The following is a 55,069-nucleotide window of genomic DNA, read 5'->3' as shown; positions in this document are numbered from 1 at the left end:
GGGTGGCATCGGCCACAAGCAGCTCGTGTTCTCGACGGTGGGCGACGAACGCGTGTTCGAGCGGCTGCCGCAGGGGCCGGTGAAGCCGGCGCTGGCGCTGTCGCTGCACACGACGCGGCCCGAGCTGCGCGCGCAGCTGCTGCCGCGCGCGCCGCGCATCGACCCGGCCGATCTCGTCGAACTGGGCGAGCGCTATGCCCGCGCGACCGGCTATCCGATCCAGTACCAGTGGACGCTGATCGAGGGGATCAACGACGGCCCCGACGAACTCGACGGCATCGTGCGGCTGCTCGCGGGCAAGTACGCGCTGATGAACCTCATTCCCTACAACACGGTCGACGGAGATGCCTTCCGCCGGCCATCGTGGGAACGGGCCGCCGAGATCGCGCGCGGCCTGCACCGGCGCGGCGTGCTCGCCAAGCTGCGCCGTTCGGCCGGGCAGGACGTGGAGGGCGGCTGCGGTCAGCTGCGGGCCCGCATGCTCGGCAGCGAGGCGACGGTCGCGCCGCCCGCCCGCCGACGCGTCAGCCCGCCAGCCTGAACCGGCCCACCAGCGCCGCCATGCTTTCGGCCTGGACGCGCAGGCTGTCGGCGGCGGCGGCGCTCTGCTCGACCAGCGCCGCGTTCTGCTGGGTGGCACCGTCGAGCGAGCCGACGGCCTGGTTCACCTGGACGATGCCGCTGGCCTGCTCGCTCGCGGCAGCGTGGATGTCGGCGATCAGATCGCTCATGAGATTCACCTGCCGGACCACGCTGGCGATCGTCGTGCCCGCCTCGCCCGCGAGCTGACTGCCCGCCTCGACGCGCTGGGTCGAGTCGTCGATGAGCTGCTTGATCTCGCGCGCCGCGCTGGCCGAGCGGCTCGCGAGCGAGCGAACCTCCTGCGCCACTACCGCGAAGCCTCGTCCCTGATCGCCGGCACGCGCCGCTTCCACCGCCGCGTTGAGGGCCAGGATGTTGGTCTGGAAGGCGATGCCGTCGATGACGCCGATGATGTCGGCGATGCGGCGGCTCGATTCGGTGATCTCGTCCATCGTGCCGACCACCCGTTCCATCACCGCGCCGCCTTCGTTGGCGACACGCGCAGCCTCGGTCGCGAGCTGGCTCGCCTGGTGGGCGCCGTCGGTGCTCGCGCGCACGGTGTCCGTCATCTGATGCATCTGCGCGGTCGTCTGCTGAAGCGCGCTGGCCTGCTGCTCGGTGCGCCGCGACAGATCCTGGTTGCCCGAGGCGATCTGGCCCGAGGCGGTCGCGATACTGTCGGCGGCGGTGCCGACCCGGCCGATCAGCGTCACGAGCGCCATCTGCATCGCGCCGAGCGAGGCCAGCACGCTGCCGGCGGGGGCGCGCGCGGCTTCGGGAATCGGGCGCAGATCGCCGTCGGCCACCCGACCCACGACGGCACGCAGCAGTGCCGGCTCGGCGCCGAGCGCGCCACCAAGGCTGCGGACCAGCCAGATGCCGAGCAGCAGCGATCCGACAAGAGCCAGCGCGCTCACCGTCATGAGCAGGGCGCGCTGACGCGTCAGGCTGGCGAGGGCGCTGTCGCCGCGTTCGCGCTGGATGCGGGTCGAGAGCGCCACGTAATCGGCCAGCACCGTATCCAGGCTGTCGAGCAGCGGCATGCATTCCCGGGTGATCACCCCGAGTGCGGCGTCGCGTTCGCCGGCAGTCACATGCGCGAGCAGCCGCAGCGCCACGTCACGGTATTCGCGTTCGATCTGGTTGAGGCGGGCGGCGGTCGCGCGTGCTTGGTCGTCCATGTCGGTCGCCGAGGCCACCAGTTCGTTGTAATGGGCCAGCAAGGCATCCGAGCGCGCACTGGCGTCACGGGCATGCGCCAGCTGACGATCGCGGGTCGCCGTGTCGCCCGCGAGCAGAGCGTTGCGCGTGGCGATGGCCATGTCCTTGGTCGAGTTGCCGAGCTGGCTGACGGTGGCGACCCGTTCGCCAAAGCCGTTGATGTAGATGAAGAAGCGCTGGTTGGCATCACTCAGCGCCAGGATGCCGAGCATCGCGATGAGCAGGCAGGCGGCGCACAGGCTGCCGAAGCTGAGCAGCAATTGCTGCCTGACCGTCAGCGGGAGGAGGCGGTTCATGGTTGTCCCTGGACTCGTGTTGGTAGTAACCCGAGTCTCGGCAGGGACAAATGGCGACGCAGCGCGGCAAACGCCCGCAAAACCCGGCTGTTCGCGCGAACGGAATGTCGTTCTGCTTGGCACGCGCGCGGGCGTTCTACCGTCGCGTATGGCGCCGTGTGAACGGCGTCTGAACCTCTGGCTGTAGTGTGATCACCACAGCCAGAAAGAGGCCTCAGAAGCTGACCGCGCCCGTCACGCCGGCGATCCAGTTGCGGCCCGGTGCCGGTTCGAAGAAGCGGCTGTTGCCCTCGTTGACGATGACCGAACCTGCGTACTTGCGGTCGAACACGTTGTCGACGCGGCCGAAACCGGTGATCGACCAGCCCGCCTGCTTCACCAGCCAGCCCGCGCCGAGGCCGACCGTGCCATAGCCACCGGCGGCGTCGGAATTGGCGTCGTTCACGTACACGCGATCGACGACGCGGCCCTCGATGCTCGCGCGCGGGCCGGTGGCCGGCGCCCAGGCCAGCTCGGCAAAGCCTTGCTGGCGCGCGACACCGGGGATGTGGCGGCCAGCCGGAATCGTCGTGTTGGGCGTCGCGCAAGGCGTGCCGGTGCAGGTGGCGAAGGTCTCGCGGTAGGTTGCGTCCACCAGCGTGTACGCGATCTGGGTGCGGATGTCGTGCTCGTACTCGGCCGACCACGACAGCTCGACGCCCTGGCGACGGGTGCTGCCGGCGTTCTGATAGGTCGCGCGGCCGCCCGTGTTCGTGAGGGTGACGATTTCGTTGTCGTTGCTCGTGCGGAAGGCGGCGAGCGTCAGCAGGCCCGGGCCGTGACGCCACTTGGCGCCGACTTCGAGGTTGTCGCTGCGCGAGGGCTGGAGGCCGAAGTTCATGCCGGTCAGGCCGTTGGCGCGGTAGGCCAGTTCGTTGAGCGTGGGCGTCTCGAAGCCGCGGCCGGCGGTTGCATACAGGCGCAGGTCGGGCGTGGCCGCGTACTGCAGGCCGACGACGGGCAGGGTGGCGGTGTAGTCGGTGCTGCCGCTGTCGTCTGGGTTGCCCGGAACGATGTAGCGGTCGATCGACTTCACGCCGATGCGGCTGTGGCGCACGCCGGCATCGAGCTTCCAGTCGGTCGCGAAGCGCCACTCGGCCTGCACGTACTGGTCGATGTTCCAGCTCTTGTTGTTCTCGTCGCGACGCAGCGCGCCCATGACGCCGGTCGTGCCGCCGATGAAGTTCTGGTAGCCCTTGCGGTTCTCGTCGAGCGCGTCGGCGGCGACGCCGCCCACGAGCTTGAGCGGTCGGCCGGCCAGCTCGCCCTTCCAGTTCCAGCGCGCATCGACGCCGTAGTACTCGCGGCCGAGGCCGATGACGCCGCCCGGGTGGGTGGCGGCGTTCTGCGGGCCGGTCGGAATGGCCTGGTACTGCACCGTGTCGCGATGGCCGTCGTACACCGAGAACGCGAGGCTGTTGGCGGCGTTGATCTGGCGTTCGTACTGCAGGCCACCCTGGGTCTGCTGCACGGTCTTGCGGGTGTCGAAGCTGAGGGCAACCGATTCAACGCCGCGCGGGTCGCGCTCGAAGTTGGCGCGCGTCAGGCCGAGCGGGTCCTGCGCCTTGAGGTTCACGTAGTTGGCGACGATGGTCAGCTTGCTCCACTCGTCGGGGCGGGTCGTGAGCTTGACGTTGCCGAGGTCGCGTTGGGTGACGCTGTGTTCGCGGTAGCCGCCGGTCTCGAAATGGCTGCCGCTGAAGCTGTAGCCGAGGCCGCCGGTCTCGCCGCTGAAGCGCAGGCTTTCGCGTTGCGTGCCGAAGGAGCCGAAGGCATAGCCGCCTTCGAGCGTCGGCGCGCCCTTGCCCTCGGCGGTGAAGGCCTGGATCACGCCGCCGGCGCTGTTGCCGTACAGCGCCGAGAAGGGGCCGCGCAGCACCTCGATGCGGTCAAGCGCGCCGAGGTCGATGTTGCTGAGCTGGCCCTGGCCGTCGGGCAGCGTGGCCGGGATGCCGTCCACGTAGATGCGCACGCCGCGCACGCCGAAGGCCGAGCGCGCGCCGAAGCCGCGGATGGAGAGCTGCTGGTCCTGGGCGTAGTTCTGGCGGTCGCGCAGCGTCAGGCCGGGCACGCCGCCGAGGCTTTCCGACAGGTTCACCTGGAGCTTGCCGTCGCGCGCGCGGGCGCCGTCCACCACGTCCACCGACGCGGCCGCCTCGAAGGGCGAGGTGTCGATGCGCGTCGAGCGCACGATCACGCTGTCGAGCGTGGCGGGCGCGGTCCGGGACGTCGCGGGCGCGGTCTGGGCGGCGGCCGGCGCGGCGAGATTGGCGATGGCGGCGGCGCAGCAGGCGAGGGCGAGCGGCGGCAGGCCGCCGGAGGTGCGAGCGGTGGGCTTCATGTTTCCTTCGCCCGGCGGCGCGGAGGGCGCGCGCCGGGTGTCTCCGTGTGATTGTCGTGGTGCGCGCGGGCGGTCGCGGGAGGCTCGCCCGACGAGCGGGCGGCCATGCTAGCAGCGGGCTTTCACACCATTCCGGCGGCGCCGGAGATTGGCGATTTTCGCTAGCCGCCGACGTTGCCGCGCCACGTCGCCCGGCTTGCCATTTCGCAAGTTCGGCTGCTTGCGCGATGCGATAAGGTCGGGTGATTCCGCGCCCAACAACAACGATGAAGCCCCGTCGCCCGCTCACCCTCGCCAGCCTCGCGCTGCGCCGCGAACTGCGCTACGTGGCGCTCGCCTTCGCGACCATCCTCACCGTGGGCGCCTTCGGCTTCAGGCACATCGGTGGCGGCGCGACGACGCTGTTCGACGGCTTCTACATGACCTTCATCACCGTGGCCACGATCGGCTACGGCGAGATCGTCGACCTGTCGCAGCATCCCTGGGGCCGGCTGTTCAACGTCGGCATCGCGGTGTCGGGCATCGGCGCCTGGACCTACATGTTCTCGATCATCACCGCCGTGCTGGTCGAGCGCAGCCTCGATCCCGAACGCAGGAGACAACGCATGGTGAAGGCCATCGACAAGCTGCACGGCCATTACATCGTCTGCGGCATGGGCCGCGTCGGCGGCAACGTGGCGCGCGAACTCAATGCCACGCGCCACGCGCATGTGGCGGTGGACGACGCTCAGGAAGCATTGGAACGCCACATCGAGCGCATGCGCGAGATCGGCCACGAGCCCTATGCGATCCAGGGCGACGGCGCCGACGACGACACGCTGATCGAGGCCGGCATCAAGCACGCGGCCGGCCTGTTCGCCGTGACCGGCGAGGACGCGAAGAACATGGTCATCGTGCTCACGGCCAAGCAGCTCAACCCAAAGCTGCGTGTGGTGGCGCGCGTGCACGACGTGCGCAACATCGAGAAGTGCCGCCGCGTCGGTGCCGACGAGATCGTGTCGCCCGACTTCACCGGCGGGCTGCGCATCGCCTCGGCCATGCTGCGGCCGCATGCGGTCAACTTCATGGACCAGATGCTGCGGCGCTCCGACGCGCTGCGCGTCGAGGAGATCACGCTGCCGGCGACGCTGCCGACGGTCGCGCTCGGCACGCTCGCGCCGCCGTCGCGCGATTACGTGGTGGTGGCGCTGCGCGAGGCGAACGCGCCGCGCGTGCATCCGTTGCTGGCCCAGGGCGACCAGTGGCAGTTCAGCCCGCCGGTCGAGCAGGACGTGGCCGGCGGGCAGGTGCTGATCGTGATTGCGACGCCGCTCGGCCGCGAGGCGATCGAGCAGCGGGTGGCGGAGCTGGCGGCGGCTTGAGCGGCCGGCCGCGCGGGCAGCACCAGCCGCCGGGAGGGGCGGCCGTGTCGGTGTCGTGCGTCCTGCCTTCGGCGACCGTGCGCTTCAGTCACCGAATCCCTCCAGCACCAGCTTGCCGATGCTCGTCCCGCTTTCGAGCTGGCGATGGGCGGCGCGCAGATTGGCCGCGTTGATCGCGCCGCCGACGGCCGTGAGCGTGCTGCGGAGGACGCCTGCATCCACCAGATCGGCCACGCTGTCGAGCAGCGTGTGCTGGGCCGCCATGTCGGCGGTCTGGAACATCGAGCGCGTGTACATGAACTCCCAGTGCAGCGACACGCTCTTGCGCTTGAGCAGGCGGAAGTCGGGCGGCGTGGCCGGATCGTCGATGAGCGCGATGCGGCCTTGCGGCGCGACCGCCGTGGCCAGCGCGGCGAAGTGGCGCTCGGTCTGGGTCAGGCTTGCGATGTAGCGCGGCGCGACGCCCAGCGTGGCCAGCTCCGCGTCGAGCGGCTGGCGGTGGTCGATGACGTCATGCGCGCCGAGGTCGCGCACCCAGGCCGCGCTCTCGGGCCGCGAGGCGGTGGCGATGACGCGCAGCTTCGTGAGCCGGCGCGCGAGCTGCACCAGCACCGAGCCGACGCCACCAGCCGCGCCGACGATGAGCAGCGCCTCGCCCTCACCGCCGTCGCGCGCCACCTGGAGCCGGTCGAACAGCAGCTCCCACGCGGTGATCGCGGTGAGCGGCAGCGCCGCCGCCTCGGCCCAGCCGAGGCTCGCGGGCTTGCGGCCGACGAGGCGTTCGTCCACGCATTGCAGCTCGGCATTCGAGCCGGGGCGCAGCAGATCGCCCGCGTACCAGACAGCGTCGCCGGGGCGGAACAGGCTCGCTTCGGCGCCGACCGCGCGCACCACGCCGGCGGCGTCCCAGCCGAGCACGCGCGGGCTGCCGTCGGGTGTGGCGGCGTGGGCGCGGATCTTGGTGTCGACCGGGTTGACCGACACCGCGCGCACCTCGACGAGGAGGTCGCGCGGGCCGGGCACGGGGGCGGGAAGTTGGAGGTCGATCAGCGCGTCGGGCGCGTCGATCGGTTGCGGGCGGGGAGCGGCGATGGCTTTCATGACTGGCCTCATCGGGAAGGGGATGAGGCGAGTCTGGACGCGGACCCGAGGCATCGGTAGCGGCGGGCAGGGTAGTTCAGTTTCAAACGATTTTTGAAGCCGGCGTGCCTGTTGCGTGATTGCTGATTGAAGGAAGATCGTTGCCCGTTGCCTTCCGCCGCCGCCCATGCCCGCCTTGCCCGCTCCTGCCGATCTCGAACTCTTCGTGCGCGCCGCCGAACTCGGCAGCCTGTCGCAGGCGGCGCGCGAACTCGATCTCCAGCCCGCGAGCGCGAGCGCCAGCCTCAAGCGGCTCGAAGCCCGGCTCGGCGCGCGGCTGATGCTGCGCTCGACGCGCGCGCTGCGGCTCACGCCCGAGGGCGAGCGCTACATCGTCCATGCGCGACGCGCGCTTGCAGCGCTGGCCGAAGGGCTCGACAGCGTCGCCGGTGACCGTGCTGGGCTGCGCGGCGAACTGCGCATCTCGGCGCCGTCGGATTTCGGGCGCGCGCTGCTGCGCGGCTGGCTCGACGACTTCCAGTCGCGGCATCCCGAGGTGAGGCTGAGTCTGGCGCTGTCCGACCGGCTGGCCGATTTCTATCGCGAGCCGGTCGATCTCGCGGTGCGCTACGGCGAGATGCGCGACAGCGGCCTGATCGCGCGGGCCCTGCTGCCGTCGAACCGGCGCGTCCTAGTCGCGGCGCCGACCTATGTCGAGCGCATGGGCGCGCCGGCCACGCCGGACGACATCGCCGGCCATGCCTGCGTCGCCTGGATGCTGAGTCCGGTGGCGGGCGGCGCGCGCGTGCATGACCGCTGGCGCTTCACGCGCGGACGCGAGTCGCGCGAGATGAAGATCGAGCCGCGCTGCGTCAGCGACGACGGCGCGCTCGTGCGCGACTGGGCGGTCGCGGGGCGCGGCCTCGCGTTCAAGGCCTGGATCGATGTCGCCGACGATCTTGCGGCCGGCCGGCTGCTGCGACTGCTGCCCGACTGGACCGGCGAGCCGGCGCCGGTGCAACTGCTCTATGCGAATCGGGAGCATCAGTCGGCGCTGATGCGCGCGGCGATCGACTGGCTGATCGAACAGGCACGGCCGTTCGAGGCGAGGGCGCGCGCGGCATTCGCGCAGGCTTGAGAGAATTCAGTGACGGTTGGCGGGCGCGGGTGACGCGGCTGCCGGCTTCACCGTCGGTGTCGCGGCCCTGGCGGGGGCGGCGGGAGGCTTGCCGCCATTCGGCTTGCCCGGGGCGGGCGGCGGCGGAAGCAGGGACTGGGCGACGGGCGCGGGCTCGTTCGCATCGAGGATCTGAACGAAGACCTCGTCATTGCGGATCATGCCGAGCTGGAGCCGGGCACGTTCCTCGACGGCCGCGGTGCCGTCCTTCAGGTCGCGGACCTCGGCGGCGAGGCCCGCGTTGCGCATGCGCAGACCCGCGTTGCGGGCCTGCATCAGCGTGACCGTGTCCTCGCGCTCCCACACCTTGGCCCAGCCGCCATCGCCGAGCCAGAGCGGGTACTGGATCAGCACCAGCAGGGCGAACAGGGCAACAGCTATCCAGCGCATGGGAGACGAGGTTCAACCGGCGCTCAGCGCAGGTTGTAGAAGGCCGAACGGCCGGGGTAGGACGCGACGTCGCCGAGGTCTTCCTCGATGCGCAGCAGCTGGTTGTACTTGGCCATGCGGTCCGAGCGCGACATCGAGCCTGTCTTGATCTGAAGCGCGTTCGTGCCGACGGCGATGTCGGCGATGGTCGCGTCCTCGGTCTCGCCCGAGCGGTGCGACACGACGGCCGTGTAGTTGGCGCGCTTGGCCATCTCGATCGCGGCGAAGGTTTCGGTGAGCGTGCCGATCTGGTTGATCTTGATGAGGATCGAGTTGGCGATGCCCTTCTCGATGCCTTCCTTCAGGATCTTGGTGTTGGTGACGAACAGGTCGTCGCCCACCAGCTGCACCTTCTTGCCCAGTTCCTTGGTCAGGTGCGCCCAGCCGTCCCAGTCGTTCTCGGCCATGCCGTCTTCGATCGTGATGATCGGGTACTTGTCGACCCAGGTCGCCAGCATGTTGGTCCAATCGGCGGCCGACAGCTTCAGGCCTTCGCCTTCGAGGTGATAGACGCCGTCCTTGTAGAACTCGCTCGACGCGCAGTCGAGGCCGAGCGCCACCTGCGAACCCGGCTCGTAGCCCGCGCGCTGGATCGCCTCGATGATGATCTTGATGGCCTCTTCATGGCTCGTGAGCGACGGGGCGAAGCCGCCTTCGTCGCCGACGGCCGTGTTCAGGCCCTTGTCGTGCAGCAGCTTCTTGAGCGAATGGAACACCTCGGCGCCGGTGCGGATGGCTTCGCGGAAGCTCGTCGCGCCCACCGGCAGGATCATGAATTCCTGCAGGTCGAGGTTGTTGTCGGCGTGGGCGCCGCCGTTGATGATGTTCATCATCGGCACGGGCAGGGCCATCGCGCCCGAACCGCCGAAGTAGCGGTAAAGCGGCAGGCCGCTGTCTTCGGCGGCGGCCTTGGCCACGGCCATCGACACAGCCAGCATCGCGTTCGCGCCCAAGCGCGATTTGTTTTCCGTGCCGTCGAGGTCGATCAGGGTCTTGTCGAGGAAGGCCTGTTCCGACGCGTCGAGGCCGATGATGGCTTCGGCGATCTCGGTGTTGACGTTGTCGACGGCCTTGAGCACGCCCTTGCCGAGGAAGCGGCTCTTGTCGCCGTCGCGCAGCTCGATGGCTTCGCGCGAACCGGTGGACGCACCCGACGGTACCGAGGCGCGACCGAGCGCGCCGCTTTCCAGCAGCACGTCGCATTCGACGGTCGGATTGCCGCGGCTGTCGATGACCTCGCGGCCGATGATGTCGACGATCGTGGACATGGTTTTCCTTGGGAGAGTGGTTAGAAACCTTCGACGATGACCGCGTCGAACTGCGCCGCGTCGCCTCTCACGTTGCGGGCGCGCTTGTATTGCGGCGAGTCGTACCAGGCGCGTGCCTGGGCCATCGTCGGGAACTGGAGGATGGCCATGCGCTCGGGCGCCTGGCCTTCGAGGACTTCCATGCGGCCGCCGCGCACCAGCGGCTTTGCGTCGTAGGCGGTGGCCGCGAGCTTGGCGAGCTGCTGATAGGCGGCGTACTGCTCGGGCTTCTTGACGTTGATGCTGACGACGACGTAGGCGGGCATGGGAGCGGGGGAATCTGGGCTGCGGCGGATTCTGCGCGAAGCGCGCCGAGAGCGCGCGGGAAGATGACGCGGCGCAACAGCCGCGCCTGCGTCAGATCACGCGAAGTTGGTTTCGAGAAAGCCGGCGCGCTTGGTGAGCGTGTCGAGTTCCTTAAGCACCGCGAGCAGTTCCTTCATGCGGCCGAGCGGCACGGCGTTGGGGCCGTCGCTCTTGGCATTGGCCGGATCGGGGTGCGTTTCCATGAACAGGCCACCGATGCCGACCGCGACCGCCGCGCGCGCGAGCACCGGCACGAATTCGCGCTGACCGCCCGAACTGGTGCCCTGGCCGCCCGGCAGCTGCACCGAATGCGTCGCGTCGAACACGACCGGACAGCCCGTCTCGCGCATGATCGCGAGCGACCGCATGTCGCTGACGAGGTTGTTGTAGCCGAAGCTCACGCCGCGCTCGCAGGCCATGAAGACGTCGTCGGCGAGACCGGCTTCGCGCGCGGCTTCGCGGGCCTTGTCGATCACGTTCTTCATGTCGCCGGGCGCGAGGAACTGGCCCTTCTTGATGTTGACCGGCTTGCCCGACTGCGCGCAGGCGCGGATGAAGTCGGTCTGGCGGCACAGGAAGGCGGGCGTCTGGAGCACGTCCACCACCTCGGCGACGGGCTTGACCTCGTCTTCGGTGTGGATGTCGGTCAGCACCGGCACGCCGATCTTAGCGCGGGTGTCGGCCAGGATTTCGAGCCCCTTGTCCATGCCGAGACCGCGAAAGCTCTTGCCCGAGCTGCGGTTGGCCTTGTCGAAGCTCGACTTGTAGATGAAGGGGATGCCGAGTTCGGCGGTGATTTCCTTGAGCTTGCCGGCGGTCTCGTGCGCGAGGTCGCGCGACTCGATGACGCAGGGGCCGGCGATCAGGAAGAAGGGTCGGTCAAGGCCGACCTCGAATCCGCAAAGTTGCATCTGTCTCCTCTGGGCGATGCGACGGGGCAGGCTCGCCGCCCCGCATGGGTCGTCAGGCAACCGCCTTGAGCGCCGAGGCGCCCGGCTGGGCACCTTCCTTGTTGGCGATCGCAGCCTTGATGTACGAGATGAACAGCGGATGACCGTCGCGCGGCGTGCTGGTGAACTCGGGGTGGAACTGCACGCCGACAAACCACGGATGCTTGAGCGCGCCGTCGTGCTGCGGGAGCTCCATGATTTCGCACAGGCCTTCGGTGGGCGTGCGCGCCGCGATCACCACACCGGCCTGTTCGAGGCGCTCGATGTAGTTGTTGTTGACTTCGTAGCGGTGACGGTGGCGCTCGTTCACGTCGGGGCCGTAGATGCTGGCCGCGAGCGTGCCGGGCTTGAGCGGCACGCGCTGCGAGCCGAGGCGCATCGTGCCGCCAAGGTCGGAATCCTCGGAGCGCTTCTCGACGCGGCCACTGGCGTCCGACCACTCGGTGATGAGCGCGACGATCGGATGCGGCGATTCGGGATCGAACTCGGTCGAGTTGGCGCCGTCGAGGCCGGCGCAGTCGCGCGCGATCTCGATCATCGCGATCTGCATGCCGAGGCAGATGCCGAGGTAGGGAATGCCGTTCTCGCGCGCGAAGCGGGCGGCGGCGATCTTGCCTTCGACGCCGCGCTTGCCGAAGCCGCCGGGCACGAGGATGGCGTCGTACTTGCGCAGCGACTCGGGGCCTTCTGCCTCGATCGCCTCGCTGTCCACGTACTCGATGCGCACGCGGGTGCGGGTGTGGATGCCGGCGTGCGTGAGCGCTTCGGTCAGCGACTTGTACGACTCGGTCAGATCGACGTACTTGCCGACCATGCCGATCGTGACTTCGTGCTGCGGGTTCTCGAGCGAATCGACGAGACCGTCCCATACCGACAGGTTGGCGCGCGCAGCGGAGATGCCGAGGGTCCAGCAGATGATGTCGTCGAGCTTCTGCTCGTGCAGCATCTTCGGGATCTTGTAGATGCTGTCGGCGTCCCACACCGAAATGACGGCGTCGAGCGGGATGTTGGCGAACAGGCTGATCTTGGCGCGTTCGTCATCCGGAATCGGACGGTCGGCGCGGCAGAGCAGCACGTTCGGGACGATGCCGATCTCGCGCAGCTTCTGGACGCTGTGCTGGGTCGGCTTCGTCTTGAGCTCGCCAGCGCCCGGCAGATAGGGCACGAGCGTGAGATGCACGAAGGCGCAGCTGTTGCGGCCCAGGCGCAGGCTCATCTGGCGAGCGGCTTCGAGAAAGGGCAGCGATTCGATGTCGCCCACCGTCCCGCCGATTTCCACGATGGCCACGTCGGCCTTGCCGTCGAAGGACGCCTTGGCGCCGCGCTCGACGAAATCCTGGATCTCGTTGGTGATGTGCGGAATCACCTGCACCGTCTTGCCGAGGTACTCGCCGCGTCGCTCCTTGCGGATGACGCTCTCGTAGATCTGGCCGGTGGTGAAGTTGTTGACCTTGCGCATCTTGGCGCTGATGAAGCGCTCGTAATGCCCGAGGTCGAGGTCGGTCTCGGCGCCGTCCTCCGTCACGAAGACTTCGCCGTGCTGGAACGGCGACATCGTGCCGGGGTCGACATTGATGTAGGGGTCAAGCTTGAGGAGAGTGACTTTAAGGCCGCGCGATTCGAGGATCGCCGCGAGAGAAGCGGCCGCGATGCCCTTGCCGAGGGAAGACACCACGCCACCGGTGACGAAAACATACTTGGTCATAGAGCCTCACCGGGAAATGGAAATTATAGCCAGACAGCCCGGCTGCTCCACTCAAAGACCCATCCGTTCGTCCGTGGAAGACGGTCGTGCCGCTGTGGGAGACTGCGCGCCGGCCACCGTCGGCCGTTCAGCCATCCTCTTGCCGAGCCACATGCGGCCGACCCGCCAGACCTCCGACAACACCCGCATCGACACGGTGGACGCCCTGCGCGGCTTCGCCGTCGCGATGATGGTCGCCTACCACTTCTGCTACGACCTTGGGATGTTCCGGCTCGTTGGCTGGACGCCCGCCGACATGGTCACGCGGCCGGGCTGGATCGCCTGGCGGACGGTGATCGTCAGCCTGTTCCTGGCCTTGGTCGGGGCATCGCTGGCGCTGCGGCAGGTGCGCGGCGTGGGCGCCGGCGCGTTCTGGAAGCGCTGGGCGCGGATCGCCGCGGCGGCGGCGCTGGTGAGCGCGGGCAGCTGGACGATGTTCGGCCCGCGCTTCATCTACTTCGGGGTGCTGCATTTCATCGCGGCGGCGCTGCTGATCGTGAGGCTGACCGGGCGCTGGGGCATCGGGTTGAACTCGGTGCTCGGCACGGCCGCGCTGGCACTGGCCAGCCTGCCGGGCAGCGCCGGAATGAACGCGCCGCCGCTCAACATCACCGGGCTTTATCTCGACAAGCCACCGACCGAGGACTTCGTGCCGCTGCTGCCCTGGCTGGGCGTGGTGTGGATCGGATTCGCGCTCGGAATGATCTGGGCCGGCTTCGGAGCGCGCACGCCGCGCCTGCTCGCGGTGCCGGTGCGCACGGCAGGCGGTCGCGCGCTGGCGCATGTCGGGCGCTGGAGTCTGACCATCTATCTCGTGCATCAGCCGCTGCTCATTGGGGCCTTGATGCTGCTGCGCCGCCTCGGCTGAAGCGGCCCTTGCTGCGCTGCGCAATCAACAGAGCCGGGCAAGCCAGTCTGCACCGAGGGCGGCGAGCTCGTCGCTATTGCCGCTGCGCGCGAGGCACAGCAGAAGAAAGACCACGGTCGAGAACCAGAGCACCTGCAGATAGGCGCGCTCCAGCGGATCGAGGAGGGAATCGTCGTCGTGATGTGGTTTGGACATGGCGGCATCGGGGCGGAAGGACGGACAGGGCAGGCGCCGGTCCGGGAGCGGCGATGCCATGCGGGTGACTGCCCGAATCCATCGTCGCCAGGCCCGGTCCGGCGAATTGCTGCGATGCAATATCTGCGCCGGGCGGATTACCGCACGCTTGCACACCTTCCGTCGGGTGCTGCCGACGAGCGGAGGAGCCGGTTCCTACCAGCGTCCGCCGATGCCCACGCCGATGCCCGATCGCCAGCCCCAGGGCTGACCCCAGCCATAACTGCCATATCCGTACGGATAGAACGGATCGGGGCGCAGGTAGAGGTCGCGCCGCGCGCGCAGACGGGCTTCTTCGGTTGCCACGCGGTCGGCGGTTTCCTGATCGCGCAGGACTTGGGCGGAGATGGCGGATTCGCGCTTGATGCGCTCTGCGTCGGGCAGTGTGGTGATGACCGCAGGCGCGGCCTCGGGCAGGCGGGCGATCGGGCCGCCCGGCGGCGTGGTGGCGCAGCCGGCGCCGGCGACGACGGCGCCGATGAAACTCAGGGTACGGATCACGCGCATCGTTTTCTCCCTAATCGGACGCGGCAGCACCAAGGTCGCACGCCGAGGCCGGCCGGCTTCAGTGCCGCTGCTCACCGCTTTCGCGGATGCCTTCGGCGGCGCTCGGTGCCGCGAACAGTTGCGCGACATCGACCGAGTCGAAGCGGTAGGCGCTGTTGCAGTACTCGCAGTTCACCGCGACCGCGCCCATCTCGGCCACGATCGAGTCGATCTCCTCGCGGCCGAGGCTGCGCAGCATGCGGCCGACACGCTCGCGCGAGCAGGCACATGAAAAGCGCACCGGCCGCGCGGGCAGGATGCGCGCCTGTTCGTCCCAGAACAGTCGGCGCGCGATGTCTTCGGGCGCCAGCGCGAGCAGTTCCTCGCGGGTGACGGTGTCCGACAGGGTTTGCAGGTGCGACCAGGCTTCGAGGTCGGCCGTGAACTGCGCGGCGCGGGCCTGGGCGGCGGCTTCGTCGAGATCGGCGGCGCCGCCTTCGGCCGGCATGCGCTGCATGAGCAGGCCGGTCGAGCGGGTGCCGTCGCAGGCGAGCCAGAGCCGGCTGTCGATCTGCTCCGAGCGCGTCATGTAGCCCTCCAGCACCTGGGCAAGGTTGTCGCCTTCGAGCGGAACGATGCCCTGATAGGGCTGCTGATGCGGCTGGCGGTTGCGCGGGTCGAGGGTGATCGACATGCGGCCAGTGCCGCCAACATTCACCATGTCGCGCAGCGTGGCGTCGTCGGCGACGACGGCGCTGTCGCCGAGGCGGGCGGTGGCGCGCACGCCGAGCGTCGAATCGCATTCGGCCACGAGCAGCTTGACCGGCCCGTCGCCGAACAGCTGGATCACGAGCGAACCGTCGAACTTGAGCGTGGATGACAGCAGCACCGAGGCGGCGAGCATTTCGCCGAGCAGGTCGCGCACCGGCACGGGGTAGTCGTGCAGGCCGACGACATGGCGCCAGGTCTCGTCGAGCGTGACGAGTTCGCCGCGCACCGGCGCGGTATCGAAGATCAGTTTTCTGAGTTCATCCATGGAGTTTCGGTGCGCCGTCACAGGTAGCCGAAGGCATCGCGGATCTGCTGGTCGTCGGGCAGGGCGCCGGGCTTGAAGCGCGCGACGCGCAGGCCGGCGTCGGTGAGCAGCGTCTCCTGACGCGGGTCGAGCGGCGCGAGCACCGCGACGCCGATCGGGCGCGCATCGCGGCCAAGCACGGCGAAGTCGAGCTGGGCCGCGGCGAGGCTGGCGTCATCGCTCTCGACGAGCTGGGCGATGCTGGGCTGGGCCAGGATCATCGCGCTCGGCAGCGCCGATTGCAGGCGCGCGAACAGCTGACGCTGGGCCTCGTCGAGCGGCCGCTTGACCATCGGTGGCCGCACCGCAACGACGGCGCGCGCGTTCTTTTTCCACCAGAAATAGACGATGGCCACGACGGCGAGCAGGAACAGCAGCTTCATGGGCGTGTGACGGCGGCTGGCTAGAATGGTTCGGACATTTCCGGCGCACCGTCCGGCGCGCCTCGGCCGATCTTCTCATGCCCGCTTTCGAACTCCGCTCTGCCGCGCTCGTCGCGCTTTCCTGTCCCGATCCTGACCGCAAGTGCGCCCTTGTGGCCGAGCTGAACGCCGCACGCAAGGCCGGCGGCGCGGTCGATGCCGACGCGGTCATCGCCGATCCCGGCGGCCTGCCGGGGCGGCCTGCGCGGCCCGAACTCGTGCATGCGCGCGATGTGGCCTCGCGCGGCGTCGGCTCGGTCGAGGGGCGGGCGGCGCTGCTGCATGCGCTGGCGCACATCGAGTTCAACGCGATCAATCTCGCGCTCGACGCGGTCTGGCGCTTCGCCCGCATGCCCGAAGCCTTCTATGACGACTGGCTGCTCGTCGCGGTGGAAGAGGCATTGCACTTCAACCTTCTGCGCGAGCGGCTGCGCGCCCATGGCCACGACTACGGCGACTTCAGTGCGCACAACGGCCTGTGGGACATGGCCGAGCGCACCGCCGTCGATCCGCTCGCGCGCATGGCGCTCGTGCCGCGCACGATGGAAGCGCGCGGTCTGGACGTGACGCCGGGCATCCGCGCCAAGCTCATGTCGGCCGGCGACCGCGAGTCGGCCGGGGTGCTCGACGTGATCCTGCGCGACGAGGTCGGCCATGTGCGCATCGGCAACCGCTGGTACGACTGGCTGTGCGAGCGCGACGGACTGTCGCCCGCCAACGCACATGTCGAGCTGGCACAGCGTTATCGCGTCGGGCTGCCGAGGGCACCGTTCAATACCGAGGCACGGCTCGCGGCCGGGTTCACGCCCGAGCAGCTCGACGCTTTTGCCGGCGTGCGCGACTGAAACGTCTGCGGACGAGGCTTTCGCAAGCGCTTGTTGCCGTCACGCCACGGCGCCGCTTGATGCGCGTCAACCCCCGGACCGCCTGCCCTGAACGGCGGTCCGGCGCTTGCGAAAACGCAAATTCGGCGCCGGAAGCGGGCTCAAGAATCCTTTCCACGCACTGGCGTGCACGGCCCGGCAAAAGGGCCACGACAACACCAACACTCACGTGGAGCCAAGGATGACCACCCTCTTCAAGACCTCGATGGTTGCCGGCCTGATCGCCGCCGGTCTTGCCGCCGCGATGCCGGCCCAGGCCGAAACCCCCTTCATGGTCCGTGGCCGCCTGCTCACGATGCAGACCGCCGACAAGACCGACAACGACCAGGCGATCCGCGTTTCCGACAAGGCGCTCCTCGACCTCGACATCACCTACTTCGTCTCGCCCAACATCTCGGTCGAACTGGTGCTGACCAACCCGCAGACCCACGACATCGAACTGTCGGGCCAGAAGATCGGCTCGCTCAAGCACCTGCCGCCGACCCTGCTTGCCCAGTACCGCTTCGCGAACAGCACGCCGATCACGCCCTACATCGGTGCCGGTGTGAACTTCACGAAGATCTGGGGCGTGAGCCTGCCGGCTGGCTCGGGCCTGTCGCTGGAAAACAAGTCGATCGGCCCGGCCGGTCAGATCGGTGTCGACTTCGCCTTCGACAAGAACTGGTCGCTCAACCTCGACGCCAAGTACATCAAGCTTGACGTGGATCTCCGCAAGAACGGCGTCAAGGCCGACACCGTCAACGTCAACCCGTGGCTCTTCGGCGTCGGCGTCGGCTACCGCTTCTGATTTCTGCCTCACGGCAATACCTATCGCGCCATGGCGGCGTGCCCAAAAGGCCGCCGCTGTTTCCCGCCAGTCTCGCGTCATCCGTGATGCAGGGCTGGCGGTATTTTTTTGGGCGTCCGGAATGGCTGCGCCGCTACCATCGGTGCGATGACGCCTTGCCAATCCCGATTTCTCGACCTGCGCGGACTGCGCATCCATTTGCGCGAGTGGACCGCTGACGGGGGCGCTCCACTCGTCCTGCTGCACGGCTTTCTCGACGTCTCGGCCTCGTTCCAATTCCTGGTCGATGCCCTTGGTGGCGAGCGCGCCTGCCTGGCGCCCGACTGGCGCGGCTTTGGTCTAAGCGAACACGCCACGGCGCAGAAGGCAGTTGAGTCCTACTGGTTCCCCGATTACCTTGCCGATCTCGACGCGCTGCTTGACGCGATCTCGCCGAGCGCGCCCGTCCATCTGCTCGGCCACAGCATGGGCAGCCTGATCGGCGCGCTCTACGCGGCGGCACGGCCGAGGCGGGTGCGCAGCCTGATTTCGCTCGAAGGCTTCGGACCGCCCGCCACCCGGCCCGCCGATGCGCCGCGCCGATACGCGCGCTGGCTTGACCAGCTCGCCCATGCCGCGCCCTGGGGCGGATACGCCAGCCTCGACGAGGTTGCGGCGCGTATCCGGCGCAACCATCCGCAACTGCCCGACGATCGCGCGCGCTGGCTTGCCGAGCATTGGGCCGAGCCACGCGCGGATGGCGCCTGGACCCTGCGCGCCGATCGCGCCCATCGCCTCGTCAACCCGACGCTGTTCCGCCGCGAGGAGGCCGAGGCGAGCTGGGCGGCCATCGAATGTCCGGTGCTCTGGATCACCGCCAGCGACGGTCAGGCCCGCAACGACGCCGAGATGGCATCGCGCGGCGCCGGTCTTCGTAACGCGACCCGACTGGAAATTCCGGGCGGCGGCCACATGGTCCATCTCGAAGTCCCCGAAGCCTGCGCCGCCGCGATTCACCGCTTCCTCGCCGATGTCGAAGCGCAGGAGACCACGCCATGACCGCCATCCATCTCAGCCGCCCGCCACAGCCGCGCACGCCCTTCGACCCGTACACGGTCAACGTCGATCTGCATTGCCACTCCAACATCTCCGACGGCATCCACGAACCGGAAGACGTGGTGGAGCGTGCCCATCGCAACGGCGTGCAATGGTTTGCATTGACCGACCATGATGAGGTGGGCGGCGTGGCGCGCGCCCGTCAGCGCGCGACTGAACTCGGCATGGGCTTCATCCACGGCGTCGAGGTGTCCGTCACCTGGGCCGGAGAGACGGTGCACATCGTCGGCCTCGGCATCGACATCACCGATCCCGCGCTCGTCGCCGGCCTGGAGCGCACGCGCGGCGGTCGCGCCGGACGCGCGCAGGAGATGGCCGACGGCCTCGCGGCGGTCGGCATTCCCGGCGCCTATGAGGGCGCGATGAAGTACGTCGGCAATCCGGAACTCATCTCGCGCAGCCACTTCGCGCGCTGGCTGGTCGAGATCGGCCGCTGCGACGATGTGCGCGAGGTGTTCGGCAACTACCTCGTCGAAGGCAGGCCCGGCTACGTCCCGCATCGCTGGGCGAAGCTGAAGGAAGCGATCGGCTGGATCCGCGGCGCGGGCGGCGTGGCCGTCATCGCGCATCCGGGCCGCTACCGTTTTTCCGACCTGGAGCGCCACGCCTTCATCGCAGAATTCAAGGAAGCCGGCGGCGAGGGCATCGAGGTGCTCTGCGCCTCGCACACCGCCGACGACGCCCGCCGCGCCGTGCTCGCCGCGCGCGAATTCGACCTCAAGGCCTCGCGCGGCAGCGACTTTCACGGCGCCGGAGAATCCCGCGTCGAGCCGGGCATGCTCGGGCCGCTGCCCGATTCGGTCGAGCCGATCTGGGCCCAGTGGGGCATCGGCTGACCCTCAACAAGACCACTCCTCCCATGACACAACGATTCGCGATCCATCCCTCCGACCCGCAGCCGCGCCTGATCCGTCAGGCGCTCAAGGTGATCGAGGCAGGCGGCGTCATCGCCGCGCCGACCGACTCCTGCTACGCGCTCGTCGCCCGCCTCGACGACAAGGACGCCGCCGACCGCATCCGCCGCATCCGCGACATCGAAGAGCGCCGCCATCTCACGCTGCTCTGCCGCGACCTGTCCGAAATCTCGACCTACGCCCAGGTGGACAACAAGCAGTACCGCCTGCTCAAGGCGACGACGCCGGGCGCCTACACCTTCATCCTCGAAGCCACGCGCGAGGTGCCGCGTCGCCTGAGCCATCCGTCGCGCAAGACGATCGGCATCCGCGTGCCCGACCATCCGGTGATGCTGGCGCTGCTGGAGGAGGCGGGGCAGGGGCTGCTGTCGTCGAGCCTGCTGCTCGCGGGCGACGAGCAGCCGCTGAACGATCCGGACGAGATCTGCGACCGCCTCAAGGGCCAGCTCGACCTCGTGATCGATTCCGGCGCCTGCTCGGGGCGCGGCACGACGGTGGTCGATCTGAGCGGCCCGTCGCCCGTGCTCATCCGCGAGGGCAGCGGGCCGCTCGGGCCGCTCGGTCTGGGCTAAGGTGTGGCGGGCGGGGCGTCATAGCCCCCTTGCTATCATCGACCGATGGACGACCTCATCCAGACCATCACGGTCTATGCGATTCCGGTGATCTTTGCGATCACCCTGCATGAAGCGGCGCACGGCTACGTGGCGCGCATGTTCGGCGATTCGACGGCCTGGATGCTCGGTCGCGTGAGCCTCAATCCGATGCGCCACATCGATCCGATCGGCACGCTGCTGGTGCCGGCGCTGCTGCTCATCTCGGCGCGCATCGCGGGCGGCGGCGGCTTCATGTTCGGCTGGGCCAAGCCGGTGCCGGTCAACTTCGCCAACCTGCGCAATCCCAAGCGCGACATGATCTGGGTCGCGGCGGCCGGGCCGGCGGCCAATCTGGCGATGGCCTGCGGCTGGGCGCTGTTCTACCGGCTGCTCGATGCGGGCGGCGTCGACGAGCCCTTCTTCCTGTCGATGGCCAAGGCCGGCATCACCTTCAACATCATGCTGATGGCGCTCAATCTGGTGCCGATCCCGCCGCTCGATGGCGGACGCATCCTGATCGGCCTGCTGCCGCGCAAGCTTTCCCTCGCCTACGCGTCCGTCGAGCGCTACGGCTTCATCATCGTGCTGGTGCTCATCGTCACCGGCCTGCTGTCCACGCTGATGATGCCCTTCGTGAGCCTCGGCATCTGGTTCATCCAGACGCTGTTCCAGTTCTGACGCCGCCGGCTTTCCAACCTCATTTCATCGACGGGATTCTTCCGTGCAAGACCGTGTCCTTTCCGGCATGCGCCCGACCGGCGCGCTTCACATTGGCCATTTCCACGGTGCGCTCAAGAACTGGGTGCGCCTCCAGGCCGACCATGAGTGCTTCTTCTTCGTGGCCGACTGGCATGCGCTGACCACCGTCTATGACGACCCGTCGATCATCGCCAGGTCCACGACCGAGATGGTCACCGACTGGCTCGCCGCCGGCCTCGACCCCGAGCGCGCGACGATCTTCGTGCAGAGCCGCGTCATCGAGCACGCCGAGCTTTTCCTGCTGCTGTCGATGCACACGCCGCTCGGCTGGCTGGAGCGCGTGCCGACCTACAAGGACCAGATCGAGAAGCTCAAGGAAAAGGACCTCGGCACCTACGGCTTCCTCGGCTACCCACTCATGCAGGCGGCCGACATCCTCATCTATCGCGCGAAGCATGTGCCGGTCGGCGAGGACCAGATCCCGCACATCGAGCTGACGCGCGAATGCGCGCGCCGCTTCAATCACCTCTACGGCCGCGAACCGGGCTTTGAAGAAAAGGCGATCGAGGCCTCGAAGAAGCTCGGCAAGGCCGGCAAGCAGGTGCTCGAAGCGCGCGTCAAGTACCAGCAGGACGGCGACGCCGAAGCGCTCGCCGCCGCGAAAAAACTGGTGGAAGAAGCCAAGAGCATCTCCGCCGCCGACCGCGAACGTCTGCTCGGCTTTCTGGAAGGCAGCACCAAGCAGGTGCTCGTCGAGCCGAAGGCGCTGCTGACCGAGGCCTCGCGCCTGCCCGGCCTCGACGGCCAGAAGATGAGCAAGAGCTACGGCAACACGATCACGCTGCGCGAGGAGCCCGACGCCGTGCGCAAGAAGGTCAAGGTCATGCCGACCGACCCGCAGCGCGTGCGTCGCACCGATGCCGGCGACCCCGACAAGTGCCCGGTCTGGCAGTTTCACCTCGTGTATTCGGACGACGCGACCAAGCAATGGGTGCAGATCGGCTGCCGCAGTGCGGGCATCGGTTGCATCGAATGCAAGACGCCGGTGGCCGAGGCCATCGTCAAGGAACTGGAGCCGATGCGCGAACGCGCCGAGCCCTATCTAGCCAAGCCCTCGCTCGTGCGCGACGTGCTCGACGCCGGCAACGCCCGCGCCCGCGCGATCGCTTCCGAGACCATGCGCGATGTGCGCGTGGCGATGGGCCTGGGCGCGTGAGCGGCCGCGAAAGAACCATCACGTACAATCCAACGCTTTGAATTTGACGGCCAATTCCATGATTCACGGCAGCATCGTCGCCATCGTCTCCCCCATGCATGCCGATGGCACGCTCGATTTCGATGGCCTGCGCAAGCTGGTCGACTGGCACATCGCAGAAGGCACGAACGGCATCGTCATCGTCGGCACGACCGGCGAATCGCCTACGGTCGATTTCGATGAACACATCGAGCTCGTGCGCGTGACGGTCGAGCAGGCGGCGGGTCGTGTGCCCGTCATCGCGGGCACCGGCGCCAACGCCACCCGCGAGGCCGTCGAGCTGGCCAAGGCGGCGCGCAAGGTTGGCGCCAATGCCCAGCTGTCGGTGGTCCCGTACTACAACAAGCCGACGCAGGAAGGGCTGTTCCAGCACTTCAAGGCGGTGTCCGAGGCGGAAGACCTGCCGCTCTACCTCTACAACGTGCCCGGTCGTACCGTCGCCGATCTGCAGAACGCGACCGTCCTGCGCCTGGCCGAGCTGCCCGGCATCGTCGGCCTCAAGGACGCGACCGGCGACCTCGTGCGCCATGTCGAGCTGCTGCGACAGCTGCCGAAGGGCAAGGAATTCGGCCTGTACTCGGGCAACGACGACAGCGCGCTCGCCTACATGCTCATGGGCGGCACAGGCGTCATCTCGGTCACGGCCAATGTCGCTCCGCGCGCGATGAGCGAGATGTGCGCCGCCGCGCGCGAAGGCAACATTGCCCGCGCCCGCGCCATCAACGACAAGCTGTTCGACCTGCACACGAAGCTCTTCGTCGAGTCGAATCCGGCGCCGACCAAGTGGGCACTGCATCGCATGGGCCACATCGGCACGGGCATCCGTCTGCCGCTGGTCCAGCTTTCCGAGGGCGCCCGCCCGGTCGTCGAAGCCGCGCTGTTCAGCGCCGGCGTCCTGTAATTCCCCGCCAGGTATTCATGTCCCGTTCCGCGCCTGTTTCCGCCCTGCGGACCGGCATCGCGACGCTCGTCGCGCTTGCCTTCGCCGGTTGCACGACCACCTTCGAAGGCTCGAAGATCGATTACAAGAGCGACGCCAAGGCCCAGGCCGCGCCGCGCCTGGAAGTGCCGCCCGATCTGAGCACGCTGCCCAAGGACGACCGCTACGCCGTGCCCCAGAGCACGACCGCGTCGGCCATGGCCAAGGCCCCGACGACTACGACGTCGCCCTCGGGTGTGCTGCCGACCAGTCCGGTTGCGCATCTGCGCCGTGACGGTTCGGTACGCTACCTGTTGATCGACCAGCCGGCCGAGGACGTCTGGCCGGTGATCACCAAGTTCTGGGAGTCCAACGGTTTCGCGCTGCGCTACCAGGACGCTCAGTCCGGCGTGATGGAAACCGACTGGGCCGAGAACCGCGCCAAGCTGCCGCAGGATTTCCTGCGCCGCACGATCGGCCGTGTGTTCGACTCGCTCTACGACACTGGCACGCGCGATCTCTTCCGCGTGCGTCTGGAGCGCGTGCCAGGTGGTACCGAGGTCTATCTCACGCATCGCGGCATGGAGGAAGTGCTCGTTGGTCAGAAGGATTCGACGATCTGGCAGCCGCGCCCGAACGATCCCTCACTCGAAGGCGAGTTCCTGCAACGCCTGCTGGTGCGCTTCGGTCTGCCCGAGGCGAGCGCCGCGACCGAGGTCGCTAACCTCACTGCCGCCGTGCCCGCCGCGCGCGCGCGTATCGTCGGCGACGCGCTCCAGCTCGACGATCCGATCGATCGCGGCTGGCGTCGCGTCGGCATCGCGCTCGATCGCGGCGGCTTCACGGTCGAGACGCGCGACCGGACGGCTGGCGTGTACGGCGTGCGTTTCGTGCCCCCGGGCAAGGAAACCGAGGAAGACCCGGGCTTCTTCGCGCGCATGTTTGGCGCCAAGCCGGCAAACGTCGCGCGGCAGTTCAAGGTTTCGGTCAAGGAGTCGGGCTCCGGCACGCGCGTGACCGTGCAGCCGACCGAGGGTGGTCAGGACAAGTCCGAGTCGACCGCGCGCATCCTCGAACTGCTTCAGGGCGAGCTCAAGTAAGCGAAGGCGGATGGCGTCGCTGCGTTACACGAGCCTGGGTAGCGGCAGCGAGGGCAATGCCCTCGTGATCGAGGCCCGGGCCGCGACGCAGCGACCGACACGGATCCTGCTGGATTGCGGCTTCGGCGTGCGGGAGGTTGTCCGGCGTCTGGTGGCGCGCGGTATCGAACCGGAGTCGCTTGATGCCATCCTGGTCACGCATGAGCATGGCGATCATGGAAGTGGTGTAGCCCGACTGGCGCGCCGTTACGGCATCCCGGTGCATTCATCCCACGGCACCGGCATCGCACTGCGATTGCCGGACGAGACCGGTGTGCGATGGCGACCGATCTGCAGCCACACCCGCTTCGAGATCAACGGCCTCGACATCAGGCCCTTCCCGGTCCCGCACGATGCACGCGAACCGACGCAATTCGTGTTCTCCGACGGCCGTGCTCGCCTCGGGGTGCTGACGGATGTTGGCAGCGCTACGCCATTCATTCTCGACATGCTCACCGGTTGTGACGGGTTGGTGCTGGAATGCAATCACGATCCGGCGTTGCTCGCGGCTTCTTCTTATCCGCCGAGCGTCAGGGCGCGGATCGCGGGCAATTACGGGCATCTGTCCAATTCGGCGGCGGCTGCGATCCTGGCAGCAATCGAGCGTGATCGGTTGAAGCACTTGCATGCCGCGCATTTGAGTCGGCAGAACAATCAGCCTGAGCTTGCGGCTGCGGCACTTGCGGCAGTGTTGAATTGCAACCCCGCAGAAATATTGCTGGCCAGCCAGCAGGATGGATTCGACTGGGTCGAGATCTGAATTGCGCCATCCCCGTTTCGGTGCCATGACTTTCGACGGCGGGAAATAAAAAAGCCGACCCAAGGGTCGGCTTTTTTGCTCGTGAAGAAAAGATTACTTCTTTTCTTCGGTGGCCGGGGCGGGAGCCGGGGCTGGCTCGGCAGCGGGGGCCGGAGCCGGTTCAGCGGCCGGGGCCGGCGCCGGTTCGGCGGCGGGCGCGGGGGCCGGCGCCGGGGTGGGTTCGGGCGCGGGAGCCGGCGCGGGCTTTTCGCCACAGGCGGCGAGGGCAACGGCGAGCAGCGAAGCAACGAGCAGCGATTTCTTCATGGTGAGTCCTTGTACTTTGAAGATGTGAGGTGGGTCGCAGGCAATGCGATTCATGGCCGACGAGTTGGGTCCGGCAAACTCGAACTCGTCGGTAATGCGGACCAAGCCTTGGCTCGGCTTGGGCAGGATTTTATAACGGATACGGGACTTCACTCCCCGTTTGGCGGGCCTAATGGCCGTTTGGCCGGCGCCCGCCGTACAACTCATACAACTGATTACACAAGCGTTGGCATCAAGCGACGGCCATCAAATACCCAGCGGGTTGACATTGATTCGCGCATCGCAGTGTTGCCAGATTTCATCGAAGCGGTTGCGCAGGATCAGTGCGTAGCCGCTGTCATTCCGGCGAAACACACCGCGTGGACGGGATGAATCGGGCAGTCGCATCGCATGCATCGAATCGGCAATCAACAGGCTTTCAGCCGGCAGTGCGAGCACATCCGTCGGACAAGCTGATTGCACCCGATCACTGTGGCGAGAAAGCAGACTGACGAGTCGCGGGCAGTCGCGCAGCAAATGCTGGTTCGATCGCGCAGCGAGTCGGAGTTTCGCCGCACGATTGCTGGTCAGAAATTGATCGATTGCCGCGAGCATATTGGCGTCATTCATTGGCCAGCCCGTGTAATCGGGGTCGTAGAACAATAGTTCCTGCCGTGCGAGTCCGATGGCGGCTAGGAGCACGGCCTGCAGTTCGCTGCGCAACTGGAATGCCTCGAATGAATTGGCGGGCGTTTCATTCATGCAACCTCCGATTCCGCAGTGATCAGCTCGACGATCGCCCGATCAGCAACCAGCCTGCGCGATACCAGTCATGCAGGCATTCGGCGAGATTCTCGTCGAGCATCACGCATTCGTCGGCCGTTGCATGGCGGCGATCGGCGAATTGCCGCAACCAGCGGCCTTCACTGTCGGTCGCGTCGAAGGATTCGCCATTGATCGACACTTCGCGTGGCGTATGCAGCATCAGCGTGGCGGGCGAAAGTCGCAGGCCCTGGCGCGCAATGCCCTGCATGAACCGGACAAATGACAGCGGGCGCGGCGGCGCGTCGAAGATGACGCCGGGTTTTGGCTCGCTGAGGCATTCGGCAAGAAAGTCGGCGATTCGCGCGCGATCGAATTTCATGCGACGCAATTCGGCTTCGACGGCATCGACCATTCCGTCAGGCACGGCGGCAGGATGGCGCGGGCGTTTCAGACCGGGATCGGAATAGCGCTCTTCATTCACGAGATCGGCGGAATGCTCGGCGCAGCGTTCGAGAAAGGCGAGGGCGAGTTCGCCGAGTGCCGGGGCGCGAAAACCGACCGACCAGGTCATGCATTCGTCGAGCGCCACGCCATCGTGGGCGTAGCGCGGCGGCAGGTAGAGGAGGTCGCCTGGTTCACAGATGAATTCCTGCTCGTGCTCGAAGTTGGCGAGGATCTTGAGCGGCAGGTCGGGCACGAGATCGAGGTTGCGCTGGGCCGAAATGCGCCAGCGGCGCGTGCCATGGGCCTGGATGAGGAAGACGTCGTAGGAGTCGAAATGCGGGCCGACGCCGCCGCCCTCAACCGCGTAGCTGATCATCACGTCGTCGAGGCGGGCATGCGGCAGGCAGCGGAAGTCGTCGAGCAGCGCGTCGGCGGCGGGATGGTGCAGGTTCACGCCCTGCACGAGCACGGTCCAGTCGCGCTTCGCCTTCGGCAGGCTGTCGAAGGGGCCGTGACCGAGCGCCCAGCTATCCTTGCGCTTCTGCACGAGACGCGATTCGACGCGGTCGTCGGCGGCGAGGTGGAGGACTTCCTGCGGTGGTATCGAGAGCCGGGCCGGATCGACCGCGCCCTTGATGAACAGCGGTTCGCGGTGCCAATGCTCGGCGAGAAATTTGTCAACGCTCATGCCTCCGAGAATCTTCTTGAGGCCGGCGGGCGAGGGGGTATTTCCGCCGGCAACGGCGGCGGGCTTCTTCTGGGTGTCGCTCATAATGGCCGCGACTTTACTGCACCCGCTTTTCCTGGAGGTTCGGCCATGGAGATTGCCGAAAACACTGTCGTCACCCTGCGTTATCGAATTGACGATGCCCAGGGCGAAAATCTTGATCCCGGCAGCGAGCCGCTCGTGTACCTGCACGGTTGTGGCGATTTCTTCGAGAAGATCGAGGAGCGACTGGCTGGCCAGCTGGCCGGCTTCGAATCGGAGTTCCACCTCGAACCCGAGGATGCCTTTGGCGATTACGACGCCGAACTGCTGCGCGTCGTGCCCCGCGCCGAGCTGCCCGACGAGCTGGAACCCGGCATGCAGTTCGAGGGCGTGCCTGCCGACGGCGAAGACGTCGGAGATGAGCCGCTGCTGTGGCGCGTCACCGATCTGACCGACGAGGTGGCCGTGCTCGACGGCAACCATCCGCTCGCGGGCCTCGCGCTGCGCGTGTGGGTGCGCGTCGATGATGTGCGCCCTGCCACCGAGGAGGAGATCGAGCAGGGCCACGTCAGCAATGAGGAAGCGCTGTTCCGCGTGGTCGATCGTTCGGTCGATGACGATGACGGCTTCGAAGAGTCGGACGACGGCAACGATCCGGAGCTGGATCGAGAACTCGACCGGCGCGGCGGCACGCTGCACTGAGCCTGCGGCGGCAAGGCCGGGGGCGAAGCCTGGCCTTGCCTTCGCACGTCTGCTTCAGAGTTCGCGCAGCCGTGTCACCCAGTCGTAGAGGCGCGATTGCGCCTCGCGCGGGCTGAGCGCGTCGGCGTCGAGTTCGCGGATCTCGTCGAGGATGGCGAGCAACGCCGGCGGCGTGGCCGGCTCGGCCGGCGGCAGGTCGGCGAAGGGGTCGTCATCGACGATGGCGTGATGCAGGCTGACGCTCGTGTCGTCGGCCGCGTCCTCCGCGAACAGGCCGAGCTGCGGGCCGCTGTCGCGCGCCTGCGCCTCTAGCTTGGCGAGCAGCTTGCGCGCGAGATGCAGGGTGCTTTCGGGCACGCCCGCGAGCCGCGCCACCTGAAGGCCGTAGCTCTTACTCGCCGCGCCTTCCTGCACCGCATGCAGGAAGACGATGCCGCCGCGATGCTCGGCCGCGGTCACATGCACATTGGCGACGCCGTCGAGCGTGCTCGCGAGTTCGGTCAGCTCGAAGTAGTGGGTGGAGAACAGCGCGAGCGAACGGTTGCGCAATGCAAGCGTTTGCGCGATGGCGCTTGCGAGCGCCATGCCGTCAAAGGTGCTGGTGCCGCGTCCGACCTCATCCATCAGCACCAGGCTGTGCTGCGTGGCCTGGTTGAGGATGGCGGCGGTCTCGGTCATCTCGACCATGAAGGTCGAGCGGCCCTGGGCCAGATCGTCGGCGGCGCCGATGCGGGTGTAGATCGCGTCGATCGGCCCGAGCGTCGCCTCATCGGCCGGCACGAAGCTGCCCGCGTAAGCGAGCAGCGCGATCAGCGCCGCCTGCCGCATGTAGGTGCTCTTGCCGCCCATGTTCGGGCCGGTCACGAGCAGCATGCGGCGCGCGGCGTCGAGCCTCAGGTCGTTGGCGACGAAGCTCTCCTTGCCGTGGCCGTCGCGCTCCAGTTGCGCCTCGACCACCGGATGGCGGCCGCGCCGCACCACGAGCGTCGGTTGCGCAACGAAGCGCGGCCGCACCCAGCGCCGGTCGCGCGCCGTCCTTGCAAGCGCTTGCAGAACATCGATGCGCGCGACCGCGCGGGCGATGCCCTGGAGCGTTGGCACCAGCGGCGTAAGCGCGTCCAGCAGGTCTTCCCACAGCGCCTTCTCGCGCGCGAGGCCGCGTTCCTGGGCGCCGAGCACCTTGTCCTCGAAGGCCTTGAGTTCGGGCGTGATGTAGCGCTCGACGTTCTTGAGCGTCTGGCGGCGCTGGTAGTTGGCCGGTGCGCGCGCCGACTGGCTCGCGGGCAGCTCGATATAGAAACCCTGCACGCGGTTGAACTCGACGCGCAGGTTGGGGATGCCGCTGCGCTCGCGCTCGCGCGCTTCCAGCAGCATGAGGAAGTCGCCGTGGCCGGTCTGGAGCGCGCGCAGTTCGTCGAGTTCGATGTCGACGCCGGGCGCGAACACGCCGCCGTCGCGGATGTTGGCGGCGGGCTCGTCGGCGAGCGCGCCGAGCAGGTCGAGGCCGATCTGCGGCGGCACGAGGGTGTCGGCGCAGGCGGCGAGCAGGCTGACCGAGGCGTCGGGGTCGTCGGTGAGGGCGAAGCCGGCGGTGCTGCCGTCGATGCCGAGCACCGCGTCGGCGCCGATCGCGCTGGCCAGCTCGCGCTGGGCATTGCGGTCGTCGCTGTCGGGGCGGGCGAGGCCGTCGGCGGCGTGGATGGCCTGGTCGATGACGGCGCGCAGCTCGGGCAGGGCGTGCAGGTCACGCAACAGGCCGGCAAGTTCGCGCGGGCGTACCGAGCGCAGCGCGATGCGCGCGGCGACGCGGTCGATGTCGCCGAAGTCGTGCAGCAGCCGGGCGAGCTGGCTGGCGTGGCCGGGCTCGCGCGCCTCGTGGTCGAGCAGGCTGTCGATCGCGGCATGGCGCGCGCCGATCGCGCGGGCGTCGCGGCGCGGATGGTGCAGCCAGTGGCGCAACAGGCGGCTGCCCATGCCGGTCGCGCAGGCGTCGAGTTCGCGGAACAGCGTGGGCGCGTCGGCGCCGGCCTGTTCGCCGCGCAACGGCTCGGTGATTTCGAGGTTGCGGCGGGTGACGGCGTCGAGCAGCACGAGATCGCTCTCGCGCGCGACGCGCAGCTGGTTGAGGTGGGCGAGGCGCTGGCCGGCGTCGGCGCGCTGGGCGGAGGCGCCGCTGGTTGCCGGGTTGGCGCTGGCGCCGATGCCGCGTGACGCCATCGCGTCACGGCCCGTCGTTGCGGAGGAGGCTTCATCGGCCCACGCGGGCGCCGCAGTGCGCAGCGACGCGCCGCCGCCCTGCGTCTCGCGCGCATAGCGCAGCACTGCGCCCGCCGCCCCGAGCGCCGGCTTCAGCCGCCCCGCGCCCAGGCCGTCGAGCGTCGCGACGCCGAACTGATGGCGCAACGCGTCCGCGCCACGCTCGACGTCGAAATGCCACTCGGGGATGGTCGTGCGCGCGAGGCCCGGCGGCAGGTCGAGCCGCGCCGCGCCATCGGCCACGAGCAGCTCCGACGGCCCGATGCGCTCCAGCGTCGCGGTCCAGCGCGCGGCCGGAATCTCCTCCAGCACCAGTTCGCCGACCGCGAGATTGAGCGTCGCGAGGCCGAGCATCGGCACCGGCGGCGGCCCCTTGCGCGTGGCCGGCGCCAACGGCGCCTGGCTCACCGCCAGCAGCACCGTGTCGCGCTTGGCTGCGAGCAGTTGCGGATCGGTGACCGTGCCCGGCGTGACGATGCGCACCACCTTGCGCTCGACCAGCCCCTTGGCCAGCGCCGGATCGCCGATCTGCTCGGCGATCGCCACCGACTCGCCCATGCGCACGAGCTTGGCCAGATAGCCGTCGCAGGCATGCACCGGCACGCCGGCCATGCGCACCGGCAGCCCGGCCGACTGGCCGCGCGTCGTGAGCGTGATGCTCAGCAGGCGCGAAGCCTTCTCGGCGTCGTCGTAGAACAGTTCATAGAAGTCGCCCATGCGGAAGAAGACGAGCAGCCCCGGGTGCTCGGACTTGATGCGCAGGTATTGCTGCATCAGCGGCGTGTGCGCCGCCTCTCCGCCGGGCGCCGCTGCGGGCGCCGGCTTGCGTGCCATCGGTCAGCGTGCCTCGCCGGTCATCGCGACGAGCTGGGCAAAGATCTTGGGCGAGCCCGCGACGGTATTGCCGCTGTCCATGTAGCTGTCGTTGCCCTGGAAGTCGCTCACGAGGCCGCCGGCCTCCAGCACCATCAGCGTGCCGGCGGCGATGTCCCAGGGCTTGAGGGCGTATTCGAAGAAGGCGTCGTAGCGGCCGCAGGCGACGTAGGCCAGGTCGAGCGCGGCGGCGCCCGGACGGCGCAGGCCGGCGCAGCGCATCGTCAGCGAGCGGAACAGGCGCATGTAGCGGTCGAACAGTTCGGGGTCGGCATGGCTCGCGCGGAACGGGAAGCCGGTGCCGATGAGCGCTTCCTGGAACTTGACGCGCTTGCTCACGCGGATGCGCTTTTCGTTCAGGAAGGCGCCGCGGCCGCGCGAGGCGGTGAACAGCTCGTTGCGCGTCGGGTCGTAGATGACGCCCTGGGTGATCACGCCGTTGTGGCGCAGCGCGATCGACACCGCGTACTGCGGGAAGCCGTGGATGAAGTTGGTCGTCCCGTCGAGCGGGTCGATGATCCAGGTGAATTCGTTGTCGGGGTCTTGCTGGGCACCGGTCTCGCCGGTTTCCTCGCCGAGGACGGCGTGGTTGGGATAGGCCGTGAGCAGCGTCTCGATGATGGCGGCCTCGGCCGCCTGATCGACCTCGGTCACGAAGTCGTTCGGGCCCTTGTTGCCGACCTTGACGAGGTCGAGGTCCATGCTCGCGCGGTTGATGATGCTGCCTGCCTTGCGCGCCGCCTTGATGGCGGTATTGATGTAGGGATTGCTGCCCAGGGGATTCATAATGCCCAGCCGTTGAAGCCGGGCGCCGCGCTCACAGTTGCGGGGCGCGCCGGTCGATGTTTGAAGGAGCGGTCAGGCCGTCGGCGCGGGGTCTGCGGTATCCGCGCGGGGCAGGGCGCATCGCGCTGCCCGGGCCTGAAAAAAGTCGGGCGATTCTACCCGCGACCACCCCCGCGCCAGTCAGCAACCCCATGAATCTTCAAGCTTCCGCGCCGGACGGCGCTTCGGGCGGCGTATCCGCCGTTTCTTCCGCCTCCCCGGTCAGCGCCGCCTCCGCGGGCGACAGCGACGACGCCATCCGCCGCGCGCGCGCCTGCTTCGTGCTCGTCAATCCCAGCCATCCGGGCAATGTCGGCTCGGCCGCGCGCGCGATGAAGACGATGGGCTTCGGCATGACCGACGGCGTGCTGCGCGTGGTGGTGCCGCGCTTCGGCGGGCCGCTCGCGCAGGAGGAGTCGATCGCCTTCGCGAGCAGCGCCATCGACGTGCTGGAGGCCGCGCGCGTGTACGACAGCCTCGACGCAGCCGTCGCCGATTGCTCGCTCGTCTACGGCCTCTCGGCGCGCACACGCGATTTCGCGCCGCCCCAGCTTGATGTGCGCGACGCCTGCGTCGAGGCAGTCGGCGAGCTGGCCGCGCCGGCGACGCGCGTTGCCTTCGTGTTCGGCACCGAGCGCACCGGCCTCAGCAAGGAGCAGCTGCAACGCTGCGACCGCTTCACCCAGATCGACGCCGATCCGGAGTACTCGTCGCTCAACGTCGCGCAGGCGCTCCAGATCGTGGCTTACGAGCTGCGCCGCGCCTTCGGCGTGATCGGCACGCGCGCGCTCGACGAGGAGCGGCCCGACTACGCGAGCCACGAGGAGGTCGAGCGCTTCATGGAGCACCTCTACGAAGCCTGCGTGGCGGTGGAATTCATCCAGCCCGCGCATCCGAAGAAGCTGTTCGAGCGCCTGCGCCGACTGTTCGCGCGCACGCGGCTGGAGCGCGAGGAGGTGCAGCTGCTGCGCGGCTTGTGCAAGCAGATGATCGTGCGGTCGATCAGGCGCTGAGCCGCGCGTCGCACGAAGTGCGTCCGACGGCGGGCGAGGCCAGCGCTGATCCGCCGTGGCGTTCAGGCGCTGAACCAGCGCACGCCCTCGGGCGTGATCTCGACGCCGCCGCCGCGGGGCTCGGGCGTGCCGTCGAATTCCCAGTCGGGCAGCACCCAGCGCCGGCGGCCGTCGCCTTCGTCGTGCACGGCGGGTCGGTGGGTGTGGCCGTGGATCAGCGTGATGCAGCCTGGCAGACGGCGCGCGGCGGTCGCGAAGGCGGCGGCGATGGCGGGCGGCGTCGCATCCATCCAGGCTTGCAGCCCGGTCGAGCGCTTGCGCTGTTTGCTAGCGCGACGCATCGCGGCGATGCGTTCGTGGCGCCAGGCGAGCGCGGTGTGGTTCCAGACCCAAGCGAGGCCGGGCAGGCGGGTGATGCGGCGAAAGCGCTGGTAGCCGACGTCGTCGGTGCAGAGCGTGTCGCCATGCATGAGCCAGGCACGGAAGCCGCCCACGTCGAGCGCGACTTCGTCGGCGAGCAGCGTCACGCCGGTCGCGCGCGCGAAGCGCCGGCCGATGAGGAAATCGCGGTTGCCGGGCAGGAAGCCGACCGTCAGGCCGGCATCGGTCGCGGCCTTGAGCGCGCGCGCGGCGGGCGCGATATCGGCCGAGCCGAGGTCGTCATCGCCGACCCAGTATTCGAAGAGATCGCCGAGGATGAGCAGTGCCGCGGCGTCAGCACGGGCCCGCTCGATGCAGTGCTCGAAGCGGGCCAGCGTGGCGGGGCGATCGCCCCAGAGATGCAGGTCCGAAACGATGCGGACCGGCCGGCGGCCGTCGAAGCGCAGATGGTTCAGACGGCCCGCCATGCGCGACGTCAGACGACTTCGGCCTTGGTGATGACGACGTCTTCGAGCGGCACGTCCTGGTGATAGCCCTTGGTGCCCGTCTTCACGCCCTTGATCTTGTCGACCACGTCCGTGCCCTCGGTGACCTTGCCGAACACGGCATAGCCCCAGCCCTGCGGCGTCGGCGAGCGGAAGTCGAGGAAGTCGTTGTCCTTCACGTTGATGAAGAACTGCGCGGTCGCCGAATGCGGATCGTTCGTGCGCGCCATCGCCAGCGTGTACTTCTTGTTCTTGAGGCCGTTGTTGGCTTCGTTGTCGATCGGCTTGCCGGTCGGCTTCTGGTCCATGCCCGGCACAAAGCCGCCGCCCTGGATCATGAAACCGTCGATGACGCGGTGGAAGATCGTGCCGTCGTAATGGCCGCTCTTCACGTACTCGATGAAGTTGGCCGACGAGTTGGGAGCCTTCTCGTCGTCGAGTTCGATCGTGATGTCACCGTGATTGGTGCGAAGGATGATGGTGCTCATGAGCAGGCCCTTTACTTGAGGATGGTCGCCTTCTCGATCACGACCGGATCGAGCGGGACGTTCTGGTGGCCCGCGCGGCTGCCGGTAGGCAGGGCGCGGATCTTGTCGACGACGTCCATGCCGTCGACGACCTTCCCGAACACGGCATAGCCGTAGCCGTCGGGCTGGGGATAGTCGAGTCGCGGATTGTCCACGACGTTGATGAAGAACTGCGAGGTGGCGGAGTCCGGATCACCGCGACGCGCCATCGACACCGTGCCACGCAGGTTGCGCAGGCCGTTCCTGCCTTCGTTGGCGATCGGCGGATTGGTCGGCTTTTCCTTCATGCCGGCGTTGTAGCCACCGCCCTGGATCATGAAGTCGGGGATGACGCGGTGGAATACCGTGCCGGCGTAGAAGCCGTCGCCTGCGTACTTGAGAAAATTGGCCGTGCTGACCGGCGCCTTGGCGTCGTCGAGTTCCAGCACGATGCGGCCGAGGTTGGTGTCGAGCGCGACGCGCGGCCCGGCGGCCGAGGCCGCGAGCGAGATTGCCATCAGCGCCATGCCGGCGGTCCAGCGGATGAGTCGCATGTTGTCTCCGTTGTTGTGGTGAGGCGGATCAGGACTTGCCGGCGACGCTCACGGCGCGCACGGCCCTGAGCTTGGGCGGCACGGCGTTGTTGGCCGGCGCGAGCCGCGCGGCGCTGCCGTAGGCGCGCTGGGCGAGCTGCACGTACACGTCGCCGAGGTTCTCCCAGGCGAGGGCATAGCCGGGCGCGGCGCGAATCGCGGATTCGAGCGCGGCGCGCGCCTCGTCGTAGCGGCCTTGCGAGGCGAGCAGCACGGCGAGGTTGTTGTAGGGCTCCGCGAGTTCGGGGAAGTCGCGGTTGAGTTCGGTGAAGGCGGCGATCGCATCGTCGATGCGCTGCTGGTCGGTGAGCAGCACGCCGCGCAGGAAACGCACGCGAGCGTCGCGGGGGTGAGCGGCGATCCAGCTGTCGGCGCGGCCGAGCGCGGCACTGCCGTCGCCCTGGCGCGCGAGTGTCTCGATGCGGGCGGCTTCGTCCTCGCTCTGCTGGGCTCGCGCTGGCGTGGCCGCGATCAGACAGGCAGCGACAGCGGCGGCAGCGAGCAGGGGGCGGAGGCGGTTGAAGATCATTCCGGCGACGGGTTCCGATGAGTGATGCCGCCAGTCGCCGTCGGTCGTGCCGAGGGGCGCTGCTATACTTCGCGGCTTTCGCCCGATTCTAGCAACCGCAAAAAATGCGGTCCCGGCAAGGCTTGTCGGGCAGTCATCCGCCATCTCCCACGCGCTTCGGCGCGGCTTCCGCACACCGTCCACATGCTCCAGATCTTCAACACGCTGACCCGGCGCAAGGAAGCGTTCCGGCCCATCGTCGAAGGCGAAGTGAGGATGTATGTGTGCGGCATGACGATCTACGACTACTGCCATATCGGGCATGCGCGCTCGATCGTGGGCTTCGACGTCGTGCAGCGCTGGCTCCGCGCCTCGGGCTATCGCGTGACCTTCGTGCGCAACGTGACCGACATCGACGACAAGATCATCCGTCGCGCGGTCGAAAACGGCGAAACCATCGGCCAGCTCACCGCGCGCTTCCTCGATGCGCTGCATGAAGACTCGGCCGCGCTCGGCATCCTGCCGCCCGACCACGAGCCGCGCGCAACGCAGTACATCCCGCAGATGCTGTCGATGATTGGCCGCCTGCAGGAACGCGGCCACGCCTACCCGACCGCCGCCGGCGACGTGAACTACGCCGTGCGCAGCTTCGACGGCTATGGTCGTCTCTCGGGCAAGTCGCTCGACGAACTGCGCGCCGGCGAGCGTGTCGCGGTCGATACCGACAAGCAGGACCCGCTCGACTTCGCGCTCTGGAAGCGCGCCAAACCCGAGGAGCCGCCCGAGGCCAAATGGGATTCGCCCTGGGGCAGCGGCCGGCCCGGCTGGCACATCGAGTGCTCGGCCATGGCTTGCGACGTGCTGGGCGAGACCTTCGACATTCACGGCGGTGGCGCGGACCTCCAGTTCCCGCACCACGAGAACGAGATCGCCCAGAGCGAGGGCGCCAGCGGCAAGACCTTCGCCAACTACTGGATGCACAACGGCTTCGTGAATGTCGATGGCGAGAAGATGTCGAAATCGCTCGGCAACTTCTTCACGATCCGCGACGTGCTCAAGACGGTGGACGCCGAGGTGCTGCGCTTCTTCCTGCTGCGCACGCACTACCGTAGTCAGTTCAACTTCGCCGACACGCTCATCGACGATGCCAAGGCTGGCCTCGGCCGCATCTACACCGCGCTCAGTGCCGTGACGCCCGATGGCGAAGCGCTCGACTGGACCGACAGCTTTGCCGAGCGCTTCCGCGCAGCGATGGATGACGACTTCAACACGCCGGTCGCGGTAGCGACGCTGTTCGAGCTTGCCACTGAGGTGAACCGCAGCGGCAGCGCCGCGCTCGCGCGCCAGCTCAAGCTGCTCGCCGGCGTGCTCGGCATTGCCCAGCGCGATCCGCGCGAATTCCTGCAGGGTGGCGGCGTGGCCGACGACGAGGCGGCTGAGATCGAGGCGGCTATCGCCGCGCGCATCGCCGCCAAGAAAGCGCGCGATTTCGCCGCCGCCGACCAGATCCGCAATGACCTCAAGTCCCGCGGCATCCTGCTCGAAGACGGCCCGCAAGGAACAACATGGCGACGCGCGTGACTCCGGCGGAAGGGCCGGTGAAGTCGGTCGCGCTCAAGCGCTCCAAGATCATCGAGGCGGTCGAGACAGTGGCCGAGGTCACGCCTGTGGGCGTCGCGCCGGCGTATTGGGACGAGGCGCGCGAGGCGCTGATCGGTCGTGATCGCATCATGCGCAAGCTCATCCCCCAGTACCCGGGCCTGCACCTGAGTTCGCGCGGCGAACCTTTCACCACGCTGGCGCGCGCCATCGTCGGACAGCAGATTTCCACCAAGGCTGCCGATGCGATCTGGTTGCGCCTGAGCGGCGCCTGCGGGGATGTCGCGCCCGAAGCCGTCGTCGCGCTGACGCCGGAGGCGCTCGGCGGCTGTGGTCTGAGCAAGCGCAAGACGGAGTACATCCGCGACCTTGCGCTGCATTTCGCCGATGGACATATCCATGCCCATGACTGGCATGCGATGGAGGACGAGGCGATCATCGCCGAGTTGACCGCGATCCGAGGCATCGGTCGCTGGACCGCCGAGATGTTCCTGATCTTCAACCTGATGCGCCCGAACGTCTTTCCCATTGACGACCTCGGTCTGCTCAAGGCCATCGGGCTGCATTACTTCAGCGGCGAGCCGGTCACGCGCAGCGAGGCGCGTGAGGTTGCCGCCAACTGGGAACCGTGGCGCACCGTCGCCACCTGGTATCTGTGGCGCAGCCTGGATCCGATTCCGGTCGAATACTGAGCATTCGCATCAAGCGAATCGATGAATGAAAGGAGCCGTGTGAAAGCGACTTTTCTCGAATTCGAGCAAGCCGTTTCCGAACTGGAAACCAAGATCGAAGAATTGCGTTTCGTGCAGAACGATTCCGCAGTGGACATTTCCGAAGAGATCCGTCGACTGCAGAAGAAGTCGGAAGGATTGACCAAGGAAATCTACAGCAAGCTCACGCCCTGGCAGGTTTCGCAGGTCGCGCGGCATCCGCAGCGTCCCTATACGCTCGATTACGTCCGCGAAATCTTCACCGACTTTCATGAATTGCACGGCGATCGTTCCTTCGCCGATGACAAGTCGATCGTCGGTGGTCTGGCCCGTTTCAACGGCCAGTCGGTCATGGTGATCGGTCATCAGAAGGGCCGCGACGTCAAGGAGCGCACGCTGCGCAACTTCGGCATGCCGAAGCCCGAGGGCTATCGCAAGGCGCTGCGTCTGATGCGCCTTGCCGAGAAGTTCAATCTGCCTATCTTCACTTTCGTTGATACGCCGGGAGCCTATCCGGGCATTGACGCGGAAGAGCGCGGTCAATCCGAGGCAATCGGCCACAATCTTTATGCAATGGCTGAATTGCAGGTGCCGATCATCACCACGATCATCGGTGAAGGCGGTTCCGGTGGCGCGCTTGCCATTGCGATGGGCGATGTCGTGATGATGCTGCAATTCGCGACATATTCGGTCATTTCGCCAGAGGGCTGCGCTTCCATTCTCTGGAAGAGTGCCGACAAGGCGCCAGAGGCGGCTGAAACCCTCGGCATCACTGCGCATCGCCTCAAGGCTCTCGGCCTGATCGACAAGATCGTCAACGAGCCGCTGGGTGGTGCGCATCGTGATCCGCAGGCGATGGCACAGTTGCTCAAGCGTGCGCTTGCCGATGCGCTGCGCCAGTTCCAGGGCGTGAAGGTGAAGGACCTGCTCGAAGCCCGTCACGAGCGCATTCTTGGTCATGGCAAGTTCAAGGAAACCGGCGGCGTCTGAGCCGGTCGGGGCGGCTCAGACGCCCATCATCGGCACGCCGTTCGAGCAAGCCGTTGCTGCCGAGTGCGAGCGACGGCTTTTTCATTTGCGGGAGCGCGGCGTTGCCGTGGCCTGTTCGGGCGGCAAGGACTCGACGGCGCTGCTCCATGTACTTGCGCGGCAGTCGGCTCGGCTCGGCTTCCGGCTGGTCTGCCTGCATGTTGATCACGGCTTGCAGCCGGCGTCGGCCGACTGGGCCTGGCAGGTGGGTGAGGCTGCGGCGCAGCTTGGTGTCGCTGCCGATGCGCGGCGAGTGGACGTCACGGCGGTCAGGGAGCTGGGCGTCGAGGCGGCTGCTCGCTCGGCCCGCTATGCAGCGCTCGCCGAGATGTGCGCAGTCCGGGGCGTTGGTGTGCTCGCGCTTGGGCATCACGCGCTCGATCAGGCGGAAACCCTGCTGATGCGCCTGCTGCGCGGGGCCGGCCCGGGCGGTCTGGCGGCGATGCGCGACTGGCGTGTCGACGGTAGCGAGCTGGTGCGGTGGCGTCCGATGCTCAACTCCCAGCCAGCCGAAATCGCCGCCTATCTCGCGCACTACGGCCTGGAGCCGATCGACGACCCGAGCAATGCCAGCGACGACTATCTGCGCAACGCCCTGAGGCATCGCGTGCTCGCGCCGCTGCTCGACATCGCACCCCAGGCACTCGGCACGATAGGCCGCAGCACCAGATTGCTCGCATCGGCGGCGGATTCGCTGCTGGCACAGGCGCAATCCGATCTGGCTGCCTGTCGGGCCAACCGACAGACGGCACTGTGTTTTCCGGAGTTTGCCAAGGCACTTCGCGGCCCGACCCTCGATCTCGCGCGGCTGGCCGCGCTGGATGATTTCCGGCGGGCTTCGGTGCTGCAACTCTGGGGGCGAGGCTCTGGCGTCGAACCGCCGCCCGAAGCCTGGCTCGTGCAGGCATGGCGGCAGATGAACCTGGCCACGCCAGATGCCGATCCCGATGTGCGCTGGCAAGGCTGGCAGTGGTCGCGCCATCGGGGTGGCCTTGATTGCCTGCGCCCGTCCACCGCATCCACGAGTGCGGACACGCTGGCATGGGACGGGCAGGCGCACTGGTCACCGACTGGCTGGCCAGGCGGCTTTTGCTTTGAACGTTGCTCCAGCCTGGGCGTTCCGGGTGCCTTGCTGCGCTCATTACCGCTCGTGGCGCGCGCCCGCAAGGGTGGCGAGCAGCTGGGTATGGATCCGCGACGACCGCTGCGCTCGCTGAAGCACTGGTATCAGTCGCTCGGATTGCCACCGGCCCTTCGGCGACGTGCGCCCTTGCTGTGGCTCGGCGATCGGCTGCTGCATGTCCCGGGCATAGGCACCGAGCACCGCTGCATCGCCGGGGGGGACGATGTCTGGCAGATCCGCTGGGCGGCGGACTGACGGGAGCCGAGCGGCTCCCGCGTCGATCAGCGACCTTCGGCGGCCAGCACCTGGGCGGCGGCATTCACCACCGCCGCGATGCGGCCCACGTCCTTGAGCTGCTGCATCGTCAGGCCGTGCTGCCGCAGCAGGTCGTAGTGGCTCTTGATGCAGAAATGGCACTTGCCGACCACCGAGGCAGCGAGCGCGAACAGCTCGAAATTCACCTTGGTCGTGCCGCCGTTCGACGCATACGCATTCATGCGCAGTTGGGCCGGCGAGCCTTGCAGTTCCTTGTCGCCGGTGTATTCGGCGAAGGGGTAATAGGCGTTGTTCATGCCCATGAGCGCGGCGGCGGTCAGTGCGCCGTTCAGCTCGGCCTCGGGCAGGGCGCCCGAATTGCGGATCGCATCGGTGATGAACTTGCTCTTCGCGGCAAAGGCCGCCGCGAGCGCAGCGCCGATGGCCTGTTCGGGTGCGAGCGACGAACGTGCGATCACGCCGTCCAGATTCAGGCGGATGTCCTTCGCGTAATCGGGGATCGCTTCCTTGATCGAAGTCAGAAATTCCATTGTTTTCTCCTATCGGGCACGGGTGAAAAAGCCCGCCGGAGCGGGCTGATCGGCGGATGACAGCATGGCCATCCGCGCATTGGCCATGAAGCCGCGATTACAGCGTGGCGCCACCGACGCCGCGGTTGCAGGGGCAGAGCTCGTCGGTTTGCAGGCCGTCGAGCAGACGCAGGATTTCTTCCGGCGAGCGGCCGACGTTCAGGCTGTTGACCGAGACGTGCTGGATCGTGTTGTCCGGATCGACGATGAAGGTGGCGCGCAGGGCGACGCCGGCCGACTTTTCGCGCACGCCGAGCTGGTCGACGAGCGAGCCGGTCACGTCGGCGAATTGCCAGTGGCCGAGCTTGTCGAGGTCCTTGTGCTCACGGCGCCAGGCCAGCTTGCAGAACTCGTTGTCGGTCGAGCCACCGAGCAGGACGGCGTCACGGTCTTCGAAGTCCTTGGCCAGCTTGTTGAAGCCGACGATTTCGGTCGGGCAGACGAAGGTGAAGTCCTTCGGGTAGAAGTAGATGATCTTCCACTTGCCGGCGAAGCTGGCTTCGGTGATCTCTTCGAAAGCCGAGACGCCGTTTTCTTCGTGATGGTTGAAGCCGGGCTTGACGCCGGTCACCTTGAACGCTTCGAGCTTGTCGCCGATGGTCTTCATGAGGCTCTCTCCTGAGATTGTGTGGGAAGTAGCGGGCCGGCCGGCCACGCCGGGCTGCGTCGCGGCGCCCTTGTGATCCGCCGCACGCGATGTGCGAATACTAAGCTATCAAAATCAGTTGTCTAATTGATTTTGCAAAAACTGTTCATAGGGCGAAGCGTCATCAAGCAGGCTGGTTCTCGCCGCTGCGCCGTGCGGACTTGCGCGCGGCACTCTCGTCGCCGATGGGCAGTTCGACCGTGATAGCGAGGCCACCGTGAGGCCGGTTCGTTACCCGCCAGCTCCCGCCCATGCGCTGGATCACGCGCTCGACGATCGCCAACCCCAGTCCTGCACCCGATGCCGAAGTGCGGGCCACCTCACCACGCGTAAATGGACGCTTGATGCGTTCCAGATCCGCCTCCGGCACGCCGGGGCCGCTGTCCACCACCTCGAACACCGCCATCGGGCCTTGGCGGCGTAGCCATACCTCAATCTGCGCCGGTTCGTCGCCCTTGCGTCCGTACTTGCGAGCGTTCTCGACAAGGTTGGCTGCGAGTCGTGTCAGATCCGTTTCATGGCCCTGCACGATTACGCCCGGCGCGATGTGAGTCTCGACCACTGCCCCTTGGCGCCCCACCAGTTCCGCCTGATTTTGCAGGATGGCCGACAGGTCCACGGGCGTCGCGCTGCCCGCCTTGTGTGGCCGCGCGAAGTCGAGGAACTGGGAAACGATCTTGTCCATCTGCGTAATGTCGGAGGCCATCGCGTCGCGAGTGTCGTCGCTTAGCGGGGCCATCTCGATTTCGAGCGTCAGGCGGGCGAGGGGAGTACGCAGATCATGCGAGATGCCTGCCAGGATCAGCGTGCGGTCGGCCTCGATGCGCTGCAGGTCGTCGACCATGCGGTTGAAGCTCTCGTTCAGTTCACGGATCTCGCGCAGATTGCTGCGTCCCAGTGGTCGGGGCTGACGACCATGGGAGAGCTCGCGCACCGCGCGCGTGAGCCGGGCGATCGGCTGGTTGACCAGCCCGACGATCACCGCCGCGCCCGCCAGCGACAGCACCAGCGCGACGGCGGCCCAGAAGGCCCATTGCACGCCGGGAAAGCGTTCTATGCGATCACGCGCCAGCACCACCCAGTACTCGTCCTGGTCGATCTCGAAGCTCACCCAGAAGCCCTGGGCGCCATTCACCCAGCCCGCGATGCGTGTGCCGGGTCCGAGGCGTTCGACCATGTAGCGCTCGAGTCCGTCGAAGATCGGATCGTGCGGCAGTGGCTCGATCACGTCGTCCTGTTCGAACGGATAGATGCGGATCGATTCGTTGTCGCGCAGGTCGGCGAGCAGCGCGCCCCGATGCTTGGGCGCCGAATGGATCAGCGCTGCCTTGGTGATGTTGACTACGGAGGTCAGATGCTGGCCGAGTTGCTCGATGCGGGGCTCGAGTTCGATCGAGCGCAGCGTCAGCACCCAGGCCGTCAGGCTAAGAGTGAGCAGCAGCCCGATGAGCACGAAGGTGCGCCAGAACAGCCCGCCGGGCATGAGCGCCCGGAAACGGACACGAGCGGTGCGGATCAAGATGCATCAGCTCCGATGCGCGAGTCGAACACGCCGGCGGACGCCGGCGTCGGGCAGATCATTCCTTGCCTTCGGGAACGAAGACATAGCCCAGACCCCAGACGGTCTGGATGTACTTGGGCTTGGACGGATCGGGTTCGATGATCTTGCGCAGACGCGAGATCTGCACGTCCAGACTGCGGTCGAACACCTCGTACTCACGACCACGCGCGAGTTCCATGAGCTTCTCGCGCGAGAGCGGAATCTTGGGATGGCGTGCGAACACCTTGAGCACGGAGAACTCGCCGGTGGTGAGTTCGATCGGCACCTCGGTATCGCCCGTCTTCTTCTTGAGCGCGCGCGTTGCAAGGTTGAGCGTGAAGTCACCGAAGGTGACGGTGATGTCTTCCTGTGTCGGGGCACCCGGTACCTCGGGCGGCCCGCGACGGCGTAGCACCGCGTTGATGCGCGCGAGCAACTCGCGCGGATTAAACGGCTTGGGCAGGTAGTCATCGGCGCCCATTTCGAGGCCGATGATGCGATCGACGTCCTCCGCCTTTGCCGTGAGCATGATGATCGGCGTCTTGTCGCCCGCGCCACGAAGGCGACGGCAGATCGCGAGGCCATCCTCGCCGGGCAACATGAGATCAAGCACGAGCAGATCGAAGCGTTCGCGCATCCAGAGCTTGTTCATCGCCGTCGCGTCGGCAGCGACGAACACGTTGAAGCCTTGCTCGGTCAGGTAGCGGCGGAGAAGGTCGCGCAGCCGTTCGTCGTCATCGACAACCAGAACTCGCTGGGACAAGGCCATAACACCATCCATCCTTTCTTGGTCTGATCGACCCATCGTACAAAGATAGCTGCGCCGTTCAGGCACATGCCGCCTTGATCTGACAGGCTGTTACACAGCTTACCGGTGCCGGACGGCGGGCGGGGCGCCGCCCACGAAGCCTCGGCTAGACTTCCCGACGGTCGGAACTCGATAACTCGTGTGGATATGAGCGGCATGCAGGACGAAGTGGTGGGTGAGGGCAACGGCGACCACAAGCCGGTTGCAAGCGGTTGCGCGGTGCTTGCCGCGCTTGCCATGGTGGCCGCGCCGCTGGCCGTCGCGAGGGCACAGCCGCCGGGTGATGCCCGGCCTTGGAGTCAGCCCGAGAAGATCGAGCAGTCGGCGCCGCTCGAACACGGCTCCCGCTTGGCACCGCGCATCCCGGGCAATCGCATCGAAGGCGGTGATCGGGCCGGCTGGTCGCTGGAGCGCGGCGTGACTGCGAGCCAGGCCGCCGCCGGTCGCGACCTGCTCAGCAGCGAAGACCGCGCCGCGTTGCGCAACCACATTCGCGAGCAGGGCCAGGTCATCTACAAGCGTTGATTCCCGGGTCGCTACAATCGCGGCCCGATGTCATACGAATCCTCTTTCCCGCCGATCCTCGCGCTCGACACTTCGGGCAGCAGTACCGATGTCGCGCTTCTTGCGCAGGGTCGGTTGCGTGAGGCCCACGCGCTGGGTGGCCCGGAAGCTTCGCGGCATCTGCTGCGACTGGTCACCGAAGTCCTTGACGTCTCAGGATTGGTTCTCGGCCACCTTGGCGCGATCGCCTATGGCGCTGGGCCGGGGGCTTTTACCGGCATCCGCACTGCAGCAGCGGTCGCGCTCGGTCTTGCCGTTTCGATCGGCTGCCCGGTGGTGCCGGTCGGCACGCTGGAAGCCCTGGCGCATGACGCGCAGTCTGCCGCGAGCACGCGGGTCGTGACGCTCATGGATGCCAGGATGGGCGAGATCTATGCGGCTATCTATGCGCGCAGGCCCGATGGCGGTCTCGACTGTCTGCTGGAGCCGTTCGTCGCGGCGCCTGGCGTCGCGATCGAGGTCCTCGGCGCGAACTTGCCCGACGGCTGGCGCGATGTGCTGGTGGTGGGGGCGCATCGGTTGATCGCGGTCTGGCCGGAGGGCGTTGTGATGGGCTCATCGGCGTCGGTGTCCGCGACGGCGATCGCCGAACTCGCCGCCGTCAAGCTTGCTTCCGGAGCCGCTTTTCCGGCCGAGCAAGCCCAGCCCGTCTATGTCCGAAACAAGGTCGCGCAGACGCTCGCCGAGCGCGCCGCCGCCCAGTGATGGTTTGACGATGACTGCCTATCGACCGAGCGCCACACCGTCGCTGCGCGCGATGTGCGAGGACGATATACCCGCGATCATGGCCATCGAGAAGCTGGCCTATCCCTTCCCCTGGACGGCTGGAAATTTCGTCGACTCGATCCGCAACGGCTATCGCACCTGCGTGGCGATGCTGGAAGGCGAGATCGTGGGTTATTCGGTGCTGCTCTGCGCCCTTGACGAGGCGCATCTGCTCAACATCACGATCGCCCCGCAGTTGCAGCGACACGGCCTGGGGGCCTGGTTGCTCGACCGCACGATCGAACTGGCTGGTGATGCCGGCGCGACCTGCATGATCCTCGAGGTCCGGCCGTCCAATCCGCGCGCCCGCGCGCTGTACGAGCGTCGCGGTTTCATCCAGATCGGGTTGCGCAAGGGCTACTACCCGAACGGCGCGTTTCGGCGCGAGGACGCCGTCGTGATGAGGCTGAGCTGGTGAGTTCATCCGATCAGGGACGTCGCGCGCGTCTGCTCGCGGCCATGGAAATCGAGCAATGGGTGCTGCGCGGCGGGAGTGCCGTCGCGAGTCCGCCCGCGCTGCTCGCCGCCGCCGACGCGGTCATTGCCGCCGAGGCGGCGACGGCCGTTCCGCTCCCTTCATTGGTCAATCCGGCGGAAGCGGCCGCGATCGCGCAGCCGGTGACGGCGACGCCGGAAGCAGCGGAAGCCGAGGTGGCGCGACAGCCTTCGCCGATGCCTGCGGTCGGCGCGGTCGAGCATCACGACGGGCCTGGCAATGAGACTTCCGTGGTGGCCGATCGTCCGGACGACGCCCGCGCGTCGTCGAGCGGCGGCGCGGCGAGATCGCTGGAATCGCCGATGCGGGAATCGTTCCGCGCGGCTACCGGCGATGGCGGCCCACCGGCCTTCTGGGACGACATCCCCGATGACGCCGACTATCCCGGCGTCGATGACGACGCGCCCCTCGTCGATCTGCCCGAGGACGGCAGCGCCCGGCGGCGGCGCGAGATCGCCGCGCTCGACTGGGAAGGTCTGCAGGCCCATGCAAGCGGCTGCCAGGCCTGCGGCCTGTGCTCGACGCGCAAGAACGTCGTGTTCGGCGTCGGCCCGCGCAGCGCGCGCGTGCTCGTGATCGGCGAGGCGCCGGGCGCGGACGAGGATGCGAGCGGCGAGCCCTTCGTCGGTCAGGCCGGCAAGCTGCTCGACGCGATGCTCGCGGCCATCAAGCTCGACCGCCGGCGCGACGTGTACATCGCCAACGTGCTCAAGTGCCGTCCGCCGCGCAACCGCGATCCGCTGCCCGAGGAGGTTCACGCCTGCTCGATGTATCTCTCGCGGCAGGCGGAACTGCTCGCGCCGGAACTCGTGCTGCTGGTCGGTCGATTTGCCGCCCAGGCGATGTTGGCGACCGATGCCAACGTCGGCCGGCTGCGCGGCCATGTGCATTCGGTCGACCTCGGCGGGCGGCGCGTGCCGGCGGTGGTGAGCTACCACCCGGCCTATCTGCTGCGCAGCCCGGCCGAGAAGTCCAAGAGCTGGGCAGATCTGTGCATGGCGCTCGAGGTGCTCGACGCGGCAAGGACGGCGGCGGGTTGAGGTTGCCGGTCAGTCCGGCCTGAGGCGCCCGCTAACCCGGGCTCAATGATGCCCGTCTGGGATCAGCGCCATCGCGTCATGCTCGCGCTGGTTCTGCTTGTGGCGGCGGATGACGGTCTGCATCGTCGCGGCGACGAACAGGCCGAAGGCCGTGATGATGAAGGTGACCGGCAGATCCAGCTTCACGAGGCCGGCGTACACGCACAGCATCACCAGCACGCCCAGGTTCTCGTTGAAGTTCTGCACCGCGATCGAATGGCCGGCGCTCATGAGCACATGGCCGCGATGCTGGAGCAGGGCGTTCATCGGCACGACGAAGTAGCCGGCCATCACGCCCACCAGCAGGAGCAGGCCGCAGGCAATCAGCATCGCCCATTCGATCGTGACGCCGCCGACCGTGATGCCACCGCTCGGCAGGATGTCGCGGTTGATCATCGACAGCGCGATCACGCAGAAGCCCATGGCCATGCCCACCGGCAGCACGCATAGCGACTTGCGCAGCGGCACGCGCGCCGCCGCCCAGGCCGCGCCGAGCGCGATGCCCACGGCCACGACCGATTGCAGCATCGCGCCGCGCGACAGGTCGAGTTGCAGCGCCCATTCCGCCCAGGCCAGCACGATGAATTGCAGCGTCGCGCCGGCGGCCCAGAACAGTGTCGTCACCGCCAGCGAGATCTGGCCCAGCCGATCGCTCCACAGCACGCGGTTGCAATGCGCGAACTCGCGGATGAGCTTGAGCGGATGCGTGTGCTGCTGCGGGTAGCGCGCTCCGGTGTCGGGAATACCGAAGTTGATCGCGGCCGCCGCCAGATAGATGAGCGCCACCACGCAGATGGCCGACTCGGCCGGCGAGTCGATACCGGTATCGACGCCGGGCAGATCAAGCGCGAGCAGCAGCGTCGAGATCTTGACCGACACCAGCGCGCCGCCGAGCACCACGCCGAGGATGATCGACGTGACCGTCGTGCCCTCGATCCAGCCATTGGCGGCGACCAGTTTTTCCGGTGGCAGCAACTCGGTGAGGATGCCGTACTTGGCTGGCGAGTAGGCCGCCGCGCCCAGGCCCACGATGGCGTAGGCCGCGAGCGGATGCGCGCCGAAGAACATCGTGGCGCAGCCGGCGATCTTGATCATGTTGGTCCACAGCATGACCCGGCCCTTGGGGCGCGAATCGGCGAACGCGCCGACGAAGGCGGCGAGCAGCACATAGCTGAGGACGAAGCAGAACTTGAGCAGCGGGGTCATCCAGTCCGGCGACTCGGCCTCGCGCAGGAGCGCGATGGCTGCGATGAGCAGGGCGTTGTCGGCCAGCGAACTGCAGAACTGCGCCGCCATGATGGTGTAGAAGCCACGCTTCATGAGGCGGAGTCAGGTGAGGAAAGACGGCGGGCGCGCAGCAAAGGACGGGTCGGGGAGGATGCGTTTTGGACCGGTTGGGCGCGACCCGGGGGGACGGCGTCGGCGGGTTATATCACGAATGTAGCGACGTTCCGGACCGCGCCCGGCATGGTCGCGGCTCCGTTCGGCGGGCGGTTTTTGGTGCCCGGATGAGCGATGGCCGAGGTCTAGAATCGACCGGAAAAACACCGATTTCTCCTCGCTCGCCAGGTCGATCATGCCCCGTCCCATCCTCGCTTCCCTCGATCCGAGCGCGGTCGCGCACAACCTCTCGCGGGTCCGTGAATGCGCGCCGCGCTCGCGGGTCTGGGCGGTCGTCAAGGCCGATGCCTACGGGCATGGCATCGAGGCCGTCTATCCGGCGCTCGCGTCGGCCGACGGCTTTGCGCTGCTGGAGATCGGCGAGGCGGCGCGCATCCGGGCGCTCGGCTGGACCGGGCCGATCCTGCTGCTCGAAGGCTTCTTCGACGCGGCCGATCTGGAGGCGGTGCTGGAACTCAAGCTCACGCCCGTTCTTCATGACGACGCGCAGATCGACATGCTGCTCGGCATGCGGCCGTCGGCGCCGGTGGATGTGTTCGTCAAGTTCAACACCGGCATGAACCGGCTCGGCTACACGGACGGGCGCGGGCGCAAGGCGGTCGAGCGGCTGCGCGCTGCGTCGGAAGTGGGCACGGTCGGGCTGATGATGCATTTCCCGGAAGCCGACCTGCCCGATGGCGTGGCCGGGCCGCTCGGGCGCTTCGAGGCCGAGACCGCCGGGTTGCCCGGCCCGCGTTCGATGGCCAATTCGGCGTCGGTGCTGCTGCATCCGGCCACGCATGCCGACTGGGTGCGGCCGGGCATTCTTCTGTATGGCGGCTCGCCGACGGGCGACCGCGACGGGCCGGCCTTCGACCTGAAGCCGGCGATGGAGCTGACGAGCGAGCTGATCGCCGTGCAGCAGCTCGCGCCGGGCGAGGCGGCGGGTTACGGCCAGCGCTTCGTCGCGCAACGGCCGACGCGCGTCGGCGTGGTGGCCTGCGGCTATGCCGACGGCTATCCGCGTCACGCGCCGGACGGCACGCCGGTGATGGTGGCGGGCCGGCGCTGCGCGCTCGCGGGCCGGGTGTCGATGGACATGCTCACGGTGGACATCACCGACGCGCCCGAGGCCGGCATCGGCAGCCGGGTCGAGCTGTTCGGTCGGCATCTGGCGGTGGACGAGGTCGCGCGGCATTGCGGGACGATCGGATATGAACTGATGTGCGCCGTCGCGCCGCGCGTGAAGCGGCGGGTTGGTTTCGGAGAAGCAGGCTGATGGCAAAGACGGGCGGCAAGGCCGCGAAGACGCAGTACGTCTGCTCCGAGTGCGGCGGCATCGCACCCAAGTGGACCGGCCAGTGCCCGCACTGCCACACCTGGAACACGCTGAGCGAGGTGCCGGTCGAGGCGCCGTCGGCCAACCGCTTCGGCACGCGGCGCGGCGCGGAAGGGCTGGTCGAGGCGGCGGCGGTGCAGCCGCTCGGCGACATCGAGGCGACCGAGATGCCGCGCTTCAGCACCGGCAGCGAGGAGTTCGACCGCGTGCTCGGCGGCGGCCTGGTGCCGGGCGGCGTGGCGCTGATCGGCGGCGATCCGGGCATCGGCAAGAGCACGCTGCTGTTGCAGGCGCTGGCCTTCATCAACGCCAACGGCCGGCGCGCGCTCTACATCAGCGGCGAGGAAAGCGGCGGGCAGATCGCGCTGCGCGCGCGCCGGCTCGGGCTGCTGGAGAACGCGGCGGGCGCGATGGCGCTGCCGGTCGCGTCCGAAATCCAGCTCGAACGCATCGAGGCGACGATCGCGGCGCAGCAGGCCGAGGTGGTGGTGATCGACTCGATCCAGACGCTGTTCAGCGAGGTGCTCACGTCGGCGCCGGGCTCGGTGGCGCAGGTGCGCGAGTGCTCGGCCCAGCTCACGCGCATCGCCAAGCGCGACGGCATCACCGTAATCCTCGTCGGCCATGTGACGAAGGAAGGCTCGCTGGCCGGCCCGCGCGTGCTGGAGCACATCGTCGATACGGTGCTGTATTTCGAGGGCGACACGCATTCGAGCTTCCGCCTCGTGCGCGCCTTCAAGAACCGCTTCGGCGCGGTGAACGAACTGGGCGTGTTCGCGATGACCGATCGTGGCCTGCGCGGCGTGAGCAATCCGTCGGCGCTGTTCCTGAGCACGCATGAAAAGCCGGTGCCCGGCTCCTGCGTGCTGGTGACGCAGGAAGGCACGCGGCCGCTGCTGGTCGAGATCCAGGCGCTGGTGGACGAATCGCATGCGCCGGCGGCGCGGCGGCTGTCGGTCGGGTTGGAACAGAACCGGCTCGCGATGCTGCTGGCGGTGCTGCACCGGCATGCGGGCATCGCGGCCTTCGATCAGGACGTGTTCGTGAATGCCGTGGGCGGCGTGAAGATCAGCGAGCCGGCGGCCGACCTGGCGGTGCTCGCGGCCATCCATTCGTCGCTGCGCAACAAGCCGCTGCCGCGCGGGCTGGTGGTGTTCGGCGAAGTGGGGCTGGCGGGCGAGATCCGGCCCGCGCCGCGCGGACAGGAGCGGCTGCGCGAGGCGGCCAAGCTCGGCTTCTCGATCGCGGTCATCCCCAAGGGCAATGCGCCCAAGGATGCGCGCGGCAAGTTCGAGGGGCTGGAGGTGAGGGCGGTCGAGCGGCTTGATCAGGCGCTGGATGCGCTGCATGACTGAGGACGGCGGCGTCCCGGTCTCTATCCCCGCCGGCGCCCGCGCTTGAAACCCGCCCATCCGCCCGCACACTGAACGCACTCATCAGCCAAGGACATCCCATGAGCGACACCCTCACCATCAAGAAGATCCTCGGCGGCAATGCGCGCCCGGCAGGCATCCTGCTCAAGCGCGCCGCCACGGTGGAGCTCGACTCGGCCCAGCGCGCCCATCCGAAACTCACGGTCGAGACCGCGACCGGCCCGGTCGTGCTCGACATCGACGCGCCGGTGGCCGTGGACGACGTGCTGCTCGACAGCAAGGGCAAGTTCTGGCTCGTCGCGGCGGCGGTGGAAGACGTGGTGAACGTGGCCGGCCCGGCGCCCGCGCTCGCGCGGCTGGCGGCGGCGCTCGGCGGCGAGCATGTGCCGCTCGCCGTCACCGATGACGGCTTGCTGCTTTTGCCCGGCGCCGCGCCGGCCGACTGGCTCGCCGGCTTTGGCGTCACGGCAAGCAGTGCGCGCGCTGCTTTCCGCCCCGAGAAGCCGGCGCCGATGCATCCGGTGCATGTGCATGACGAGCATTGCGGCTGCGGGCATGACCATGGTCACGATCATGGTCACGGGCATGCGCACGACCACGGGCATGCGCACTCGCATGAGCACGGCCATGCGCATGAACACGCCCACGAGCACGGCGCGCACGCCCATTCGCATGAGCACAAGCACGACCACGGTCACGATCACGCGCATGACCACGGCCATGCGCACGACCACGGGCATCACAAGCACGGCTGACGCCGTCGCTCAGAACCCCGCCTCCCGCACGAAGGCCGACGCGCCCCGGTTCCACAACCGTCCCCAAGCGCTCGCGGCCGCGCCGCCGAACACCACATGCCCGCGCCATTCGCGCGGCGCGAGCGGCGGCGCCTCATCCATCTCCAGCTCGACGCGGTAGAGCGCCTGCACCGGCGCCCAGCCCGCGTTCGTCTCGCGCGCATCGACGAGACCGCCGTTGGCCTGGGCCAGCAGCGGCTCGGCGAGCACGGCGCTCGGATGCGGCGCGACGCTCGTGATGCGCGCGGGCAGTCGGCCGAGCGGCGCGGCGTCGGCCGTGACCTGCGCCGTGTCGCCCGCCTTGAGGCCGCGCGCCGTGGCCTCGTCGGCATAGGCGACGACACGCCAGCGGTTGGCCGAGGCGAGGTGCAGCAGGGTCTCGCGCGGCGTGGGCGAGATCGCGCCGGCGCGCAGTTCGGGATTCATGTCCACCACCACGCCGTCGAAGGGCGCAACCGGCTGGTAGCGCGCCAGCTCGGCGTCGGCGGCGTCGGCCTGTTCGCGCGCGGTGGCGAGCGCGGCTTGCAGCGATTGCCATTGCGCCTGCCGCTCGGGGCTGAGCGCCGCGCCGGCCACTTCGCGTTCGAGGTCGGTGATGCGCGCCAATGCGGTGTCGCGCTGCTGCGTGGCGGCGGGCACCGAGGTGCGCAGCAGCGGCTGGCCCGCGACAACGCTCTGTCCGGGCCGCACGCCGATTTCCTCGACCATCACCGCCGCCGGCAGCCGCAGCGCCAGATGCCTTGCCGGTTGCAGCATCGCCGCGCCGGTCGTGCTGCCGGTCCAGGGCACGAAGCCGAGGCCGATCAGCGCCGCCAGCACCGCGCCGCTCAGCCTGGCGCGACGCGATCCGAGCCAGGCCGCGCGACCGGCCCGCCACACGCGCAGCTCGCGCAGCAGCGGCCCGGCGATGAACCAGCCCATCTCGACCGCGAACAGCACCAGCCCCAGCGCCTTGAAGCCGAAGTGATAGACCGTCCAGGCGATGCCGAGATAGAGCGACAGCCGCCAGCCCCAGGTGGTGAAGCCGAAGGCCAGCATCGCGCGGCGGCCGGTGTCGGACAGCGCTTCGGGCGGCTCGGCCTGCCAGCCGAGCAGCACGCGCCGCAGCCACCAGCGCGCGAGCGCGAAGCTGCGCTCATGCAGATTGGGCTGGTCGAGCGCGTCGCACAGCAGGAAGTAGCCGTCGAAGCGCATGAAGGGGCTGAGGTTGACGAGCAGCGTGCTCACCCAGGTCATCGTGCCGAGGATGAAGGCGGCGGTGCGCGGCGCGCCGTCGGGCAGCCAGGTCCAGGCCAGCGTGGCCCAGACGGCGATCGTCAGTTCGGTGCGCACGCCGGCGGCGGCGATGCGCAGACGGGCGCGCGCGTCGGCGAGGCGCCAGGCGTCGGTGGTGTCGGTATAGGCGACGGGCCAGAGCACCATCAGCGCCACGCCCATCGTCGGCACGCGGCAGCCCTGGGCCTTGGCGACGAAGGCGTGGCCGAGTTCGTGCGCGAACTTCACTGCCACCAGCGTCGCGCCGTACAGGCCGAGGCCGCGCCACGACAGCAGGTCGAGCCATTGCGCGCCGAGCGCTTCGCTCTGCTGGCTTACGCCGACCAGCGCGGCGATCAGCGCCACGACCGTCGCCGTCGCGAAGCCGTCGCCGCCGAGCCAGCGCACCGCCGGCAGCAGCCGGCCCAGCGGCGCGTCCGGCCGCCACAGCGGCACGCGGAAGAACAGGTAGTGATGCAGCAGCCAGGTGACGGCGTCGCGCCAGCCGCGCCGTTCGCGCCGCAGCCCGGCGGGCGAGGGGCCGGACGGCTGCACCAGCGCCTCGCGGCGGGCGAGGGCAAGCACTTCGCGCACGTCGTCGCCGGTCACGCTGAGCGTGGTCTGGGCGCGGACCTGGGCGGCGACGAGGTCGGCATCGCCGAGCCACCAGCGGCGCAGGATTTCGTAGGTCGGCCAGTCGATGCGCAGGAAGCGGTGGCGCACCGGGTCCTGGAGCGTCCAGCTCGGCTGGCCGTTGCGCGTGGCGGGGCCGTGGTGCAGGCGCAGTTCCTCGCGCAGCGGGGGGAGGGCGCTGTCGGCCAGCGACGGCGTGCCGGCCTCGGGCGCGGTGGCGGCGAGGGCGTTCATGGGCGAAGGCAGGGCGGCGTCCATCGCGTTCACCAGCCGGTGGTTTCGCGCAGCGCGGCGAGCGGGCGGCGCAGCACCCAGTAGCCGAGCGGCACGCGCGGGCCGTCGATGCGCACGGTGCCGCGCGCGCCGAGGCGCTCGGTGGCGTCGCCGTCGAGCGTGCCGCGCAGGCGGTAGCCGAGACCGGCGTCGGGCCGGTGCTCGGCCTCGAAGGCGTAGAGCCGCAGCTTCGCCTCGACCGGGCTGCCGGGGCGGCTCGCGAGGTGGAGATGCATCGGCGTGCCGTCGGGCAGGTCGATCGCGTCGCCGGCGGCGAGCCAGGCTTCGACTTCCTGATCGCCGGGGCGGGCGAGCTTCATCACCGCCTCGCCGGCGCTGACCGTGCGGCCGGGCCAGCCGCCCGCGTCCTGGATCAGCACCACGCCGTCATGCGGCGCGACGAGCGCGGTGCGCCGTACCTGCTGACCAAGGAAGGCCACGTCGGCGCGCTTCTCCTCCACCTTGCCGATCGCCGCCGCGAGCTGGGCCTTGGCGCGCGGATCGTTGAGCGCCTGCTGGCTGGTCTGGCGCCATTCGGTCTCGGCGGTGAGCAGCGCCTGCTGCGCGACCTGGAGCCGGCTCGACCAGCCGGCGTCGTCGAGTTCGGCCAGCACCTGGCCGGCCTGCACGAACTGGTTCGGCTCGACCTTCAGCTCGCGCACCGTGCCGTCGAGCGCGGCGCGCAGCACGACCGGATCGCGCGGCACGATCTCGCCCGGCGCGCGCACCGTCAGATGCACCGGCAGGCAGAGCACGCCGATCAGCGCCGCGAGCGCCCAGCCGATCCGGCGTCGCCGCGCGGCCGGCTGATGGCGCATCACGTTGACGAAGCCGCGCCAGCCGCCGGCCGAGGCCACGCGCGCTTCGGCGCGCCGGCCCGAATCCAGCGCCCGCCACAGCCCGAACCAGCGGCCGAGCGAGTCGGCCTCGTCAGCCATCCAGGGGAGGTCGCGCACGAGCAGCAGGCCCGACGCCTGCCCGTTCGCGGCCGGGGCCTGCGCGTCGTGCGGCGCCGGCGAGGCATCGGCCGCGTGCGCGTCCGACGCCAGACCTTCCGCCGCCGGCAGCCACAGCAAATGATCGGGCCACCACTCCGCCCATTCGGCCGCGAGCGCGGCATCGGCGATGTCGGCCGGCGACAGCGCGCCGCCCGGCCGGCCGCGCAACTCGCACGCGAGCCGCCCGAGCCATTGCGCATACGGCCCCTGCGCATCCACCTCGCCCGCGCCCGAATGCCCGGCGATGCGCCCGTCCGTCACCAGCACCGCGATCTGATAGGGCCAAGCCTCGCGGCTGCGGTCGAGCAGCAGGAAGCGGCGTTCGGCGGCGGTCTGCGCGGCGGCGGTCGCGTCGAGCAGCGCCAGCGTCGCGGCGGTATCGGGCGGCGGATGGCCGTGGTCGTAGGGCATGCGGTGCTCCGTGCGCCGGCGTCAGGCGCGGCGGGCCGGGCCGGCCGGGCGCTGCTGCGCGCGCCAGCCGTCGGCGGTGAGGGTGAGCGCGTCGCCGCGCTG

At 68.3% G+C, this 55,069-nt stretch carries 56 protein-coding genes (2 of these 56 cut by a window edge); 27 read left to right on the top strand and 29 right to left on the bottom strand.

Features of this window, described 5'->3' with window-relative positions; all coding sequences use genetic code 11:
- Positions 1-541, top strand: the 3' portion of a protein-coding gene (locus tag H566_RS0110560; RefSeq protein WP_028311424.1) for an RNA methyltransferase. 509 nt of this gene lie to the left of the window's left edge; the window shows 541 of its 1,050 coding nt (coding positions 510-1,050); its start codon lies beyond the left edge, outside the window; it ends in the stop codon at positions 539-541.
- Here the strand turns inward: H566_RS0110560 and H566_RS24290 are convergent.
- Both H566_RS24290 and H566_RS0110550 read right to left on the bottom strand, forming a co-directional pair.
- A complete protein-coding gene (locus H566_RS24290; RefSeq protein WP_034411058.1) occupies positions 525-2,099 on the bottom strand; it encodes a methyl-accepting chemotaxis protein in 1,575 nt (524 codons plus the stop codon). The genes H566_RS0110560 and H566_RS24290 overlap by 17 nt on opposite strands.
- Positions 2,100-2,313: 214 nt before the next feature.
- Positions 2,314-4,479, bottom strand: a complete 2,166-nt coding sequence (locus tag H566_RS0110550; protein ID WP_084544946.1) for a TonB-dependent receptor family protein — start codon at positions 4,477-4,479, stop codon at positions 2,314-2,316.
- Positions 4,480-4,745: 266 nt separating this feature from the next.
- Here H566_RS0110550 and H566_RS24285 point away from each other — a divergent pair, with 266 nt between their 5' ends.
- Positions 4,746-5,840, top strand: coding sequence for a potassium channel family protein (locus H566_RS24285; RefSeq protein WP_084544945.1), 1,095 nt, complete (start codon positions 4,746-4,748; stop codon positions 5,838-5,840).
- Between the two features lie 84 nt (positions 5,841-5,924).
- On the opposite strand, the gene H566_RS0110540 is transcribed toward H566_RS24285, so the two are convergent.
- Positions 5,925-6,941: a zinc-binding alcohol dehydrogenase family protein gene (locus tag H566_RS0110540; protein WP_028311422.1), complete on the bottom strand. Its 1,017-nt coding sequence runs from the start codon at positions 6,939-6,941 to the stop codon at positions 5,925-5,927.
- Positions 6,942-7,107: 166 nt separating this feature from the next.
- Here H566_RS0110540 and H566_RS0110535 point away from each other — a divergent pair, with 166 nt between their 5' ends.
- Positions 7,108-8,058 (top strand): LysR family transcriptional regulator, encoded by a 951-nt coding sequence (locus H566_RS0110535; protein WP_034411056.1) that lies wholly within the window; start codon positions 7,108-7,110, stop codon positions 8,056-8,058.
- A 6-nt stretch (positions 8,059-8,064) separates the two neighbouring features.
- Here the strand turns inward: H566_RS0110535 and ftsB are convergent, their stop codons facing one another.
- From ftsB to H566_RS0110510, 5 genes are all read right to left on the bottom strand, one after another.
- Entirely contained in the window at positions 8,065-8,487 is a 423-nt protein-coding gene (gene ftsB, locus H566_RS0110530) for a cell division protein FtsB (RefSeq protein WP_028311420.1), read from the bottom strand.
- A gap of 23 nt (positions 8,488-8,510) precedes the next feature.
- On the bottom strand, positions 8,511-9,794 hold the full coding sequence (eno, locus tag H566_RS0110525) for a phosphopyruvate hydratase (RefSeq protein WP_028311419.1): 1,284 nt from the start codon (positions 9,792-9,794) through the stop codon (positions 8,511-8,513).
- 20 nt (positions 9,795-9,814) lie between these two features.
- Positions 9,815-10,099: a DUF1330 domain-containing protein gene (locus H566_RS0110520; protein ID WP_028311418.1), complete on the bottom strand. Its 285-nt coding sequence runs from the start codon at positions 10,097-10,099 to the stop codon at positions 9,815-9,817.
- A gap of 96 nt (positions 10,100-10,195) precedes the next feature.
- Complete coding sequence (gene kdsA, locus H566_RS0110515; RefSeq protein WP_028311417.1) at positions 10,196-11,050, bottom strand: 3-deoxy-8-phosphooctulonate synthase; 855 nt, start codon at positions 11,048-11,050, stop codon at positions 10,196-10,198.
- A 52-nt stretch (positions 11,051-11,102) separates the two neighbouring features.
- Positions 11,103-12,794 (bottom strand): CTP synthase, encoded by a 1,692-nt coding sequence (locus H566_RS0110510; RefSeq protein ID WP_028311416.1) that lies wholly within the window; start codon positions 12,792-12,794, stop codon positions 11,103-11,105.
- A 151-nt stretch (positions 12,795-12,945) separates the two neighbouring features.
- On the opposite strand from H566_RS0110510, the gene H566_RS0110505 reads away from it, so the two are divergent.
- Positions 12,946-13,701: an acetyltransferase domain-containing protein gene (locus H566_RS0110505; RefSeq protein WP_028311415.1), complete on the top strand. Its 756-nt coding sequence runs from the start codon at positions 12,946-12,948 to the stop codon at positions 13,699-13,701.
- 24 nt (positions 13,702-13,725) lie between these two features.
- On the opposite strand, the gene H566_RS0110500 is transcribed toward H566_RS0110505, so the two are convergent.
- From H566_RS0110500 to H566_RS0110485, 4 genes are all read right to left on the bottom strand, one after another.
- Entirely contained in the window at positions 13,726-13,896 is a 171-nt protein-coding gene (locus H566_RS0110500) for a hypothetical protein (protein ID WP_156924373.1), read from the bottom strand.
- A 195-nt stretch (positions 13,897-14,091) separates the two neighbouring features.
- Complete coding sequence (locus H566_RS0110495) at positions 14,092-14,442, bottom strand: hypothetical protein (protein WP_034411055.1); 351 nt, start codon at positions 14,440-14,442, stop codon at positions 14,092-14,094.
- Positions 14,443-14,500: 58 nt separating this feature from the next.
- Complete coding sequence (gene hslO, locus H566_RS0110490) at positions 14,501-15,457, bottom strand: Hsp33 family molecular chaperone HslO (RefSeq protein ID WP_034411052.1); 957 nt, start codon at positions 15,455-15,457, stop codon at positions 14,501-14,503.
- A gap of 17 nt (positions 15,458-15,474) precedes the next feature.
- Complete coding sequence (locus H566_RS0110485) at positions 15,475-15,879, bottom strand: hypothetical protein (protein ID WP_028311411.1); 405 nt, start codon at positions 15,877-15,879, stop codon at positions 15,475-15,477.
- Positions 15,880-15,956: 77 nt separating this feature from the next.
- Between H566_RS0110485 and H566_RS0110480 the strand changes: the two genes are divergently transcribed.
- From H566_RS0110480 to H566_RS0110435, 10 genes are all read left to right on the top strand, one after another.
- Positions 15,957-16,763 (top strand): ferritin-like domain-containing protein, encoded by an 807-nt coding sequence (locus H566_RS0110480; RefSeq protein ID WP_028311410.1) that lies wholly within the window; start codon positions 15,957-15,959, stop codon positions 16,761-16,763.
- A gap of 220 nt (positions 16,764-16,983) precedes the next feature.
- Complete coding sequence (locus tag H566_RS0110475) at positions 16,984-17,589, top strand: OmpW/AlkL family protein (protein ID WP_028311409.1); 606 nt, start codon at positions 16,984-16,986, stop codon at positions 17,587-17,589.
- 147 nt (positions 17,590-17,736) lie between these two features.
- Positions 17,737-18,627 carry an alpha/beta hydrolase gene (locus H566_RS0110470; protein WP_028311408.1) on the top strand — a complete coding sequence of 297 codons (891 nt, stop codon included), beginning with the start codon at positions 17,737-17,739 and terminating at the stop codon, positions 18,625-18,627.
- Positions 18,624-19,520: a 3',5'-nucleoside bisphosphate phosphatase gene (locus H566_RS0110465; RefSeq protein WP_051378548.1), complete on the top strand. Its 897-nt coding sequence runs from the start codon at positions 18,624-18,626 to the stop codon at positions 19,518-19,520. Before H566_RS0110470 ends, H566_RS0110465 begins: the two co-directional genes overlap by 4 nt.
- Before the next feature lie 23 nt (positions 19,521-19,543).
- Positions 19,544-20,170: an L-threonylcarbamoyladenylate synthase gene (locus tag H566_RS0110460; protein ID WP_028311406.1), complete on the top strand. Its 627-nt coding sequence runs from the start codon at positions 19,544-19,546 to the stop codon at positions 20,168-20,170.
- 45 nt (positions 20,171-20,215) lie between these two features.
- A complete protein-coding gene (locus tag H566_RS0110455; RefSeq protein ID WP_028311405.1) occupies positions 20,216-20,869 on the top strand; it encodes a site-2 protease family protein in 654 nt (217 codons plus the stop codon).
- A gap of 43 nt (positions 20,870-20,912) precedes the next feature.
- Complete coding sequence (locus tag H566_RS0110450) at positions 20,913-22,106, top strand: tryptophan--tRNA ligase (protein WP_281173120.1); 1,194 nt, start codon at positions 20,913-20,915, stop codon at positions 22,104-22,106.
- Between the two features lie 58 nt (positions 22,107-22,164).
- Positions 22,165-23,046 carry a 4-hydroxy-tetrahydrodipicolinate synthase gene (dapA, locus tag H566_RS0110445; RefSeq protein ID WP_028311403.1) on the top strand — a complete coding sequence of 294 codons (882 nt, stop codon included), beginning with the start codon at positions 22,165-22,167 and terminating at the stop codon, positions 23,044-23,046.
- Between the two features lie 17 nt (positions 23,047-23,063).
- Positions 23,064-24,164 carry an outer membrane protein assembly factor BamC gene (gene bamC, locus H566_RS0110440; RefSeq protein WP_051378546.1) on the top strand — a complete coding sequence of 367 codons (1,101 nt, stop codon included), beginning with the start codon at positions 23,064-23,066 and terminating at the stop codon, positions 24,162-24,164.
- Positions 24,165-24,183: 19 nt separating this feature from the next.
- Positions 24,184-24,963, top strand: coding sequence for an MBL fold metallo-hydrolase (locus tag H566_RS0110435; protein ID WP_028311401.1), 780 nt, complete (start codon positions 24,184-24,186; stop codon positions 24,961-24,963).
- A 93-nt stretch (positions 24,964-25,056) separates the two neighbouring features.
- On the opposite strand, the gene H566_RS30555 is transcribed toward H566_RS0110435, so the two are convergent.
- From H566_RS30555 to H566_RS24275, 3 genes are all read right to left on the bottom strand, one after another.
- Positions 25,057-25,422, bottom strand: a complete 366-nt coding sequence (locus H566_RS30555) for a hypothetical protein (RefSeq protein ID WP_156924372.1) — start codon at positions 25,420-25,422, stop codon at positions 25,057-25,059.
- A 93-nt stretch (positions 25,423-25,515) separates the two neighbouring features.
- Positions 25,516-26,010, bottom strand: coding sequence for a DUF7931 domain-containing protein (locus H566_RS28930; RefSeq protein WP_156924371.1), 495 nt, complete (start codon positions 26,008-26,010; stop codon positions 25,516-25,518).
- 22 nt (positions 26,011-26,032) lie between these two features.
- Complete coding sequence (locus H566_RS24275; RefSeq protein WP_245591327.1) at positions 26,033-27,376, bottom strand: JmjC domain-containing protein; 1,344 nt, start codon at positions 27,374-27,376, stop codon at positions 26,033-26,035.
- Here H566_RS24275 and H566_RS24270 point away from each other — a divergent pair.
- The gene (locus tag H566_RS24270) at positions 27,275-27,868 is read left to right on the top strand and encodes an FKBP-type peptidyl-prolyl cis-trans isomerase (protein ID WP_051378543.1); all 594 of its coding nucleotides are present in this window, start codon (positions 27,275-27,277) and stop codon (positions 27,866-27,868) included. The genes H566_RS24275 and H566_RS24270 overlap by 102 nt on opposite strands.
- 54 nt (positions 27,869-27,922) lie before the next feature.
- Here H566_RS24270 and mutS read toward each other — a convergent pair whose 3' ends face one another.
- Both mutS and H566_RS0110410 read right to left on the bottom strand, forming a co-directional pair.
- Positions 27,923-30,958, bottom strand: a complete 3,036-nt coding sequence (gene mutS, locus H566_RS0110415; protein WP_051378541.1) for a DNA mismatch repair protein MutS — start codon at positions 30,956-30,958, stop codon at positions 27,923-27,925.
- Positions 30,959-30,961: 3 nt separating this feature from the next.
- Positions 30,962-31,783: an inositol monophosphatase family protein gene (locus tag H566_RS0110410; RefSeq protein WP_034411048.1), complete on the bottom strand. Its 822-nt coding sequence runs from the start codon at positions 31,781-31,783 to the stop codon at positions 30,962-30,964.
- A gap of 191 nt (positions 31,784-31,974) precedes the next feature.
- Between H566_RS0110410 and H566_RS0110405 the strand changes: the two genes are divergently transcribed.
- Positions 31,975-32,835 carry an RNA methyltransferase gene (locus H566_RS0110405; RefSeq protein ID WP_084544944.1) on the top strand — a complete coding sequence of 287 codons (861 nt, stop codon included), beginning with the start codon at positions 31,975-31,977 and terminating at the stop codon, positions 32,833-32,835.
- Positions 32,836-32,897: 62 nt separating this feature from the next.
- Here H566_RS0110405 and H566_RS0110400 read toward each other — a convergent pair whose 3' ends face one another.
- From H566_RS0110400 to H566_RS24265, 4 genes are read right to left on the bottom strand one after another with little or no spacing between them, the layout of a single operon-like run.
- Positions 32,898-33,683: a UDP-2,3-diacylglucosamine diphosphatase gene (locus H566_RS0110400; protein ID WP_051378539.1), complete on the bottom strand. Its 786-nt coding sequence runs from the start codon at positions 33,681-33,683 to the stop codon at positions 32,898-32,900.
- Between the two features lie 8 nt (positions 33,684-33,691).
- The gene (locus H566_RS0110395; RefSeq protein WP_028311395.1) at positions 33,692-34,189 is read right to left on the bottom strand and encodes a peptidylprolyl isomerase; all 498 of its coding nucleotides are present in this window, start codon (positions 34,187-34,189) and stop codon (positions 33,692-33,694) included.
- Between the two features lie 11 nt (positions 34,190-34,200).
- Positions 34,201-34,734: a peptidylprolyl isomerase gene (locus tag H566_RS0110390; protein WP_245591342.1), complete on the bottom strand. Its 534-nt coding sequence runs from the start codon at positions 34,732-34,734 to the stop codon at positions 34,201-34,203.
- Between the two features lie 55 nt (positions 34,735-34,789).
- Entirely contained in the window at positions 34,790-35,329 is a 540-nt protein-coding gene (locus H566_RS24265; RefSeq protein ID WP_051378537.1) for a tetratricopeptide repeat protein, read from the bottom strand.
- A gap of 183 nt (positions 35,330-35,512) precedes the next feature.
- Here H566_RS24265 and cysS point away from each other — a divergent pair, with 183 nt between their 5' ends.
- From cysS to tilS, 4 genes are read left to right on the top strand one after another with little or no spacing between them, the layout of a single operon-like run.
- Positions 35,513-36,889 (top strand): cysteine--tRNA ligase, encoded by a 1,377-nt coding sequence (cysS, locus tag H566_RS0110380; RefSeq protein WP_028311393.1) that lies wholly within the window; start codon positions 35,513-35,515, stop codon positions 36,887-36,889.
- Positions 36,874-37,599: a DNA-3-methyladenine glycosylase family protein gene (locus H566_RS0110375; protein ID WP_084544943.1), complete on the top strand. Its 726-nt coding sequence runs from the start codon at positions 36,874-36,876 to the stop codon at positions 37,597-37,599. Before cysS ends, H566_RS0110375 begins: the two co-directional genes overlap by 16 nt.
- A 21-nt stretch (positions 37,600-37,620) precedes the next feature.
- Complete coding sequence (locus H566_RS0110370) at positions 37,621-38,607, top strand: acetyl-CoA carboxylase carboxyltransferase subunit alpha (protein WP_028311391.1); 987 nt, start codon at positions 37,621-37,623, stop codon at positions 38,605-38,607.
- Positions 38,576-40,024, top strand: a complete 1,449-nt coding sequence (gene tilS / locus H566_RS24260) for a tRNA lysidine(34) synthetase TilS (protein WP_051378534.1) — start codon at positions 38,576-38,578, stop codon at positions 40,022-40,024. The genes H566_RS0110370 and tilS overlap by 32 nt, the downstream gene beginning before the upstream one ends.
- A gap of 26 nt (positions 40,025-40,050) precedes the next feature.
- On the opposite strand, the gene H566_RS0110360 is transcribed toward tilS, so the two are convergent.
- The 4 genes from H566_RS0110360 to ompR form a co-directional block, all read right to left on the bottom strand.
- Positions 40,051-40,575, bottom strand: coding sequence for a carboxymuconolactone decarboxylase family protein (locus H566_RS0110360; protein WP_028311390.1), 525 nt, complete (start codon positions 40,573-40,575; stop codon positions 40,051-40,053).
- 97 nt (positions 40,576-40,672) lie between these two features.
- On the bottom strand, positions 40,673-41,221 hold the full coding sequence (locus tag H566_RS0110355) for a peroxiredoxin (protein WP_028311389.1): 549 nt from the start codon (positions 41,219-41,221) through the stop codon (positions 40,673-40,675).
- A 163-nt stretch (positions 41,222-41,384) separates the two neighbouring features.
- The gene (locus tag H566_RS24255; RefSeq protein ID WP_245591325.1) at positions 41,385-42,779 is read right to left on the bottom strand and encodes a sensor histidine kinase; all 1,395 of its coding nucleotides are present in this window, start codon (positions 42,777-42,779) and stop codon (positions 41,385-41,387) included.
- 58 nt (positions 42,780-42,837) lie between these two features.
- Complete coding sequence (gene ompR / locus H566_RS0110345; protein ID WP_156924370.1) at positions 42,838-43,569, bottom strand: osmolarity response regulator transcription factor OmpR; 732 nt, start codon at positions 43,567-43,569, stop codon at positions 42,838-42,840.
- A gap of 195 nt (positions 43,570-43,764) precedes the next feature.
- Between ompR and H566_RS0110340 the strand changes: the two genes are divergently transcribed.
- From H566_RS0110340 to H566_RS24250, 4 genes are all read left to right on the top strand, one after another.
- Positions 43,765-44,133, top strand: a complete 369-nt coding sequence (locus H566_RS0110340; RefSeq protein WP_156924369.1) for a hypothetical protein — start codon at positions 43,765-43,767, stop codon at positions 44,131-44,133.
- Positions 44,134-44,160: 27 nt separating this feature from the next.
- Positions 44,161-44,877 carry a tRNA (adenosine(37)-N6)-threonylcarbamoyltransferase complex dimerization subunit type 1 TsaB gene (gene tsaB, locus H566_RS0110335; protein ID WP_028311386.1) on the top strand — a complete coding sequence of 239 codons (717 nt, stop codon included), beginning with the start codon at positions 44,161-44,163 and terminating at the stop codon, positions 44,875-44,877.
- A 79-nt stretch (positions 44,878-44,956) separates the two neighbouring features.
- Complete coding sequence (rimI, locus tag H566_RS0110330) at positions 44,957-45,355, top strand: ribosomal protein S18-alanine N-acetyltransferase (protein WP_245591324.1); 399 nt, start codon at positions 44,957-44,959, stop codon at positions 45,353-45,355.
- Entirely contained in the window at positions 45,352-46,473 is a 1,122-nt protein-coding gene (locus tag H566_RS24250; protein ID WP_156924368.1) for a uracil-DNA glycosylase, read from the top strand. The genes rimI and H566_RS24250 overlap by 4 nt, the downstream gene beginning before the upstream one ends.
- 42 nt (positions 46,474-46,515) lie before the next feature.
- On the opposite strand, the gene lplT is transcribed toward H566_RS24250, so the two are convergent.
- Positions 46,516-47,832, bottom strand: a complete 1,317-nt coding sequence (gene lplT, locus H566_RS0110320; protein ID WP_028311384.1) for a lysophospholipid transporter LplT — start codon at positions 47,830-47,832, stop codon at positions 46,516-46,518.
- Positions 47,833-48,088: 256 nt separating this feature from the next.
- On the opposite strand from lplT, the gene alr reads away from it, so the two are divergent.
- The 3 genes from alr to H566_RS24245 all read left to right on the top strand — a co-directional run bounded on the left by alr (position 48,089) and on the right by H566_RS24245 (position 51,359).
- Positions 48,089-49,171, top strand: a complete 1,083-nt coding sequence (alr, locus tag H566_RS0110315; protein WP_028311383.1) for an alanine racemase — start codon at positions 48,089-48,091, stop codon at positions 49,169-49,171.
- Positions 49,171-50,586, top strand: a complete 1,416-nt coding sequence (gene radA, locus H566_RS0110310) for a DNA repair protein RadA (protein ID WP_028311382.1) — start codon at positions 49,171-49,173, stop codon at positions 50,584-50,586. Before alr ends, radA begins: the two co-directional genes overlap by 1 nt.
- 98 nt (positions 50,587-50,684) lie before the next feature.
- The gene (locus H566_RS24245; protein WP_051378522.1) at positions 50,685-51,359 is read left to right on the top strand and encodes an urease accessory protein UreE; all 675 of its coding nucleotides are present in this window, start codon (positions 50,685-50,687) and stop codon (positions 51,357-51,359) included.
- A 9-nt stretch (positions 51,360-51,368) separates the two neighbouring features.
- Here H566_RS24245 and H566_RS24240 read toward each other — a convergent pair whose 3' ends face one another.
- The 3 genes in view from H566_RS24240 to H566_RS0110290 are tightly spaced (at most 29 nt apart) and all read right to left on the bottom strand, a layout consistent with a single transcriptional unit that may run on beyond the window.
- A complete protein-coding gene (locus H566_RS24240) occupies positions 51,369-53,519 on the bottom strand; it encodes a site-2 protease family protein (RefSeq protein WP_051378520.1) in 2,151 nt (716 codons plus the stop codon).
- A gap of 29 nt (positions 53,520-53,548) precedes the next feature.
- Positions 53,549-54,967: an efflux RND transporter periplasmic adaptor subunit gene (locus H566_RS24235; protein WP_051378519.1), complete on the bottom strand. Its 1,419-nt coding sequence runs from the start codon at positions 54,965-54,967 to the stop codon at positions 53,549-53,551.
- Between the two features lie 21 nt (positions 54,968-54,988).
- Positions 54,989-55,069 carry the 3' end of an Ig-like domain-containing protein gene (locus H566_RS0110290; protein ID WP_028311381.1) on the bottom strand. It continues 9,654 nt past the right edge of the window, so 81 of the gene's 9,735 nt are visible here — the last part of the coding sequence; its start codon lies off the right edge, out of view; the stop codon is at positions 54,989-54,991.

This window comes from Derxia gummosa DSM 723 (genome assembly GCF_000482785.1).
Lineage (GTDB): Bacteria > Pseudomonadota > Gammaproteobacteria > Burkholderiales > Burkholderiaceae_E > Derxia > Derxia gummosa.
The sequence above is the reverse complement of the archived record's forward strand: the minus strand, read 5'-3'. Positions and strand labels throughout refer to the sequence as shown.

Bases quoted from the DNA above. Each gene is read 5' to 3' on its own strand.
- H566_RS24290 (WP_034411058.1), bottom strand. From the start codon at position 2,099: ATGAACCGCCTCCTCCCGCTGACGGTCAGGCAGCAATTGCTGCTCAGC.
- H566_RS0110550 (WP_084544946.1), bottom strand. From the start codon at position 4,479: ATGAAGCCCACCGCTCGCACCTCCGGCGGCCTGCCGCCGCTCGCCCTC.
- H566_RS24285 (WP_084544945.1), top strand. From the start codon at position 4,746: ATGAAGCCCCGTCGCCCGCTCACCCTCGCCAGCCTCGCGCTGCGCCGC.
- H566_RS0110540 (WP_028311422.1), bottom strand. From the start codon at position 6,941: ATGAAAGCCATCGCCGCTCCCCGCCCGCAACCGATCGACGCGCCCGAC.
- H566_RS0110535 (WP_034411056.1), top strand. From the start codon at position 7,108: ATGCCCGCCTTGCCCGCTCCTGCCGATCTCGAACTCTTCGTGCGCGCC.
- ftsB (WP_028311420.1), bottom strand. From the start codon at position 8,487: ATGCGCTGGATAGCTGTTGCCCTGTTCGCCCTGCTGGTGCTGATCCAG.
- eno (WP_028311419.1), bottom strand. From the start codon at position 9,794: ATGTCCACGATCGTCGACATCATCGGCCGCGAGGTCATCGACAGCCGC.
- H566_RS0110520 (WP_028311418.1), bottom strand. From the start codon at position 10,099: ATGCCCGCCTACGTCGTCGTCAGCATCAACGTCAAGAAGCCCGAGCAG.
- kdsA (WP_028311417.1), bottom strand. From the start codon at position 11,050: ATGCAACTTTGCGGATTCGAGGTCGGCCTTGACCGACCCTTCTTCCTG.
- H566_RS0110510 (WP_028311416.1), bottom strand. From the start codon at position 12,794: ATGACCAAGTATGTTTTCGTCACCGGTGGCGTGGTGTCTTCCCTCGGC.
- H566_RS0110505 (WP_028311415.1), top strand. From the start codon at position 12,946: ATGCGGCCGACCCGCCAGACCTCCGACAACACCCGCATCGACACGGTG.
- H566_RS0110500 (WP_156924373.1), bottom strand. From the start codon at position 13,896: ATGTCCAAACCACATCACGACGACGATTCCCTCCTCGATCCGCTGGAG.
- H566_RS0110495 (WP_034411055.1), bottom strand. From the start codon at position 14,442: ATGCGCGTGATCCGTACCCTGAGTTTCATCGGCGCCGTCGTCGCCGGC.
- hslO (WP_034411052.1), bottom strand. From the start codon at position 15,457: ATGGATGAACTCAGAAAACTGATCTTCGATACCGCGCCGGTGCGCGGC.
- H566_RS0110485 (WP_028311411.1), bottom strand. From the start codon at position 15,879: ATGAAGCTGCTGTTCCTGCTCGCCGTCGTGGCCATCGTCTATTTCTGG.
- H566_RS0110480 (WP_028311410.1), top strand. From the start codon at position 15,957: ATGCCCGCTTTCGAACTCCGCTCTGCCGCGCTCGTCGCGCTTTCCTGT.
- H566_RS0110475 (WP_028311409.1), top strand. From the start codon at position 16,984: ATGACCACCCTCTTCAAGACCTCGATGGTTGCCGGCCTGATCGCCGCC.
- H566_RS0110470 (WP_028311408.1), top strand. From the start codon at position 17,737: ATGACGCCTTGCCAATCCCGATTTCTCGACCTGCGCGGACTGCGCATC.
- H566_RS0110465 (WP_051378548.1), top strand. From the start codon at position 18,624: ATGACCGCCATCCATCTCAGCCGCCCGCCACAGCCGCGCACGCCCTTC.
- H566_RS0110460 (WP_028311406.1), top strand. From the start codon at position 19,544: ATGACACAACGATTCGCGATCCATCCCTCCGACCCGCAGCCGCGCCTG.
- H566_RS0110455 (WP_028311405.1), top strand. From the start codon at position 20,216: ATGGACGACCTCATCCAGACCATCACGGTCTATGCGATTCCGGTGATC.
- dapA (WP_028311403.1), top strand. From the start codon at position 22,165: ATGATTCACGGCAGCATCGTCGCCATCGTCTCCCCCATGCATGCCGAT.
- bamC (WP_051378546.1), top strand. From the start codon at position 23,064: ATGTCCCGTTCCGCGCCTGTTTCCGCCCTGCGGACCGGCATCGCGACG.
- H566_RS28930 (WP_156924371.1), bottom strand. From the start codon at position 26,010: ATGAATGAAACGCCCGCCAATTCATTCGAGGCATTCCAGTTGCGCAGC.
- H566_RS24270 (WP_051378543.1), top strand. From the start codon at position 27,275: ATGGAGATTGCCGAAAACACTGTCGTCACCCTGCGTTATCGAATTGAC.
- mutS (WP_051378541.1), bottom strand. From the start codon at position 30,958: ATGGCACGCAAGCCGGCGCCCGCAGCGGCGCCCGGCGGAGAGGCGGCG.
- H566_RS0110410 (WP_034411048.1), bottom strand. From the start codon at position 31,783: ATGAATCCCCTGGGCAGCAATCCCTACATCAATACCGCCATCAAGGCG.
- H566_RS0110405 (WP_084544944.1), top strand. From the start codon at position 31,975: ATGAATCTTCAAGCTTCCGCGCCGGACGGCGCTTCGGGCGGCGTATCC.
- H566_RS0110400 (WP_051378539.1), bottom strand. From the start codon at position 33,683: ATGGCGGGCCGTCTGAACCATCTGCGCTTCGACGGCCGCCGGCCGGTC.
- H566_RS0110395 (WP_028311395.1), bottom strand. From the start codon at position 34,189: ATGAGCACCATCATCCTTCGCACCAATCACGGTGACATCACGATCGAA.
- H566_RS0110390 (WP_245591342.1), bottom strand. From the start codon at position 34,734: ATGGCGCTGATGGCAATCTCGCTCGCGGCCTCGGCCGCCGGGCCGCGC.
- H566_RS24265 (WP_051378537.1), bottom strand. From the start codon at position 35,329: ATGATCTTCAACCGCCTCCGCCCCCTGCTCGCTGCCGCCGCTGTCGCT.
- cysS (WP_028311393.1), top strand. From the start codon at position 35,513: ATGCTCCAGATCTTCAACACGCTGACCCGGCGCAAGGAAGCGTTCCGG.
- H566_RS0110375 (WP_084544943.1), top strand. From the start codon at position 36,874: ATGGCGACGCGCGTGACTCCGGCGGAAGGGCCGGTGAAGTCGGTCGCG.
- H566_RS0110370 (WP_028311391.1), top strand. From the start codon at position 37,621: ATGAATGAAAGGAGCCGTGTGAAAGCGACTTTTCTCGAATTCGAGCAA.
- tilS (WP_051378534.1), top strand. From the start codon at position 38,576: ATGGCAAGTTCAAGGAAACCGGCGGCGTCTGAGCCGGTCGGGGCGGCT.
- H566_RS0110360 (WP_028311390.1), bottom strand. From the start codon at position 40,575: ATGGAATTTCTGACTTCGATCAAGGAAGCGATCCCCGATTACGCGAAG.
- H566_RS0110355 (WP_028311389.1), bottom strand. From the start codon at position 41,221: ATGAAGACCATCGGCGACAAGCTCGAAGCGTTCAAGGTGACCGGCGTC.
- ompR (WP_156924370.1), bottom strand. From the start codon at position 43,569: ATGGCCTTGTCCCAGCGAGTTCTGGTTGTCGATGACGACGAACGGCTG.
- H566_RS0110340 (WP_156924369.1), top strand. From the start codon at position 43,765: ATGCAGGACGAAGTGGTGGGTGAGGGCAACGGCGACCACAAGCCGGTT.
- tsaB (WP_028311386.1), top strand. From the start codon at position 44,161: ATGTCATACGAATCCTCTTTCCCGCCGATCCTCGCGCTCGACACTTCG.
- rimI (WP_245591324.1), top strand. From the start codon at position 44,957: ATGGCCATCGAGAAGCTGGCCTATCCCTTCCCCTGGACGGCTGGAAAT.
- lplT (WP_028311384.1), bottom strand. From the start codon at position 47,832: ATGAAGCGTGGCTTCTACACCATCATGGCGGCGCAGTTCTGCAGTTCG.
- alr (WP_028311383.1), top strand. From the start codon at position 48,089: ATGCCCCGTCCCATCCTCGCTTCCCTCGATCCGAGCGCGGTCGCGCAC.
- radA (WP_028311382.1), top strand. From the start codon at position 49,171: ATGGCAAAGACGGGCGGCAAGGCCGCGAAGACGCAGTACGTCTGCTCC.
- H566_RS24245 (WP_051378522.1), top strand. From the start codon at position 50,685: ATGAGCGACACCCTCACCATCAAGAAGATCCTCGGCGGCAATGCGCGC.
- H566_RS24240 (WP_051378520.1), bottom strand. From the start codon at position 53,519: ATGAACGCCCTCGCCGCCACCGCGCCCGAGGCCGGCACGCCGTCGCTG.
- H566_RS24235 (WP_051378519.1), bottom strand. From the start codon at position 54,967: ATGCCCTACGACCACGGCCATCCGCCGCCCGATACCGCCGCGACGCTG.